Origin of the sequence: Microcoleus sp. B6-A1 (assembly GCF_036705085.1) — a bacterium.
Lineage (GTDB): Bacteria > Cyanobacteriota > Cyanobacteriia > Cyanobacteriales > Microcoleaceae > Microcoleus.
The window spans coordinates 42,899-88,345 of the sequence record NZ_JAUBTU010000022.1; the positions used below are offsets into that span (position 1 = coordinate 42,899).

The following is a 45,447-nucleotide window of genomic DNA, read 5'->3' on the forward strand; positions in this document are numbered from 1 at the left end:
GCACCAATATCAGCAACGGGCTAGAAGCCCGTTCCACAAAAAATAAACTTGATTGTGGAACGGGCATGTTGCCCGTTCTTAAGAAGAGTGCAAAATATTGGTTTGAGCTAATTGATTAATTCCTAATAACCAGGCTCCTCCTCGTACTCAGGAGTCTTAGTCTTCTCAGGGATATTCACCCGAGGAGCCTGGTAAGGCTTCGGTGCCTCATCGTCAGCCCAAGCATCAGCCTCCACATCATCCTCGTACTCGTACTGCACCACCGGCTGCTTCGGGCGAGAAATCTCAGGGCGAGTGTACTGCGGCTTTTCCTCGTACTCTTCCTCCTCGTAATCGTCCTCCTCGCCGCCCCAATTATCCTCTTCGTAATCCTCGTAATCGTCGATTGGCTGCTGCTGTACCTGCACCGCGCGCATCGGCGGCTGGCGAACCGCAGACCGATTCCACTCTAAATCCTCATCCCAAGGAACTTCCTCCACCGCAGGCGCAGCTACCCGGCTCCGCATTTCCGGTGCAGGTATCCGCACGCCAGGGCCCAATTGATTTCCCGTAGCCACGGGTTTCGGATAATAACCTGCCTCGTCCTCTTCTCGTTCCCAAGGTGCTTGGCCCAAACCAACGCGCTCCAGCAAACCCACACTAAGCTGCCTGAGCCTTTCCTCGGAACCTTCAAACACAATCAAGCGATTCGGGCCGCTGCTGACAATTTCTTCAATCCCCAACTCGTAAGTGCTGAGAACTTGGTCGGGGATTTGGGGGATTCCCAGGGAAGCGATAATTATAGAAACTAACTTACCGTCTTCGGGGTCGAACCTAAAGCCCCGTACCCTACCTAAAAGTTCGCCAGTTTCGGTAATAACTTCGCTGTTAATCAAAATGCTGTAGACTTCAACATCAACATCATCTTCGATCGCGCTCTCATCTTCCACCAACAGCACGTCGCCGATTTCGCTGACATTGCTGAGGAACATAAACCTCGGCATTCCAGCGACCGCAAATATATTATCTCGCAGACCGATCGCCACAACTTCCCGCCGGTCAATGTCCACCCACAATTGACTGACTACACCCAAGCGTTTACCTCTGTCGCGGGTGATGACTTGAGTGCCGAGAATATCTGAGCGTTGGCAAATTTGTTCTGATGTCATTCTAAGTTTAGTCCTGATTTATCATAAAAATGGGCCTAAAACCCCCGTGCTTCTAGCACGGCTTTGCTGTATGCTTGTAGTAGTGGAAAGGTAATCAACCACTCTAAAAACCTAGCTGTCAAAAGACAAAGCGCTGAACCTTGAAAATTGAATCTAAGCGGTTCTACTGCATTTTTCTAGACTCCACCTCGCAGTAGGTAAAAGATTCAGAGGAGCTAGACAAACAGCATTTGAAGCGAATTTGCTTCAAACTGAAACAGGACTTGCCTAAAAGCAAATAGGGTAGGGCATACCCGAATTAACTCTTGGGGAGAGTCCCACCTCTGGGCTAGAGACTTCAAGGAATCTAGTTTAAGTGGTCTCGGTGAGCCAAGAATCCTCGTACCTTCAGGTCGAGGAGTGTCAATAAGTACATATATCACTCAACACGATCATCAACCGACACTCCGGGACTACAACTTCAGTCCTATGACTTGAGTATAAGCTCCCCGTGCTTGAGTAACACCAATTGTACGCTCAGCCGATTGAATCATAGGTCGCCGCAAACTCACAACAATAAACTGGGCTTGTTCAGACTGTCGTTTTATCATTCTAGCTAATCGCTCCACATTTGCCCCATCCAGAAACATATCCACTTCATCAAAAGCGTAGAACGTAGACGGGCGGTAGCGTTGCAGCGCAAAAATAAAACTCAGCGCCGTCAATGATTTTTCGCCTCCAGACATGGAAGCCAGCCTCTGTACGGGTTTGCCCTTCGGGTGAGCCACCAAATTCAAGCCACTGCTGAAGGGGTCTTCCTGGTCATCTAGCTGGAGATAGCCATCGCCTTCGGAAAGTTCCGCAAAGATAGTCTGGAAGTTCTCGTTAACCGCGTCGAAAGCTTCTTTAAAAGCGCGCCGCCTGAGTGTGGTAAAATTTTCGATTCTCAACAGCAGTTCAGTGCGTTCTCCTTCCAATGTCGTCAATTTTTGACTTAATTCTTGAAGGCGTTCTTGAGTGCGGTTGTACTCTTCCAAGGCTAGCATATTGACTGGTTCTAAAGCTTGAATGCGTTTGGCGATCGCCTTTACTTCCTGCTGCAATTCCGTCAAATTGGCTTTCTCGACATTTTCAGGAATCGACGGCACGGGGTCGGGCATTTCCGCCCGCTGCGTTTCCAATAGAGTGCGGATGGCAGCCAATTGTTCCCGGCGTTCTTGCTGGGTTTCGTGGAGTTTTTGCAACTGCCATTGTAACTGCTGTTTGGCTAAATGCTGTTCTCGCAGTTGAGATTCCGCCCGATCGCGCTCTCCCTTCTGCACGCCCAATTTTTCCTCAATTTCCCCCAAAGCCGCCTTAGCTGTGGCAATTTGTCCATCGAGTTCTAACTGCTGCGAAACAATGCGATCGAGCGCATCCGCCCCCGCGTTTTGCTGCACTTGCCATTCCTGCAATTTCTCGCTGCCTTCCTTAATTTTCTCTTCCAAACGCCCGAATTGATTTTCCAAGTCTACAAGGCGCTGCTGGACGGTTCTCAGAGCCAATTCTCGCTCTTGGAGCTGCGCTTCTAGAGCGCGCAAACTCGATTGCATTTGCTGCCATTCGCTGTGGCTGTTCGACTCTTCCAACTGCGCCAAAGTTTGGCGGTACTGCTGCAATTGAGTTTCCTGTGCGGGCAATTCTCGTTCCAGCGACTGCAATCTCGATCGCGAATTAGTTAATTCCTGTGTATTTTTCGCAATTTGCGATCGCACTTGTTCCTGTTGCGCTTGCAAATTCTTAATTTCTGAATCCAACTGTTCCAAGCGCAACTGATGTTCGCGTAAATTTTGTTTCGCTTCCATCAATTCTTGGCTGCGAGTTTTGACTGCAACAGAAGCGCGATCGATCGCAATTTTGCACCGTTCCAAAATCCGCTCAATTTCCTCCAACCTTTCTTGCAAAGACGCGATCGTCCGCGCTTCACTAGCAGCCTCACTAGCCTCAACCGTGCCAAAATGCAAAGTAGATCTATTAGTAGAACTTCCCCCAGTCATCGCCCCGCTAGTTTCCAAAATTTCCCCGTCCAAAGTGACAATCCGGTACTGTCCCAAATAGCGGCGGGCATCACTGAGGTTGCTAAACACAACCGTACTGCCAAAAACGTAAGCAAAAATTTCCTGATACCGCGAATCGCAATCAATCAAATTAACAGCCGCATCCACAAACCCAGCCGCGCGCCGCAAATTTTCATTCACCGAATACCTGCCGCCTCTAATCTTATTCAGAGGCAAAAACGTCATCCTTCCCGCCCGTTTTTGTTTCAACAATTCGATCGCAGCAGCAGCCACGCTGTCATCTTCCACCACCATATTTCCCATGCGCCCGCCCGCCGCAATTTCCAGCGCCAACTGATAGCGCGGTTCCACCCTGCCCAGTTGCGCCACCAAGCCACAAACTCCGCCAATTCCGCTTTGGGCGACAATTTTTGCAGTAAACGTTCCCGTCGCTTCTTGCAGTGCTTGAAACTGCACTTCTAGTTTGTCTAATTTGCGCTGTCTTTCCCGCTGTTCTTCCAACAAACGAGTTTGAGTTTCCTGTTGCAGTTGCAATTCTTGTTCGGCTTCGAATAAAATCTGATTTAGCGATTCTACTTGCAAAGATGCAACGCCTTTGGTTTCCACAAGGCGAGATTGCTGCTCTTTTTTCGCTGCAATTTCCTGTTCCAATACTTGCAGCGATTGGTTTTGTTCTTGAATTTGACTTTGCAGGCGATCGGCTCTTTCGCCGATAGTAGCTTGTTCTGTACGCTGCGGTTCCAAAGTTTGTTGAATTGTTTCGATTTGGCGGTGCAGTTCCGTTTGCTGCTGTACCCAAACTTCGGCCGTCGAGGCGATCGCATTTGCAACTTCCCGATTTTCATCTAAACTTTGCTGGGCTGCGTCCCGCTGTTCCTGCAAAGTTCCTGTTTGAGACTTAACATAAGATATTTCTATCTCAATTTGCTCCAAACTTTGCCGGAATTGCCGAACTTCTTCCTCGGTTTGTGCTATATTAGCAGCCATTTGCCCAGCAGTTTTTTCCAAATCCTGTTTGCGGTTTTGCAGTTGCCGCCTTTCCGCTTCCTGAGTGGCAATCGTCGCTTGTAAAGCCAACAATTCCGACTCTCCCAAAGCTTTAACACGGGCATTCAGCGCGTCAAGTTCGGCGGTTGCTGCTTGAATTTGGGTGCTAATTGCTTGCAGTTGTTCGGTGAGAGATGCAGAAGTGCGATCGCCCGTTTCGATTTGTTCTCGCAGCTTCCATTCTTGCTGCTGCAATTGGCGGAATTTCAGCACAATTTCCCATTGCGACTTTTCTTGAAATTCCGCCCGCAATTTTTGATATTTTTCCGCTTTTGTGCGATCTGAAGCAAGTCTATCGCGCTGAGACATCAGCTCTTTTTCAACAATCCGGCTGCGTTCTTCCACCTCCTTAACTTCATCCAACTTCTGCCTAGCTAAAGAAATTTTGCGATCGAACTGAGCCACACCAGCTAATTCGTCAATGATTTCTCTGCGTTCCTTAGAATTCATCGAAATAATGCTGGTAACGTCTCCTTGCAGCACGACGTTATAGCCTTCGGGATAAATTCGCAAGCGGTTGAGTTGTTCGTGAAGTTGAGTCAGCGTGCAAGGTTGACCGTTAATGTAATAAGTTGAAGTGTAAGTACCTTGGCGAGTTACCCGAAGTTTGCGCGTCACACTCCACTCATCCGATTTTCGATTTTCGATTTTCGATTTTCGATTGGTAGCGAGTAGTTGTCCGTGGTTGTCTTGAGTTGCTGCTATTTCTATTTCTTCTACGTCTTCAACAGACAACTCATCCGATTTTGGATTTTGGATTTTGGATTTTCGATTGACAGCAGGTGATTGGCCGTTGTTGTCTGGAGTTTCGGTAATTTCTATCCCTTCGGCTTCTGCAACAGAGAGAGGCGATTCTTGATTGACAGAAGATGATTGTCCGTTGTTGTCTTGAGTTTCGGCAGTTTCTATCCCTTCGACTTCCTCTGCTTCAACAGATAACTCTTCCGATTTTCGATTTTCGATTTTGGATTTTCGATTGGCAGATGATTGTCCGTTGTTGTCTTGAGTTTCGGCAGTTTCTATCGCTTCGACTTCCTCTGCTTCCACAGATAACTCATCTGCTGCATTTTCCTCCTCATCTTCATCCCGCGCGAACCATTCCTCTCCCACATCTTCCAGGGCAAAAGTCGCAGTCACGCTAGCTTCGATCGTACCGCGTTTGTTTTGGGCGCTGTTCACCAAATCCGGCAAACGTTCAGCCCGCATTCCCTTAGAACTCGAAAGTCCGAGACAAAACAGCAAAGCGTCGAGGATATTGGACTTCCCAGAACCGTTGGGCCCGGAAACCACAGTAAAACCGGGCAGCACGGGAATGGCCGTCGTGCCACCAAAAGATTTAAAGTTAGTCAGTTCGATCCGTTTAATGTGAACCATATGCTAGGAGTAGCTTTGGCTCTAGGTTGTTGTCACAGGGTAGCACAGGCAATGGGGCGATCGACAATGTGTTAACTTTCGGGCATTGTCGAGCAAACCGATATCTTACACCTTTGTCAACAACAAAGTCAGCTTTTACTTCAAAAGATAGTTGACAAAAGTACAACATCTGCGACCAGAGCTACCGCTACAAATGAACGTAAATTTTGATACAGATAACTCCATGAGACTCGATCGAAATTATTTGTGCAATTAAACCTGAAAGCCTTGCCCCTAGTGAATTCCAGCAAATATAATTGTGGGAATTCCTCATGTTCCCCCTAGACATATAAAAACTTTCCGGTAAAATCGAACCAAAATTAATAATGTATAAAGTAACGAAGCGAATTATGGAGGGCAAACCCATTACACCAGCTCAGAACTCGTCTAACCTGCCAGCTTCACCTGAAAGCGACCAACAAGTATTGCAAATTTGGGGTCGCCAGCCCCTTAAAGGACATATCAAAATCAGCGGCGCCAAAAACTCCGCGTTAGTCGTCATGGCAGGAGCCCTGCTATGTCCAGAAGATTGCCGTCTCCGCAACGTTCCCGGTCTAGTCGATGTCGCCCGCATGGGGCAAATTCTCTCGGCTGTAGGAGTCAACTTACAGCAGAACGGGGACGTTTTAGACATCAACGCCAGCAACCTCATAGACGCTCAAGCCCCCTACGAATTAGTCAGCCAACTGCGGGCGAGCTTCTTCATCATCGGCCCGCTGCTAGCGCGTTTGGGATTTGCCAAAGTGCCCTTGCCCGGTGGGTGCGCCATCGGTGCCCGACCCGTTGAACTCCACGTTCGCGGTTTGCAAGCCCTCGGTGCCGAAGTCCACATCGACCACGGCACGGTTCACGCTTACGTCAAAGGGCCGAACCGCCGCCTGAAAGGAGCCAAAATTTATTTGGACTACCCCAGCGTCGGCGCAACTGAAACTTTGATGATGGCGGCGACTCTGGCGGAAGGAGAAACCGTGATTGAAAATGCGGCTCAAGAGCCGGAAGTCGCAGATTTGGCGAATTTCTGCCGCGCTATGGGAGCAAAAATTCAAGGCGCTGGCACGAATACGATCGTCATTTCGGGAGTTCCCAAGCTGCACGCGGTAGACTATTCAATTATTCCCGATCGCATTGAAGCCGGAACATTTTTAGTAGCCGGAGCCATCACTCACTCGGAAATCAGTTTGTCGCCAGTAATTCCCGACCACCTGACCGCAGTCATTGCCAAATTGAAGACTATTGGGGCGAAAATTATTGCAGAATCCCCCGACATTTTGCGGATAGTTCCCGGCAAAACTCACTCGGCCACAGACATCGAAACTCTGCCTTACCCTGGTTTCCCCACAGATATGCAAGCTCAGTTTATGGCTTTGCTGACGCTGAGCGAAGGAGACAGCTTGATCAAAGAAACCGTGTTTGAGAATCGCTTGCGCCACGTAGCAGAACTCAACCGCATGGGCGCCGACATTCGCCTGAAAGGCAATGTAGCGATTGTGCGCGGAGTGTCGCGGCTGTCGGGTGCGCCGGTAGTGGCAACAGATTTGCGGGCTTCGGCGGCGTTAGTGTTAGCGGGACTTGCAGCCGATGGTGTCACCACCATCAGTAGCTTGCAGCACTTAGACCGCGGCTATGAGCAGTTAGAGGTGAAACTGCAAAAATTGGGAGCTAAGTTGCGACGGGTCAAAGAGGGTACAGACCCGGCGACTGCTGAGGCTCCTGTCAATCCCGTGCGATCGGGTTTAAACTGTTAATTAGTCATGAGTCATTAGTCAGCAGTCATTAGTCATTAGGAAGAAGGAAGAAGAAAGAAAAATAATTCAACCTTTTTCAATTCCCGCTTCCCAATTGCCAATTCCCACTTTCCAATGACCAATGACTAATGACAAATGACTATTGACTAATGATTCAGGATTAAAATGTCGAACATACCGCTCATCGGTTTGAAAGCAGACCAGTTTCGCCACCCGCTAGACTTGGAAGCTACCAGCACTCTCAAACAACTGCCCGGCCTGGATTTGATGGTGCGGCAGTTGCTGGGACAACTGGGCGAACAGTTTTTCATGCTGGAAAATCTGGCTTCCAGCGTCCAAGTCGGGGAAAATCAATTGCCCCACCTGCATCAATTGTTGTTGGATGCCTGCAAAACTCTGGATTTGGAACCGCCGCAGCTTTATGTCCGCCAGCATCCGATGCCGAATGCTTACACCTTTGCGATGCGGGGAAAACAGCCTTTTGTGGTGATGCACACTTCTCTGATTGATTTGCTCACAGATGAGGAAGTTAAGGCAGTAATTGCTCACGAGTTGGGGCATTTGAAGTGCGAACACGGAGTTTACCTGACTCTGGCTAATTTAATTGTGTTGGCCGCCGGCCAAATTTCGCCTGTGGGAGCCGTGCTCGCGCAGGGTTTGCAGGCGCAAATGTTGGAATGGTTGCGGTGTGCGGAATTTACGTGCGATCGCGCCGCCTTGCTCGCCACCCAAGACCCAAAAGTGGTAGCATCACTGTTGATGAAACTGGCCGGAGGTTCGCCGACTTTAGCTCCCAAACTGAATGTAGATGCGTTTTTGGCGCAGGCGCGGGCCTACGACGACCTCAGCAGCACTCAACTCGGAGATATGCTCAAACAAGCTCAGACGGCTCAGTTGTCCCATCCTGTACCAGTATTGCGCGCCAGAGAGATCGATCGTTGGGCAAGTTCAAAAGATTATGAATCTTTGCTTGCAGGAAATCGATCGGTGTGTTATGATGGTGAAACGAAAAAGGGCGGGTGGCGAAATTGGTAGACGCATCAGACTCAAAATCTGACACCGAAAGGTATGAGAGTTCGATTCTCTCCCCGCCCACTGCTAAAAAAGCTTAATAAATCTAGGGTTCCAGATGATAAGTCTGGAACCCTAATTTATATTGGGCATCGGGCATCGGGAATCGGCCAAACAGGGCATGGGGAATCGGTAATCGGGCATCGGTAACAACAGTCATTAGTCCTTAGTCATTAGTCCTTAGTCATTAGTCCTTAGTCATTAGTCCTTAGTCATTAGTCCTTAGTCAGTCAACAGTCAACAGTCAACAGTCAACAGTCAACAGATTTTATGGGTGAAATTGCCGCTTTAGGCGCTGCACTTGTCTGGGCCCTATCTTCCACCATCTGGCAGCGAGTGGGACAGCAACTCCCCGCAGTCGTGCTAAACTTGCTCAAAGGTGCGATCGCCCTTTTCATGCTCCTTGCCACTGTAATAATTTTAGGAAAATCTTTACCCGCAATCAACCCTAATATTTTAGCAATGCTGCTGATTAGTGGTGGTCTAGGAATTGGCATCGGAGACACCGCTTTCTTTATCGTATTAAAATATTTAGGCGCGAGGCGAACGCTGCTTTTAGAAACCCTATCTCCTCCTTTAACAGCTTTATTGGGCTTAATATTTTTGCAAGAAAAGTTATCTGCTATTGCTTGTACAGGCATTCTTTTAACAATCTGCGGCGTAGCGTGGGTAATTGCAGAACGAACAGCCGAAACCACCTTACCATCAAAACATCTTTGGCAAGGATTAGCCATTAGTTTATTAGGACAAACATCCCATGCCATCGGAGCTATTTTATCCCGCGCCGCCTTCACTCAAATAGATATTGATCCCCTGTGGACGGCGGCCTTGCGTTTGAGCGGTGGCATGGCAGTTATGCTATGCTTTTTGAACCAAAAAAACCTTAACAGTTTCAAACAATTAAAAGCGCCAAAACTATTAGGTGCAATAATTCTAGCAGCTTTTTTAGGAACATATCTCGGAATTTTCCTGCAACAGACTGCGCTGAAATATGCACCCGCAGGAATAGCTCAAGCACTCTGTTCTACCAGTCCCCTATTTATCCTGCCTTTAGCCGTGCTGGCGGGCGAAAAAGTGAGCATTCGGGCTGTTTTGGGGGTAGTTGGTGCGATCGGCGGAATCGCCTTATTATTGGGTTTGAAGTGATTAGATTTGATATCAATTCCGGTGCCACCGGAATGATTGTTGACTGTTGACTGTTGACGGGCGGGTCGAAAAACTGAATGGTTGAGTGTTAACTGTTGACACTAATAGGCACGGCGCCGTCTCGAAAGCAATGGGTAATATTAATTCCGATGCTACCGGATTTGATATCACAACTCCGACAAGTGGAAACAAAACTCTACGGAGAGATTGAGAAGCAAATTGCAGCCTCTCGCCAGAATCAAGAAGAAGTGATTTATGCTTCTAATACTTGGGTAAAACAATTTGCAGAAATCCGTAAAGATTTTGACGGGATTATCCAGTCCATCACGAAGGCAGCAGCTAACCGAATACTTGAATCTGAAAAAGAGCGCCCTCACATACCAACTTGTCACAAAGTGCGTGAAGCGCAGCTATGCCGTAGGGAATCGTCCTTATAAGCTGTTGTGCATTTAACTTATATCTTTAGGGCGGGCAGGATGCCCACCCCACAAAAGTTTAATTGTATTCGGTCGTGCAATTTAAATGCCTCGGAGCTTATTCTTTAGAGAAGAAACGGCCCGAATAATATTTCTTCATCGATTCGTGAGAAATAATCCCATGACAAGATTCGTCTCTCGGCAAATCTCCTCTCGCTTCCTGCCAAGGTTTTTCACTGCAAATCATTCGTTCCAAAGTTGCATCATCATACTCAAAATAAGCATCAGCAACTTCCTCGATAAATTCCCCGATTTTTTGGGGAAGTTTCGGTTGTTCGATTTTCTCTGTAATTGCTTCCCAACTAAATTGTCGTTGATACTTTTCTAATAAATCAGGAATAACCGGCCCGTGAATCCCTGCTTCAAAATCTGCATCAAATAGTGGCTTGCCGTAAACTCCTAAATACCAAGCTTGAGCATAATACATTAGTTTTTGTAGCTTGTAGGCGTTGATTGCTACATTAGTTTGGGCGGCTAACCAAATAAAAGCATTGGCAATATCTTGCTCACTCACTTTTACTGAATTACCTGGAACCGCCACAACTTTGAGTTGACCTTCGCCTATCTGTTCCAATAGTTCAGAAACTGACAAGTTAAATTGTGCGGCAATTTGCTCAACTCTTTCCCAAACTGGAGAACTCGCAGTTATTTGATATTCATTTTTTGTTGAGATAGCTTGAGTCATAGCCGTCCTTAGAGCTGACTTAAATAATTCTAGCAAACAGTGGAAATAATGACGTAATGCAGTCTTTTCTAAGCATTATAACTCAAGTGCAACTCACCCACAATCGGCAATTCAAATACATTACTCTCTCGCAACCGCTTGGAGAAAAACATAACTTCCAGATTTTCAATTTCCTCCGTGTCAGGATTGAGACGAGCCACAATTCCATATTCTAGTTCTTGCGATTCTTGCTCTGCATAAGGCGAACATTTATTCACGTACAAAATATCCCCAATAGCATCGTATTTAAAAGTTAGTTTTTCTGCCATATTATCTCTCCTTGGGTAACATTTTTTGTTAAGTAAGCTGTCACGATCCAATAGCGCTCTCTCGGAACTGTATCATTCACAACAGCTACTACAACATACCTACCCTTGCGACCCTTACCATACTGCTATGAAAATAGAAAAGTATTGCCGAAACGTAAATCACATCGAACCTCATCTGGGTCAGCTAGAGTTTTAGCAATTCTTTCCTGATAAGATGGTAGCAAATCGGGATGTGTATCAACAATATGTAGTTCTCGCTCTTCAGTGAGTTCAACCTCGCTATCGAGATATGGACAGAAAAATTGTGTTGTCACATTCCTCCATTCTTGCCAGTCCTAATTACCTAACTTTTAGATTACCATAATTACCTGACAAGTTTAGCGATCGCCCATCCCAACCCAACTTGTCAAAAAGCACGCGCGGCGCAGGTATCCTGTAGGGAATCGCCCCTGCTTGACCGATCGCCTCAACTCTGGTTAATATACAAGAGTAAGCTTTGGAGAGAGTGCTTGAAACTGCCCAATTATGAAAGAGCAGTCGTTCCTGAAAAGAAAATTACCGAATATCTGCTCTCACTCACCCACCGCGACGGGAAAAGCAAAGCAAAATTTTTTTTACGGTTTGGTTTTTCAGTTGATGCTTGGGAAATCATGGCAACTGCCTTGCTGCGTCATGCCGCCGACCATGAATTAGCTAAAATTGAAGAATCTCCTTTTGGCAGTCGGTACGTTATTGAAGGAGAAATGCTAGCAGCAGATGGCAGAAAACCCTTTGTGCGTTCTGTTTGGTTTATTGAAACCGGAGGCGACACTCCCAGGCTAGTAAGTGCCTATCCACCAAAATAAAAAATAAAATGATTCAAGAACTTGACAGCATTGTTTTAACAATTGATATCCCCGAAAAAAAATTAAGCCAAGGCGATATTGGCACAGTTGTTTTAGTACATCAAGGTGGGGTAGGATATGAAGTAGAATTTGTTACCTTGACGGGGAAAACATTAGCTATTATTTCACTCTTTAGCTCCCAAGTCCGTCTCATAGGTGATAGAGAAATTGCTCACGCCCGGATGCTAGCTTGAGCGTTATCTAAATGGAAGCAAAAACATTATGAACACTCACAGCTTCACAGGCATCATTTACAAACAAGAAGATAGATACATTGCCGAATGTCCCGAAGTCGGCACAGTTGACCAAGGCGAAACCATAGAATAAGCGATCGCCAATCTTAAACAAGCTACAAAACTCTATCTCGAATAATGTCCATTATTAGAGCCCCGACTTCTTTAATAAGTCGGGGCTCTAGCTACTCTTACAAATTGCAACTCATATCCCCAGATAATTGACTGAAACGCGCATTTTCCCGATAGTCTACCGGACAGTCAATCACGCAAGGGACATCTTGAGCAAGGGCTTCTTTCAGAATCGGAATAAAATCCGTTGCAGATTCCACTCGATAGCCTTTTAAACCCATACTTTCCGCAAATTTCACAAAATCAGGATTGCCAAATTTTACGAAATCGGAATGACCAAAATAATCTTGCTGCTTCCATTCAATTAACCCGTAACCGCCGTCATTAAATATCAGCGTCACAAAATTAGTACCGACTCGCAAAGCAGTTTCTAACTCTTGGCAATTCATCATAAAACCGCCGTCGCCGGTGGCTGCTATTACTTTGCGATCGGGATAAACGAGTTTTGCAGCTACCGCACCCGGAATCGCAATTCCCATCGCCGCAAAGCCGTTGGAAATCAAACAGGTATTCGGGCGATCGCAATGATAGTGCCGCGCGATCCACATTTTGTGAGCTCCCACATCAGATATAAGAATATCTTCCGGGCCCAGGACTTGCCGCAAATCGTAAATGAGTTTTTGTGGCTTGATCGGGAAACCGTCGTCGGCTGCATATTGTTCGTACCCAGCGCGAATATCCGCCCGCAATTGCTTAGCAAAAGGGTCTACTTTCTCCATGCGATCGGCACGCTGCAAAATTTCATTGAGAGAATCAGAAATATCCCCCACAACTTCTATAAGAGGAATATAACTGCTGTCAATTTCTGCTGGCAGAGCTCCAATATGAATAATCGGAATTTTTCCTTCAGGATTCCACTTCTTCGGGGAATATTCAATCAAATCGTAGCCAACAGCAATCACTAAATCCGTTTCTTCAAAAGCACAGCTAATGTAATCGCGTTTTTGCAAGCCCGTCGTCCAAAGCGCCAAAGGATGAGTGTAAGGAATTACACCTTTGCCCATGAAAGTATTAGCTACAGGAATATTCAATCGAGTAGCAAATTGGGTCAAAGCATCGCTGGCGTTAGCGCGGATCGCGCCGTTTCCTACTAAAAGCAGAGGACTTTTTGCCTTGGAAATTGCCACAGCGGCTTTATTCAAGCTTTGGTAAGCGCCAAAAGTTTTTTCGCGGTTGTCTTTGGTGAGTGGCTGTCCTTCAGCAGGCATGGCTGCGATGTTTTCAGGTAAGTCAATGTGAACTGCTCCCGGCTTTTCACTTTGAGCTACTTTAAATGCTTTGCGGACAATTTCTGCCGTCGTGCTGGGGCGAACAATTTGAGCATTCCACTTAGTAACTGGCGCAAACATGGCGACCAAATCTAAATATTGGTGCGATTCTATGTGCATTCTGTCTGTGCCGACTTGTCCGGTAATTGCTATTAAAGGAGCGCCGTCTAAGTTGGCGTCAGCAACTCCTGTCATTAAGTTAGTTGCGCCAGGGCCCAAGGTGGACAAGCAAACGCCGGCTTTGCCGGTGAGACGACCGTAAACGTCTGCCATGAAAGCGGCGCCTTGTTCGTGGCGAGTAGTAATAAATTTAATTGAAGAGTTTCTCAGGGCTTCTAGAACTTCTAAATTTTCTTCTCCAGGAAGTCCGAAGACGTATTCGACGCCTTCATTTTCTAAACATTTTACCAATAGTTGAGCTGTGTTCATTTCCGTTTTTCTCCTCGGTTAATGGGGGTTTTGGGTCTTTCTTTTTCAACCGATCGCAAAAATACTAAATGGGAATTTTTAACCGCAGGTAAACGCAGATAAACGCAGACTTATGTAGATTTGTGCGATCGGTTGATAGAGTGGGAGCTTATTTCACCCACACTGTTTTTATGTTAACAAATTCGTGCATTCCTTGGATGCTCAATTCGCGTCCGTAACCGGAGCGTTTGATACCGCCGAAGGGCAATCTAGGGTCTGATTTTACTAAACCGTTGATGAATACCGCGCCCGCCTCTAGTTCGGAAATAAATCGATCGCTCTCTGAGTTTACTGTAGTCCAAGCTGACGCACCCAAGCCAAAAGATGTGCTGTTTGCCAGGGCGATCGCCTCATCGATGCCTGCAACCCGGAATACTAAAGCTACAGGCCCGAAAAATTCTTCTTGACGGGCAGAGGCATTCGGCGGAATATCTGTCAGAATAGTTGGCAAGTAGAAATTGCCGGCATTCTCTGACAATGGGCGGCCACCTGTCAGAAGTTTTGCTCCCGATTGGATGCAAGTTTGCACTTGCTTATCCAAGTCTTTGAGGATTGCCGGAGTAGCTAAAGGGCCGATATCGGTTTCGGGCAACATCGGATCGCCTACTTTTAATTGCTCGATTTTTTCGACAAATCCTGTGATGAATTCGTCGGCAATCTCTTCTGCTAAAATAAAGCGTTTGGCGGCGATACAAGATTGACCGTTATTGAGCATCCGGGATGTCACAGCAGTTGATAAAGCTGCTGCTACATCGGCGCTCGACATCACAATAAATGGGTCGCTTCCTCCCAATTCCAGCACTACTTTTTTCAAATTTTTGCCCGCATTTGCTGCCAAACTTTCACCCGCTGGTTCGCTACCGGTGAGAGTTGCTGCTTTTATACGATCGTCCGCAACGATATCGGCTACTTTGTCGGCGCCAACTAACAAAGTTTGAAACACGCCTTCGGGAAAGCCAGCAAGCGTAAAAATTTCTTCGATTTTCAAAGCGCACTGAGGCACGTTGGAAGCGTGTTTTAGCAAGCCAACATTGCCCGCCATCAGCGCCGGCGCCGCAAACCGAAAAACTTGCCAAAATGGGAAATTCCACGGCATAACGGCTAAAATAGCGCCCAGCGGTTGGTAGCGGACAAAGCTGCTGCTAGCGTCAGTGGTTGCCGGTACGTCTGCCATAAATTGAGCGGCATTTTTGGCGTAATAGCGGCAAACTAAGGCGCATTTTTCCACTTCGCCGATCGCAGATTTGAGCGTTTTGCCCATTTCCAGGGTCATCATTTCAGCGTAAATTTCGCGATCGCGCTCCAAGATGTCTGCCGCTTTCTGCATCCACAGAGCTCTCTGCTCAAACGGCAGTTGGCGGTATTTGTTAAAAGCTTGCTGTGCTAATTCCAGCTTAGCTTCTATTACCTCATCCGCGATCGGCTCGAAAGTTTTCAGCATTTCTCCCGTTGCCGGGTTGATAGTAGCAATAGCCATTGTTTCATCTCCTGTGTGAAAAACACAAAACTCCCTGCTAGCTATCAGCCTAGGCAGGGAGTTGTATCAAGATATTACAAAATAGGAATTTACCTGCCACGTTTTCTTTCAGGTCTTGCCAAGTTGCAAGTGCCGCGATTTGTTTAAATTTCTCTACTTTTAATTATAGTTCAGAGTCTCGATCGCAAATCTTAAGAAAATTTGTCTTTCTGAAATCACGCACAAATCTCGCTTAACAGGCGACGCCGGCCTGTTCCACAAAAGTTAAATGTTCTTGTGGGGCGTCCCGCCCGCCCCTGAAAGCTTTATTCACAATGAATGGTGCAAGATGGATGAAATATCTTGTCGGGTGTCCCGCCCGCCTTGCATTCTCAACCACAAAAACCGTAGGGTGCGTCGCCATCAAAAATCCCAAAAAAGAGCGAAAATCTCGCAGCGACGCACCTTGCAAGAATTAGGCATAAGGTGCGTCGCCATCAAAAATCCCAAAAAAGAGCGAAAATCTCGCAGCGACGCACCCTACGATAATTAGCAATTCCTCTCCCTCAAACAGACTGTTCCTGGACGTAATCCTGCACGTAAGACTGATAGTAATACCTGCTGCCTTTATCGTTATTCGCCACCATTCCCAACAGCGGAATCCCCGCCATTTTCAAATCTTCAAAAGCCAACACCAGCGCCTCCCGCTCAGTTTGATGCAGCCCTACTACCAGCATCAATCCGTTAGTGTGAGCCGCCAACAAATTCGCATCCGCCAAACCTAAAAGCGGCGCCGTATCGTAAATAACTAAGTCAAAATGACTTGACAAAGCTGCCATTAAATGCTGCATTTTTCGGGAAGAAAGCACCTTTGTGGGATCGAGAGGAACCGGGCCGGAAGTTAACACAAACAAATTTTCATCGCGGGGCGATCGCAAAATCACCTGTTGCACATCCACATCATCAGCAATCACATTGTGCAAGCCTTGCCAATTCGGTAAACCCAGCATTTCGTGTACCTGCGGGCGCCGTAAATCCCCATCCACCAACAGCACTTGCTGCCCCATTGCCGCCGCCGCCCGCGCCAGATTTACTGCTACCGTAGACTTGCCGTCACCTACTTGACAAGAAGTAATTACACAAGAATTGATCGGAGTATCAACGTTTAGTAAGCGAATATTCGCATTGAGCGATCGAAAAGCTTCTTGAAAAGCATCCGTCGGCATCGGCGAAATTGCCACATCCACCGGGCTTGTCTCAGCAGGAGGAAGTCTCAAAATTTTATCGCTAGCAGGAATTACCCCCAACAAAGGCAGGCGAATCGACTGTTTGACATCCTCTGGAGTTTGGAACACCGTTTTATTTTTAAACCGTTCCGCCAACTGCGCCGCCAGCATACCAAACAGCATACCAGCCAATCCCCCCAAAGCCAAATTCAAAGGCATAATCGGAGCAACAGCCATCAACTCGCCATTTTTGTAACGCGGAATTTCCGGCTTAGCAATAACTTCCCAAGCCACCTCTTTTTTGCCCACAGCTTCAAGCTGCAAAGCTTGCTGTTTTGCCACCAAACTATTCAGCGTATTGTTAGTCAAATCCAACTCGCGCTGCAAATCGGAATAGCGCCGCAAAATCACCGGGAATTTTTGAGAGTATTGATTCAACTGCTTAGCAGCTTGTTCCAAAACTTGATTCCGCACGCCCAGCACCTGAATTAAATTAGCAGTACCGATAAACTGCTCGATTAACTTAATCCGCACCGGATCTTGAAAAGTCAGCACTTGCGAATTTACCTTAGCCAAATCAGTTCCCAGAACATGTTGGGCTTCTTTCTTCAACAAAGGAATCAGGTTCTTGCGCTGTTCTCGCAACAATTGCATTTGCGGAGTTTCGTCTGTAAACGTAGCCGAGTTAATCGCAATTTGCCCTTCTAATTGTTGCAATTGAGTCAGCATCCCTTGATAGCGGGGAGCTTGACTCAGAGCCGATGCCATCAGCGCTTGCTTCTGGTTTAATCCGAGCTGATTTTGCAGATTGGAATAGAGAAATCTCTGCTGATTTAGCTGCGTTTGCGCTTCCAATCTTTGCGTTTGAAGTTCACTGATTTGCTGCGCGAGTTGTTGGGTTTGAATTTGCGGATCGATGAAATTGTACTGCTGTCGCAATTTTTGGATTTCAGTTTGCAGAGCTTGTTGGCGCTTTTGCTGGTTGGGAATTTGCGATTTCACAAAATCCAGAGTCTGACTAATTTGAGTTGTGGTATCTTGCACGCTGTAGTTGCGGTAGCCTAGCGCAACTTTTTCCAAAACAAACTGAATTTTTTTCGGATCATAATCCCGATATCTAACTTCGATAATCTTGGTATTTTTGAATCGATTAATTGACAACCTAGTTTCCTGAGAAAACGGCAAATTATCTGCTTTTTGGTTCAATAGATAGTTGTAATTTATTTCGGGATACTTAGCCTGCAACTGTTTAATAATCGGCGACATTACTTGGGGGCTTTGCAAAACTTGAATTTGGGATTCGTAGTCAAAACCGCCCTTTTCTTGGGTCGCTGGGGCCGCTGGTTGCAGTTTCAGCTCACCGGAGTAGATTTTGGCTAAAGTATTTTGCGTAACGGCTGGTTCTACTAATAATTGAAAGCGCCCTTCGTACTCGCTTTTTTGATTCAGTGTCCAGGCGAAAACTCCGGTAGTCACTGCCGCTGCTACACCGATGACTAAGATGGAGCGACTGCGGCAAACTTCCCAAAAACTTAACTCTTCTGCCTCGGTTTTGTTTCTGCCTAAAAATTGATCTTCTTCATAAAGTCCCGAAGATATTTTTTGAATATCAGCGGCTTTTTTATGATTAAAAATTGCTAGTGGAGATTGTTTCCCTGGTTTCATTTGATTTCTACAACTTATTAGTTTAAACGTCTGTATTGGTGGCGGAGTTTCAGGAAATCGGTTAATTCCTAAATATTTCATTACCAAACCGCTATTTTTTATATAAAGCGGGTTTCTGAGGTCTTAATGCCAGTCTCTTCAAATCACCTAAAAATATCGAACAACCGAAATATTCCTAACAGCGGGCTGAGAGGAGCGAGAGTCCCGCCTACATTATCCGAGAACGTAGCGCGACCCGATCGCCTTACCATAATTACATCATTATTTTGCAGTTTGGGATTAGTTGCTTCATTGGCAGTTGCAGAAAAATCAACCTTAACAGTTAGCTGCGAAACGGTGCCGTTAGGATTGAGGCGAATTAAATTCACCGAATCCATTTCTGCCCGCGCTTTATTAAAACCTCCCGCTGCTACCAGCGCTTGATTTAAAGTAGTGTTGGGCAGCACCGCAATCGCTCCCGGTTTCACGACTTCTCCCACAATGTTCACCTTAATAGTATCCGGTGAAAAATTAGAATTAGCAACTTGTTCGTCTTGGGTTTCATCGAGGTTTTCGGCTTTGGGAACGATTACCGTATCTCCCTGTTGTAGCGCTAAATCTTGGGATACATCTCCCCCTTCCAAAAGTTGCCACAAATTCACATTAATAATTTGTTCTGTACCCGCCCGTGTCAGGCGGCGAACTTGTATTTGTCGGATATCAGCTACCGGCGTAATGCCGCCCGCCATTTTAATTGCCCTCGTTACCGTTTGCTGCAAAACATTTTCCCCGCCGTTGGTTTCGCTGGCAGCAAACAAACCAGAATTTTCACCCATTTCATTCTCTTGTACCCTACTTTGAGCCTCTTTTGCCAAAGTATAAGTACCGGGGCGAGTTACTTCGCCCACCACAGCAATATTAATTGGTTGAGTGCTTTGTCCGGTAATGTTAGCTACTGCTAAAGTCGGTGCTTCTTGGCGGTTGAGGCTAGTTACAGTGGGAATAAATATAGTATCGCCGTCGCGCAAAGTCATATCGGCCCGCAAATCGCCGTTTTGCAATAATTCCCACAAATCCACACTAATAATTTGTTCCGGTGCGTTGCGCTGGGGGCGGCGGATTTTGATTTGGCGCACGTCTGCTGACTGGGTAATTCCGCCGGCCATTCGCAGAGCCCGCGATATCGTTGGCATTTGAGTTCCCATTTGCTCTGCTGTGCCTCCGGGGCCTGCTGCTGAGGATATTGTATAGGCTCCGGGGCGGTTGATTTCGCCCGCGATCGCAATTTGCAAAGGACGCGGCGCCAGCAGTTTCAGGGTAATCCAAGGACGTTTAAGGTATTTGCCGTATTTGTCTTTAACAGCATTAGAAGCTTGTTCTAGAGTCATCCCGTACACCGAAACGCTGCCAATTAACGGCAAACTCAGGGAACCGTCTGCCTGTACTTGGTGTTGACCGTTGGGGCCGCTGTATTCCGGGACGTTGAAGATGTCCATTTGAATACGATCGCCCGCGCCTAAAGTGTAAACTTCCGATCGTACACTTGAAGGTTCACTTGCCGGCAATCCCGGCAATCCCGGCACTGCCGGTACTGGTACAGGAACAGGAGAACCCGCATCAGGAGGAGGAGGAGGAGGAGGCATAAACTGGGCCGCTGCAGGAGATGAACCCACCGCCGCCAGCACTGACACTGTTAAACTTTGAATCATTAAACTTTTGACAGCATTGCTTGCCCAATAACTTAGCTTGCAGCTTTTGCTGGAAATGTCTCCCTGAGCCCCTCTTCTTGCAGGAAATGGGAGAAATTCTTCACCCTCCCTCTCCGCAAAGGGGACACAAGGATGAGATTTTTTCTCAAGTTGCACGCCGTGCGAAGAACTTTTAACCACCATCGCTTTTTGCCCCTATCCTCATCCAACCCCGCCAACATCAAATGTAACCCAACTGTTCTAACTTGGTCAGAACTTTTTTAACACTCTCTTCCACACTTTCTCGCTCTGTGTAACAAATAATCTCAGGATTAAGCGGTTCTTCATAAGGATCGTCAATTCCCGTAAAACCCTTAATTTCTCCTGCTCTCGCCTTAGCGTATAGCCCCTTGACATCGCGACCTTCGCACACTTCTAACGGCGCTGTGATATATACTTCAACAAAATGGGGCTCCATTGCTCTAATTTCGTCGCGAATTGCTCTGTAGGGGCTAATAGCTGCGGTCATTACGGCTACTCCATTGCGGCTCAGCAGGTGAGCTACAAATCCAATCCGCCGAATATTAGTATCTCTGTCTTCTTGGCTAAATCCCAAACCTTTTGACAAGTTGGTGCGAACGACATCTCCATCCAATATTTCAACTTTGCAACCTCTTGCCTTCAATTCGGGTTCGAGAGCTTTGCTGATCGTTGTCTTGCCGGAACCGCTCAGCCCGGTAAACCACAAAATAAAACCTTTTTCCATTTTCAATTGCTTGGTTAGTAGTGAATAGTGGAGAAATTACGCGACGTATTATTTTACTGTCGCGGTTCCCCATTTTCTGATTCTTTTTGATTTGAGATGCGATCTGACTTTCACAATAACTAATTTTTTTTATTAACCGCAGAGGACGCAGAGGACACAGAGGAAGAGGGAAGGGGAGAAATAAATAGGTAATCTTAAAATCCGTAGGGTGCTCTTGGGCCGTGCACCTTACCTTCAATGGGGGATAACAAACGCCGAACATCTATCCGTAGCGCACCCATCACCTGACTGAGCCTTTCGCAATCTAAAATCTAAAATCTAAAATCTAAAATCCTATTCCCCATGTCCCCAACCTTAAAAGCAGATGTTTTGGTAGTCGGTGGCGGCACCGGCGGCACTGCAGCAGCCGTCCAAGCAGCCCGCCGAGGTGCCAAAACTATTTTAGTAAGCGAATTCCCCTGGCTGGGAGGAATGCTGACAGCAGCAGGCGTTTCTGCCCCCGATGGCAATGAATTAGCAGCTTTTCAAACTGGTTTGTGGGGCGCGTTTTTGCGGGAACTCCAGCAGCGACAGCCGGGAGGTTTGGATTGGGGCTGGGTAAGTTTTTTTACTTACGATCCCCGCACCGGTGCTGAAATTTTCGCTGATTGGGTTAAATGTTTGCCGAACTTACAGTGGATTTGTGGACAAAAAGCTCACGATGTGCTGTATGAAGGAGATCGCATTTCTGGCGTTCAGTTTGCAGATTTTACGGTTTCGGCCAAAATCACTTTGGATGCAACGGAATTGGGAGATGTGCTGGCTTTAGCGGATGTTGGACACCGCTGGGGTTGGGAATTCCAAGCCGAGTGGGGAGAACCCAGCGCGCCGGCTGCCTCTAATGCTCTCACAGAGAGCTATTCGGTGCAAGCTCCGACTTGGGTGGCAATCATGCAGGATTTTGGTAAAGGTGCGGCAGGATCAGAAATTCCCGCGCCGCCTGTTGAAAATCCCGATCGATTTATCGGTGCTTGGGACGGTTACACTCCCGAACAATTTCTCAATTACGGCAGGCTGCCAGGGGGATTGTTGATGATTAATTGGCCGATTCGAGGTAATGATTATGGTGAAGGGGTCGATCGACTCATTAAATCTGAAGCATCTCGACAAGAATTTCTCCAAGAAAGTCTGTGGCACACTCAAAGTTTTGCCCGCTTCATTCAAACGCAACTCGGCCCCCGCTACGGCTTAGCACAGAATATTTTCCCCATTTCAACGATCGACAATCAACAAAATTCTTCCCTTCTTTCTTCCTTTGCCTTACATCCTTACTACCGAGAAAGTCGGCGCTTGCGAGGGATAAGTACAGTCACAGAACAAGATATTTTGCCTATTGCCGGCGGAAGAGTCGCGAAGTTGCCGATAAATTCTGAGGGCATTTGTGAAACAATTGCGATCGGCAACTATGCCAATGACCACCACTACACCAGTGGCGACATTCCTCTGCAGCCAAAATCCCTCCGCTGGGGCGGCCGCTGGACGGGAACTCCGTTTACCATTCCTTACAGCGCCCTAATTCCTGCGAGTACAGACGGTTTGCTAGTCTGCGAAAAAAATATTTCCGTCTCTCACATCGCCAACGGTGCAACTCGCTTGCAACCGACGGTAATGAATATTGGACAGGCGGCGGGGATGGCGGCGGCTTTGTGCGCGGAATCTGGATGTCAGCCGCGGGAGTTGCCGGTGAGAGTTTTGCAGGAAGCTTTGCTGCAAGATTCGGAGGCGAGTGCGGCGGTTATTCCCTTATTTAATTTGACACGGGGGCGATCGGACTGGCTGGATTGGCAACGCTATTATCTTGATCGACCCCAAGCATATCCGGCCAGCGGCGAATGTCAGGACTCAGTAGAGAAACAAAGCAGTCAAACAGCAAATACCCACAGCCAATTTTCGGGCATTTTCCGCCGCCTCGGCGAACAAAACTGGACACTAACGCTGACAAGCCCTGCCTCCTTAGTCGGTCAAACTTGGCAACTCGTGACTTTGGACTCGGAAACCGACAGATTTTTACACAATTGCGAAACCGAAAAGCCTCTGACAGTATGGGGCCGGCTGAATTCGGCAGGTGCTTGGCTGCTGGCGGGCTCAGTAGAATTGAAGAGGTGAGGTTTTTTGCAGAGATCCGAAAAATTCACAGAAATTTATCCTGATCGATCGGGGAGATCCCGTATCAGTTAATAGACACTGACACGGATACTACCCATGCAAACTTACACACCAATTGCTTTACTGAGTCTTTTGGACGTTACTTTGAGCGCCACTGTCGTTCTAGTCTTGGAATCCCTCGTCGGGCTGCTCCAAATTGCCACACATCCATACATTTTATCCGCCCAAACCGAACAAAGGGGCGATCGTTCTCCAGAAAGAGGCAGCGGACGCCGAGAGTTCATTGAGCCTAATCTTTACACTCATCAACTACAAGCATTTTAATGACATTGGACGAAAGCGATTTCCGTTATTGAGTTAGTTTCTGCCGCCCGTGTCGAGCGCTCAATCTGATTTCCTGGGATGATAGTTTTTCAGGTTTCCAAGGCAACTGCATTTCTTGTTTACAGTCATTAGGATCTTCTTTTATGTGAGTGATGATAGCATATAAACCTTAAACCGCCATCTATCGAGAGATTGAATCTCGTATTTGGCGGTTTTGTATATTATTGCAACCGTCTGGGTAGTGCAATTAGGAATTTTTTTATTATTGAAGCCAGAGATTTTAGTTATTCCATTTTACCTCAACTTCTGACAATCAAGCATCCAGGATACCCGCCACGTGATTCATTCCGAAAGCAGACTCAGGACCCAGAAATAAAAAACCTGTATCCGATAAAGCCACCCCCGAATTAATCTCGCGCAAGTCAATGCTTCAATTCTTTAATCTCAAATCTCAAATCTCAAATCTCAAATCTCAAATCGATTGACTGCTCTCATAGATGAGATGCTACGCATCTAAAGTGTCTGTTGCTTCGGGAGGGGGAGAGGGTGAGAAAGGGAGAGGGAAAGATAATTTTCCGCTTTTTATACAAGGATTTTAGGAGACAATTTAAAGGCGCGATAGCTTAACTTAAGCCTGATTCCTTCTTCCTGATTCCTTCTTCTTCTTCCTTCTTCTTCTTCCTTCTGATTCCTGATTCCTGATTCCTAATTCTCTAGTTTGATAATTTCAGGGAAATTCATCCTGATCAGCCTGGGTAAATGTCGTATCTCTAAATAGATACTGAGACGAATACTACCCATGAAAACCTACACTGCAATTGCTTTACTGAGCCTGTTGGGCATTACCTTGAGTGCCAGCGCCGCTCAAGCTTTTGAATCTCCACTCCCCATCCTCGAAACTGGCACCGCTCAATATATGTTGTCAGCCCAAACTCAACAAAAGGGCGAGCGTCCTATTAAGAGGCGAGGCAACCGCAGAAATTTTACTGAGCCTACTGTTTACACTCATCCGCTACAAGATTTCTAAGGGCATCGGACGCAAGTGATGACCACAACTGAGTTGCTTTGGGCCGTTCATTCGATCGCGCGATCGGATTTTCTGGGATTCTAGTTTTTCAGGTTAAGCGACAACTGCACTTTTTGTGGACAGTTTTTAGGAGATTATTTTTAGTGTAACAAATATTAGCATATAAACGGGGAACCGCCATCTACCTAGAGATAGATTCTAGTATGTGGCGGTTTTGTATTGAAAACGCTTCAATTAAACAAGCACTAACCACAGGCCTCGGAGCATCTGGGTTTTTCAACCAATATCCCTCGCCTTCCACGCCTTATTTTGGCGTTGCACAATTTGACGAGGATTTTTGTGGGGTGTCCTGCCTGCTGTGAAAATACAGCGGACTGGCTACGATATCCCATCCCACAAAACCATCAAAATCTTCCCGCAATTATGCAACAGCCTTATTTTAGTAGATCGAACCGGGTTTCGGCATCCATGACTATTCAAGAATTAGGGGCTCGGAGTCGCCTCAAATTCTTGGGAGCGCAACAGTTATTTACGTTCTCCCCCCCACAGGTAGGGTTTAATTTTCAACCGCTGCACTATAATTAATTTGCGATAACTAACTTATATATAGGTAAACTGTCAGCGCAGAGGGTGCAGCAATCTACTTAAATTGGCCACCAATAAGAACCACTTATGCGGTGTGGATAGCCTTTAAGCCCATGCCCTGTTACCTCAGGGAAATTAACTAACCTGAATATTAGGGTAGCTGGCAAGCTTTCCGGCGACAGTCGGCTATGCTTGATTCGGCGCTCTCGCAATAATTTAATGGAGGATGACAAAATGCCTCCTAATTTGGCTATTTCGGGGATAGTGATGAAAAATGACTCTTTAGATCTGGTCAAAAGCCTCAGCCCTAGTGCAATGGATCAGATCATGCTATATCTGGCGTTTAGCGCCATGAGAACCAGTGGGCACAGGCACGGGGCGTTTCTAGACGCGGCCGCAACGGCGGCTAAGTGTGCCATTTATATGACTTATATGGAGCAGGACAACAACCTGCGGATGACCGGACACTTGCATCACATTGAGCCTAAACGGGTGAAGGTGATTGTTGAAGAAGTCCGGGAAGCTCTGACTCAGGGAAAATTGCTGAAAATGTTGGGTTCGCAAGAACCTAGATATTTGATTCAGTTTCCTTATGTCTGGCTGGAACAGTATGGTTGGATGCCGGGACGCCCTCGCATTCCGGGAAACAATTTGACTGTAGATGAAAAAAAATATCTCGAAGGCAAGATTCCTCCGAATCCGCCAGACGCTCAACTGATCAATTCTTTTCAGTTTATGGAGTTGATCGAGTTTCTGCACAGGCGATCGCAAGAAGATATGTCTCCAGAAAGGCGAATGCCTTTGAGCGAAGCTCTAGCAGAACACATTAAGCGGCGCTTGATCTATTCTGGGACAGTAACTCGCATTGATTCTCCTTGGGGAATGCCGTTTTATGCCCTCACCCGCGCTACTTACTCTCCCGCAGAGCAGGAAGAGCGGACATTTACTATGGTTGAGGATACGGCTAGATATTTCCGGCTGATGAAGGATTGGGCGGAAAAACAACCGAAGGTGATGCGAATTATGGAGACTTTGGATATTCCGCCGGAACGGCTCGACCAAGCCCTTGAGGAATTAGATGAAATTATTCGCAATTGGGCCGATCGCTATCACAAGCGGGGCGAACCGACGATGATTTTACAAATGGTTTTTGGGCCGCAAGACGACGCTTAGTTTGATTAACTATTCATCATTAGTCATGAGTTGATTGCTTGAGACTAATGACTAATGATTAATAGCTAATAGCCCTGGACGGCGCAACCGGCTTTTTTTCCAAAAATACTGCGTTAATCCTTTGAATTATCCTAAAAAACCAGGTTGATTGGGCCGCGAATGCGTCCAGGATTAACTAAGCTAAAAAAGCTCTCCATGTCGCCGCTAAAATAATCGCTGCGATCGCTCCTATGAGTGTATTGAAAAAATTTACCACCTCGTTCGTGAGCCACTCAAACTTTGATTGCACCGTCGCCCCAATCACGCTCTCGATATTCGTGGCAATAAAAGCCGCAATAACACAAAAAACAATTCCTGTCAAGTCAATTAAACCTACGGCCCAACTTAAAAGTGCAATCAAAATTGAGCCGACAATACCCGCGATCGTTCCTTCCAAACTTACGGCCCCTTCGGTACCCCTAGGTACGGGCTGCAAGCTAGTAATCAAAAAAGTCCGCTTCCCGTAAGCTTTGCCGATTTCGCTGGCGCTGGTATCGGAAAGTTTGGTGCAAAAACTCGCCGCGTAACCCAACAATAACAGGGAAATAGCATCTTGTGACACAGGCATCTTGCCTGTCTCTGCTAAAACAGACATCTTGCCTGTCTCTGCTAAAACAGACATCTTGCCTGTCTCTGCTAAAATAGATAACGCCAAAACTCCCAAAGCGCAAAGAGTAGCGGTTAAAGCTGAACCCCAGACATTTTCCGGGCCTCGGGCGCCTGAACGCTTTTCTGCTATGCCTTCTGCTTCTTTTTGAGCTTTGCCGATGCGGGTAACTCCCGATCCGACAAGAAAGTAAAACATCACCACAGCATAGCCTTGCCATCCCAAACAGCCCCAAATGAGGACGCCCAATACCCAGCCGTGAAATTGACCAGCGGGAGTGAGCAATTTTTTAGGAGCAATGGTGGCGATCGCGAGTAAAACTGTATTTAGGGTGATCGCCACCAACCAAGGATTAGACCAAGATAAATAATTAAAGAACAATTCTGAATTCTGCATTTAGTACCTCCATGAGTCAAGTCTTATTTCATCTTGCCTTCCCCGTGAGCGATATTGCCCAAACCAAAGCGTTCTATGTAGACGGGCTCGGCTGCGAACTAGGTCGCGAATCGCCTAATTCTGCGATTATGGGTTTGTGCGGCCATCAAATTGTCGCCCACGTCAGCCACGAACCTTTGACGCCTCAGCGAGGCATCTACCCCCGGCATTTTGGGTTAATTTTTACTTCCGAAGCTGACTGGGAAGCGTTGCTAGAAAAAGCCCAGCAAAACAACTTAAATTTCTATCAAGAACCGAGACGGCGATTTGTCGGTTTGCCTACAGAACACCGTACTTTCTTCTTAGAAGACCCTTTCCACAATATACTTGAGTTCAAGTATTATTGTGAAGCTGAAGCAATTTTTGGTCGCAGCGAATACGCTGAAGTTGGCGATGCTGTTTGATTTTTAGTCCGGTAGCGATTTGCCGTGTTCGTGGGGGCGGGTTTACGAGATTGTTGGTTTTAACTCAGATATTGCACCATTGTCAAGAACAGGCAAGATGCCTGTTCCACAAGAAAAATCATCTCTTGTGGAACAGGCAAGATGCCTGTTCCTAAACAAGTAATTGAGAATGGTGCAATATCTCAGTTTTAAGCAATTATTGTAGGTGAAACCCGCCCTACAAAATTTGACATTATACAAGAATGAATCAAACGGTTAATCATGAACTTTTAATGGTTCTGAAAGTGCTTCAGCGACCGCTTTTAAACTGCTGGAATGCCTCGCCATCATGGCATGGGCAAAAACCGACAATTTTACTTCTTTGGCAACAGATATTTGGGAACTAGAAGCGGGTACGATGATGAAATCCCAATCTGTCCAAATCGAAGTAAAATTGAGCTTTTCTAACAAAAAAGCATCTCGATTTAAATCTTCTAGAAAAGCACTGCCAGGACGCATTTGGATGCAGCCTTTTCCCCAGAGAGTGTAAGCCATCCAAGTACCGCTGTGAGGAGAAGATATCGCAATAAAGCGCTGCACTCGGTTAATGCCACCTAACCTTTGCAGGTAGTAGCGAGTTACTAAACCGCCCATGCTCAATCCTACTATATCTAGATGCTGTTCTGGCGCAAAGGTTTTGTCTATATAATCTGCTATTTGTTGGGCTAATTCGTCTATGCTGGCGTTGCCCCAATGGGGCGAGAGATTGAGGGTGTAGACTGACCATCCTAGTTGGGTGAGGTAGGCAGACATTTTGTGAAAAATTCCCGATTTTCTGAAGATTCCGTGAATTAGCAAGACTGGGTTGCGGCTGAAATTGCTATTCATTTTTAAGTGGGAATTTTATTTTCAATAGGTGCTTTTAGTTCTTCAATTAATGCGTTAATACTTAGGGGTTCTGTCACCATTTGGCGGTGCAGCAAAAGGTTGACTTTAACTTCTTTACCTACTGGCATTTGGGAGCTGTTTGCCGGTACAATCATTATGTCAAATGGCGTCCACATTGATGTAAAGTTTATGCGTTTGAGCATTGTCACATCTTGATTTAAATCGCGCAGCAAGCCACTATCGGGGCGCATATCCAGGTATCCTGGTAGGCGTAGGGAATAGGCGGTGAGGGTGCCGTGGTGAGGGGATGATAGGGTGATGAAACGCTGTACGCGGTTGATTCCTCCGAGTCGCTGGACGTAGTAGCGACTGACGATGCCGCCCATGCTGTAGCCTACTATGTCTAAAGATTGTTCTGGATCGAAGGTTTCAGAGATGTAGTCTGCCAGTTGCTTGGCCAGTAAGTCGAGGCCGAGGCTACCGTCGTTGGGGGTGAGGTTGAGGCTGTGGACTGACCATCCGAGTTCGGTGAGGCGGGCGGACATTTTGCTGAAAATCATCTTTGTGTCCCAGATGCCGTGTATGAGGATGACGGGATTGCGATCGAGCGAACTGTTCATTTGAAAAGAAAATTGCTTGCTAATTACAGCATAAATCACTCCCCTAGGGAGTTTTACCCCTACTAGGACAGCTAGCGAATCGGATCGAGGTACGATCGGCAATTAGTGGGAATCGCTAACAAATTCTGAGATACTTGTAAATAAGTGCAAAGCAGCCTGGTATTTATACCTAAAATTTGCTTTGATGAGGTAGCTTAGATACAGCAAAATGTAAATTTTGATTAAGAAATGTAGACAAAGGTTGCCATAGCTCGTAATCTAACTTTGTTGACAAGCTTGTACAAATTTCTCTAAAAGAACAAAAGGAGTAAGTCTAATGTTTGGTTTTATCAAAAATTTCTTCGGCGGTATTTTCGGCTTTTTCGGCAGACTATTGGGCTTGAAAAAGTCAGAATATTTCCTAGATTTGGGTGAATCGGGAGCGAAGGAACCAGCAAAAGTTGCGCCTGCGAAGTCTGAGGCTGTGGCGATCGCACCGACAAAAGTTGAGCCTGTTAAGTCTGAGAAGTCTGAGAAGTCAGAACCTGCTAAGAAGGCTAAGGTAGAGAAAAAGTCTAAGAAAGAAAACGAACCAGTCGCTAGCGCTCCTGCTAATAATTCGGAACCCGTGAAGGTACCGACTGCTGCAGCAACTAACGGCAAAGTGCCGAGTCAAGCTGAACCGAATCGAACTTTTGCTCCTAATAATTTAATGCCGACACCAAATGGAAGTCGTCGCACCCCCGGCCCTAGCATGAACAATTTCCGGGAAATGGCTCGTCAGGTGAAAACGAAATAGGAAATTGGGAATTGATAATAGGGAATTGGGCATGGGATAATTCCCAATGCTGGCGTTAACAAATTAAAAATGGGATTCCTCATTTTTAATTTTAACTCTTGGTTCTATTCCCTATTTTCTGGGTTTCTGAGGAAGGCTAATCCGCTGTATAGCTGAAAAGCTGAGTCCCAAGGAGTTTCTGATTTGCGCTCGACTTCTATATGAGATTCGATCTTGCTCAACATATTAGTGTAATCGAGCACTGTCTCGGCAAAGGGCGTAAATTCTGACCAAACTGTAACGTCAAGCTGGCGATCGAATATTTCCAGTAAGTTATTCCAGTTAATTCGGGTGGTACTTTGAGGAATCTGTTGAGAGTTTTTGACTCTCGATGTTTTGTTTTTCTGGTTCGGTGAAGTGGGGAGATCAGCCGAAGCTTTGGTGAAGTCAACTCCTTGTTGGAATTCGTAACTTTGGTCGCAAATTCGCAGAATGCAGTTTCTGCTGGGAATGTGTAAGTCACAGATTTGAGCGTAATCTTGCCTGATTTCTCTGTGGCGAAATTGCTCCTTTCTTCGGTTGGGGGAGTAGTCCATGACTTCGATGAACATCGGCAACAAGCCTTCTACTCTTTGGGTAACTTCTGACCAGTTGAATTCGATCGCACCGAGTCGTGAGAGTTTATCTTTGCAAACAACGGCTGGGGAAGATAGAGACTGGAAGTGTTGCACTCGGAAGATTTGGATTTTTTGAATATCGCTTAAGGTTGCCCAAAATACGGGAATGCCGGCGTTGAGGATTTCTTGACCATAAATTCGGAGTTCGGCAATGGGGCCTGTTTTGTAGAGTCTCCAGCCGCGGCTTTGGATTTGCATCCGGGTTGTGTAGGCGTCGATTTTAAATATTCTGCTGATATTTTGAATGGCGGCGGGTTTGTTTTCGGGACTCACGGGTTCGAGGATGAGGAGTCCTGGTTCGAGGTTGCTGGGGTCGTTTTTGGCGGTTTCTATGGCTTGTTGGCGGAGGTTTTGTTGTGCGGTTTCAATCCGTTGAATAGCTTGGCGGGTCTGGGAGAGGATTTTGGGGTTGGTGATGTCGCGGAGTATTTGTTTGTAGGTTGTTTGGGCTTTTTCGAGGTTGTTGGTGAGTTCGTAGTAGCGGGCGATATAGTATTGTACCCACGGATTTTCGGGCGATTCTTTTTGTAGTTGTTTGATGAGTTGGGCCGCTTGTTTGTATTCTTTACCATCGAGGGCGGAGGCTATGTGGTTGATGTCTGTCATGGCGGTTGGGGGAATGGCGTTGTTTCTATCTTGGCTGAGGTTTGGGTGGTTTCGCCACTGGTTAACAATTTTTGCTGTTGTGTTAACTTATAGATATGATATCTGGAAAGAAACAATGGTGGAACAAAAGGTAACTTACACGCTTGAAATCAACGGTAAGTTTATTATTATTGAAAATGTTCCTGCTAGAGTGTGTGTGGAAACGGGAGATCCTTTTTTTTCACCTGAAACTGTGGAACAGTTGCAAAAGATGATTTGGGAAGATAGAAAGCCTATTAGGGTGATTGAAACACCTGTTTTTGAGTTTGCTTAGCACTTGGTTTAAATTGAGTTAAAGCTGATTGGAATTAACGCTTAATGTGTAAGTACCTTTGCTTGTACGATCGCCTCCTTTAACAACTATTTTATAAGTGCCGTTACTAGGCAATTTTACGGTGAGTTGAGACTCTCGGCGATTCTGGGAGTTGCCTGTTTTTTGGGCAATATTTTTGCCGCTGGTGTCGAACAGTGTTATGTTGTGGTCGAATGCTCTGCTTTTGAGGTCGATCGTCATAGATTGACCTGCGCGTCCTTGAAAGGTGTGTTCGCTCTTGTCGCCGTCTTTGAGGGTTCCCCGCTGCTGTAGGAGGGAAAGGGATGTGAGTTTTGGACGATCGACATTGCTCAATTCTAAGCCGTAATTGGTCATGGGTACATCGAGGCCATTTCCTTCTCTGACTACGATGATAAAAGCTGTTTTGTTGTTGATATCTCGGACTATTTTGTCAATAAATTGGGATTGTATTTGTTTTGCTTTTAGAGGTTTAGGTTGGTTGAAGTTGGGTTTTGAGGTACAGAAAAGCACGGCTCCGTCTAGATAGCGGGCGGCGTAGAACCAATAGTTTTGACCGTTAGTTGTAAATTCGTTTCTGCTAAAGATAGTAAATCTTTCAAGTTGCGGTAGTTGCTGATTGCGCTGGCAATTTTTATCGATGTAGATTTGGTTGGCTGATGGCTGTCGCTGGGCGAAAACTGCTGGGACGATGGTGGTTAAAATTGCTGAGATGAGGGTGAGGGTGAGGGGGAAGGGCGATCGGCTTTTCATAAATACTTGTTTCTCTTTATTGTTGTCAGGTATTGTAGGCTGTATTTCCTATTCTATCTCTGTTTTAAATACTTTTCTAATTCCGCAGTGCGCTGTTTAGTCATGCGCTCCAAACATTCATTGAGGAAACCTCGATAACCGGTACCGCCACGATTTTTATAAACTTCAAATTCACAGGTTTTATCTCTTAACTGAATCCACCCTAATTGTGCTTCGGAAAGTAGCGCCCGCTCTTCGCCGCTCAATTGGGAAATCAGTTGTTTGTAAACCTCGTTCAGTCGTTTATCCGAGGCTTCGTAATTCAACCGAATACAAGCTCTGACTTGCACATCTCCTTGCGGGCGATCGCAATTTATCTGTTGAGCAATGGGAAAGCTCGGAGATTGTGCAGAAACTGATGTTGTACCAAAAATTGCCAAAAGTGCGTGAAGCGAAGCTATCCCGTAGGGAATCGACCAAAAGAGCGATCGACCTTTCCTCAACTCTATTTTCATTGCCCATCAACCCACCTATCTGATGAATTCTTTGTTATTTGTTGATATTAGCACTTCTCAAATGCCGCTCCAACTAAAGACAAAGCCACAATCGGAGCTGTCACCGCTCTCAGAATTCTACTCCCTAAAGAAACAGTTTCAAAACCCAATTCGATCGCTCTTTGCACCTCACCTTCAGTCCATCCACCCTCCGGCCCAACAGCAATCACAATCGCTAATTCCTCCCCATCTTGCTCCCCCCTTATTAAGGGGGGCTGGGGGGGATCGAATTCTTCCTCCCCCCTTATTAAGGGGGGCTGGGGGGGATCGAAACCAGTCGCTCCATCTTGCTCCCCCCTTAACAAGGGGGGCTGGGGGGGTTCTAAATTACCCAACAAACAATCCCACAAATGCCGATTTTCCCCGCGAGCAACACAAATATATCGATATTTTTGACCGCAATCTTTCACAGCAACATCAAACGAAACAGGCTCTAAAATCGTCGGCACAAATTGACGTTCCGACTGTTCCGCCGCCTCCGCAGCAATTCTTCTCCACCGATCGACTTTTTGATCGCTTGGTTTGAGCAAAGTTCGATCGCTCGTTACGGGCACAATACTTGCCACACCCAACTCCGTCGCCTGTCTCACAACCTCGTCAAAGCCGTTTCCTTTGGGCAAAGCCGCCATCAAAGTTACTTCCACGGGTAGCTCCCTGTTCACAGCAATCTCCTCTGCTATCGAGGCAAATAACCCGGTTTCCCGTGCTTCTAGGACTGCTAACCACCAATGTCCCCGTCCGTCCATTGCAATAAATCGATCGCCCGCTTGCAAACGTAGCACTCGATTTAAATAATGCTGTTGTTCCCTAGTTAAGTCGATTTGGCGATCGCAAATTTGAGGGGGAGTAATTGCTAATCTTTGTAATTGAGGCATTGAATTTGGGATTATTCGTTTTTCTATTAGATTTTTTTTCTTTAACCGCAGAGAGCGCAGAGAACGCAGAGGAAGAGAGCATGAGAGGGGATAGGTAGGCGGGGTTTCAACTGTTCAAAAAACAATAAAGGCAAAGCATCTACAACCGGAATTATTTTACAAATTCACGTTTTTTTCTGCAAATGCTCTGCCTTTATATTACTTTTGCCAGAAGTCTATTGAATACAATCGAAAATCGGCTTATCCTTCCTCCTTAATCTTCTTTAAATAAGTGGAAATCGCTTCTGTAGCTAGCTGCGTGATCGGCTTGCCCTGACGGGCTGCTTCTTCCTTGAGCTCGTTGTAGATTTCATCGCGGACGCTAATTCGACGGCGGACTTTGCCACCGCCAGCAGTGGCAGTCTCATTTGCATCGTCGTTACTAGATGTAACTTCTAATTCATTAATCTCAGTTGTCATCGAGTCAGCAGATTGGTAGTTGGTTACAAATTGACGGATAGATTCTAACCCGACGCGATCGCAAAAATTGCCAAAACTCTCGCTCAGTTGCCGTTTTTGCTTGAAATAAACAAAAATCGGCTCCAGAAAAGCTTCAAAATCCTTGACGTGCAGCTTTTCCTCAATGGGTTTTGCCAGCCGCGTTTGTTCTGGAGAACCGCCCAGCCAAATCTGGTAGGATTCCGGGGAACTCCCGACAAACCCCAATTCTGCCATATAAGGACGGGCGCATCCATTTGGGCAACCAGTCATCCGCACCACCAAATGCTCGTCTGCCAAGCCCACTTTGGTTAAAAGTGCGCGAATCCGCTCTAAAATGCTCGGCATCACGCGCTCAGATTCGGTAATCGCCAGCCCGCAAGTCGGCATTGCTGGACACGCCATCCCATAGCGCACCAATGGGTCGATCGCAGTTTCCCGCTGAATGCCGCATCGATCGAGTATTCCCTGAATTTCCTGTTTGGTATCCGGCGAAACATCGTAAATCAGCACGTTTTGGTGCGGCGTCGCCAGTATCGGCAAGTTGTACTTCTGCACGATTTCCCGCAAAGCCGTTTTTAGCTGAAATGAACCTTCATCCTTAATCCGGCCATTATCCACGGAAATGCCGACAAACAACTTGCCGTCTCCTTGTTCGTGCCAGCCCAAGAAATCAAAATACTTCCACTCAGGCAGCGGTTTAAAGGCTTCTAGCGGCTTGCCAAAATATTCGGCTACTTTTTCGCGGAACCACTGTACGCCTTTGTCGTTAATCAGGTACTTCAGCCGCGCGTGCCGTCTGTCTGTGCGATCGCCAAAATCTCTTTGGGTTGCTACAATTGCCTTGACCAAATCGTAAACATCATCCTTGGCAACATAGCAAATCTCATCCGCAACCCGCGCAAAAGTCTCTTCTTTGTTGTGAGTTCGGCCCAAACCGCCGCCAGCAAACACGTCAAAACCTTGCAATTCCCCAGCTTCATTGGTAATTACCACCAAGCTCAAATCCTGAGAGTACAAGTCAATTGAATTGTCTCCCGGCACGGTAACGGAGCACTTGAACTTGCGCGGCATATAATGGCTGCCGTAAATCGGTTCTTCTTTGTCGTCGCTAAAGATTGTGCCGTTGCCGTTTTTCTGTCTGGCGGCCTTCACTGCTGGGTCTTCCTCGGCCGAAACAGCTTTTTCGCCGTCCAACCAAAGTTCATAATAAGCACCGGTTTGCGGTGTCAGCAAATCGGCGACATTGTTAGCGTATTGCAGCGCATACTGGTATTCGGGGCGATTTTTGTATGGTGCTGGAGGTGCCATGATGTTGCGGTTCAAGTCGCCGCAAGCTCCCAAGGTTGACCCCATATTTTTAATAATTGAGGAAAACACTGCTTTAAGATTTTTTTTCAACACGCCGTGAAGTTGGAAACCTTGGCGCGTTGTGATGCGGAGCGTGTGGTTGCCGTATTCTTCAGATAGCTTGTCTAAGGCTAGGTATAATTGCGGCGGAGTGAACCCGCCGGGATTGCGGGTGCGGAGCATGAACTGATAGTCTTTTTCTTGTCCTTTAACTCGATTGTCGCGGTTGTCTTGCTGGTACGAGCCGTGAAATTTGAGAATCTGAAGCCCCTCTTCGGTGAAGTGGGTTGTTTCTTGTAACAGTTCAGTCGCAACGGGTTCTCGTAAATAGTTGCTGCGTTCTTTGAGACCTTCTGATTTAGAGGGCTTGCGCGCAACAGGGGTTGAAGTGGAAGATGTGATCATGGGAATGTATAGTGCCAGTTATAATTAGATACAGCCGATCGAATATTTCTTGACAATTTGACACTTGACAAATTTGCACTTGACAAATCTCCTCAGAAATGCTGTGTCGGATCTGTTGACAACTCGGTTAACAACTAAGTTAACAAGTAAGTTAATAACGGTAATCCGCTAGGAATTCTGATGTTGTACTATTGTAACACGATCGAGCCCGGCCTGAAAAATTGTAATTAAGAGTTTATACTTTCGATTGCTTAAGTGTACGAAACTTTAGAAATAATTAACCTCAACCTTTGAAACTATGTCACTGTATGACGAAGACACATTTGTGGTTTTAGAAACAAACCAGCCAGAGCAGTTTTTGACTGCGGCGGAACTGTTAGAAAAGCTGAAAGCCGTGTTAGCCGAGGAACACGAAGATTTGCCGCAGGACGTGAATAAAATATCTGGCGTGGAAGCTCAAGCCAAGTATTTGATTGATACTTATTGTGAATTAGATGTCGGGCCTGGAAAATTTTTGCAGTGGTACGCAGTGCGTCTAGAAAAGTAATTTTGGCAATGCGGAACTGCGAATTGGGTACTTATACTGAGCGGAGTCGAAGTATCGGGCATCGGAAATTCGGAATTGGTAACAGTTAGCAGTTAACAGTCAAGAATTCTTGAATTCTTCAATTATTCAATCCAACCAAAATCCAAAATCCAAAATCTAAAATCCAAAATCGTTTAACTCAATCGGCGTAATTCCCCCGCTATAATGGTACTCCATTTAGCGCCGGGATATAAGCCGAGCAAAGTGTATGAAAAAAATCGAGAATTCCCGAATTTTCTAACAAAAAGGTGTAAGATATAAATGGTTGCGACCCACCCACTCGGCTGTAAACAAAAGGTCACAGTAGCAGTAGTATGCTTACCAAGGGAACTAGCGAGAGAAAGGGGGAAAGAGCAGACCGCTGGTTGGAAAGGTAACGCCCTGCCGTAAAAAATAAGCCATGTTTGCTGTACGAAGAAAGGTTTTTTGGTCTTGGGAAACAGGACTTCTGCGTGGATTCTCCTACGAAGGGGATAAAGGCTGCAAAGCTTTCTTATGCCGTGTAAGACTCGGATCGTCTTAGGTGACGAATACCCAGTAATGGGATACCCAACAGAGCAATGGCAGATGATACACGAAGCCTACACGCTCACCGAAGGTCAGTGCTAGGTATTTCACTCTTCTAACTGTTGAACCGATGATACTTCAACTGCGGTAACATCGATCGTACCGGGCGGTGTCAAGCGACTAAAATGACCTTCCTCTATTTTCAGAGGTTCGCCGCAGTTAGCACACTGACACTGAGTTTGATTTAAAGCTGTAAACTCGTATTGACAAACTGGACACTTATCTTCAATTAAATTGCGTTTCAGCCACCACTGAAGCGCGAAAAATGCGACTACAGGTGTCAGCAGCAAAAAAGCTACTACAATCAACAATGATTTAACTACCCAACCCAAACCAATTGACACCAACAAACACGCGATGCCCAGCAGTATCAGCCAATTACTAATACGGGGTAGCTTGAAAGATATTTTGGGGGTGCCTTGGTTCACGGTGGTCTCCTTGGGTGTCTTTGCAGGTAGGCATAACTCTATCCTACTCAGAAATTCAGGCGGTCGATCGAGTTAATTTTCCCATTGTACACCCAGAAACCGCTCTCTACGGCATAAGTTTATCTGAGTCAGAGGGTTGAAAAATTCCTTGTAAGGATTGACAAAGGGATTCAAAACTAAATCTTGCGAGGGTTTGTTCCCTCAACCAGTGGCGATCGCACCTTTTATCCTCCCCTCGCAGCATTTCTACACAAGCAACCGCTACTGCTGCCGAATCTCGGTGAGGAACTCGCCATCCCAGTTTACCATCTTGCAGCGGATCTGCCGACCCGTCCGCGTCTCCCGCCAGTACGGGTACTCCGCAAGCCAGCGCTTCCAAATAAACTATACCGAACCCTTCCTGGGAGGGCATTACATAAGCATCGGCCAACTGGTAATGTGCTGCTAAATTTTCTGTCGGTACAAAACCCGCAAATATTACTCTTTCGGCAACTCCCAAATCATCAGCGAGTTTGGCTAATCTAGGTCGATCGTCTCCTCTGCCAATAACTAAGTATTTCACATTCGGAAAAGTTTTTGCTATTTGCGGCAAAGCTTGAATTGTGACATCGACACCTTTGTAAATATCCGTCGATCGCAATCTGGCTACAGTCATCAATATTTTAGCACCAACCAAATTGTACTTCTCTAATAAATCCTGTGGCTTGGGCCCAGTGGTAAATATATTTTCATCTACAGTACAAGGCACTATTTGGAATTTTTCGGGATTTAAGTTGTTAATTTCGCAAGTACGCGCGGCGAAGCTATCCCGTAGGGAATCCCGCGTGTACCTGCTAATAGTCCAAATACTCTCAGCTTGTCTCATTGCTGTTTGATATTTGGGATCAAGCGGTTCCCAAACTTCCTTGCCATAAGTTAAAATTGTGTAGGGAATTCGCAGCGGCTGGCATAAAGTTTGAATTAGCGGTGCGAGTTTGATGTGACCGCAAAAAACCCGCTGTGGTCGTTTTTGCAGCAAGCGAGTTAGTAATACTGTAGCAAATTTAAGACGGCCCAACCAGGGCTTCTCGGTTTTGAGGTAATAAAATTTCAGATTTTTTGATTCGTAAGGATTGTTGCAGTCTGGGGAATCTCGCAACAGCAAAACTTCAGCTTGCGGCGGCGAGTTTGTCCCTGCGGTTATGGACAGGTAAGCTTTAAAAATGTCTTTAACGTAGGATTGAATGCCGCCTTCGCTGGCAAATATTTCTAGGAAACAGAATAGGTGATTTGTCGATCGCATCTCAGATTTAGGCATTGACAGCGCAGACAATTATTGCAGTATATAGCAATCCTCGCATCATCTCTGAATTTCTTACTCCCAAGCGAGCGAGTTCGGGGAGGGTTGGGGTGAGGTAAAAAATTTACGACTCCTGCAATGATTGCTATAGTGATTTTGCCAATCCGGGTATCGCCATTATCCAGAGCTTTTAAACCATGCCCTGATGACTGTAATTGCAGGTTTTACAGGCAAATATTTGACTTGCCTACTCTCACCGTTGGTTTTGAGCGGCGCTCTGCTTTCTAACTAGGGCTTTTTAACGGGCTGCATGGGTGAGCGCGAAGCTTTGCTTTCAGTTTACTATGAGCTACCGTTATTAACGGTAAACTTAATGATTTTTTACACTATCCTACCCCAAGCAAAATTTAAGATTTATTGAGTTGGCGCGGCGCGTCCGACCAGACCGAGGATTATCATATCGGTGCCGATTGAGGCGATCGCATCTTTAGTTTTTGGTAAAAGTATGGTCTATCCAAAGATAGATAGCGAGGCTGTTTTTAACTGTTATCATCAGCAAACATAGAGAGTTAAATTCAATATGACTCGACCAGGTTTTACAAGCAATTTCTGAAATATTTTGTTGAAAATATTCTGCTAAAACTTTCTCGCCAGGGGAAAATTTTAATGCTCATAAAGCATTTAAAAAATTCAAGCATCGTTGATTTCTGGAGCAGCGAGGAGCGATACTGGATATTCGTATCTTTTCTGTTTCCAAAAGCAGTCTAACGAGCCGAGCCAGAAAGTTTTACGAGCAGAAAAAAAACAAGGTATCGTACAATAATGTACGAAGAAAAGCAGACCCCTAAAACATTAAGTATTCGAGCTTAAACCTGACCAAAGCTAATGTTAGGTTGGCCACGTCATATTTACGAGTGACTCTCTCAAAACGAGAATTCATTGGAGTTTGAGGTGAAACGAGTAACGATCGCACTCAGTCTTTTTAGTCTACTCAGCAGCACTCTAGCAAGTTGCACCGCAGCTTCCCAGAACGCTCAAAACAGTATACAACCAAGCAGCTCCGAACTTTCATCAGTTGCTGTAGCAGTCCGTGACCTCGGCAATCCATTCTTCGTACAAGTTGGCAAGGGTGCTGAGGCCGCAGCCAAGAAAATCGGCGGTGCAAACGTGAGGACAACTCTCGTTTCCAGCGGCGACGATTTAAATCAGCAATTTAATCAAATCGAAAACTTTATTGCCTCTAATGTCAGCATGATTGTACTCAATGCTGCGGACACCAAAGGCATTGCCCCCGCTGTTGAAAAAGCCAAGCAAGCCGGAATTCCGATAATTGCAGTTGATACCGCCGCCGAGGGAGGCGTTGATGCGACAGTTACTTCAAATAACGTGCAAGCTGGCGAAGTAAGCTGTCAATATATAGCCGATCGCTTGCAAGGAAAAGGCAGCGTTGTGATTATCAACGGGCCTCCCGTCGCTTCAGTCGTCGAGCGAGTTCAGGGTTGCCAAAGTGTCTTCTCCAAATATCCCAACCTCAAGGTTCTTTCCAAAGATCAGAACGCTGAAGGCAGCCGCGATGGCGGGTTGAGAGTGATGAGCGATTTGCTTACTTCCTTCCCGAAAATTGATGCTGTTTTTGCAATTAATGACCCCTGTGCCATTGGTGCAGAATTAGCAGCCAAACAAGCACAAAGAAGCGAGTTCTTTATTGTTGGAGTCGATGGTGCACCTGAAGCTTTAGATGCACTCAAGCAGAACAACAGTTTATTTGTGGCTACAGCAGCTCAAGATCCATTTCGCATGGCAGCCAAAGCCGTTGAAGTCGGTAACGACATTCTCAAAGGCAAAAAGCCAGCCAATCCAAACATTCTGATTCCAGTCGCGCTGATTACCCGCGAAAACGTCAATCAACATAAAGGCTGGACAAGTGAGTGACCTTCTTCGTGTCAAGTTAAGACTAAAACCCTTGAGGAATCCCGTTTTTAGCCGAGTCTAGATCCCCCTAAATCCCCCTGATAGTCGGGGGACTTTGAGAAGAATCTTGTCCCCCCCTTCTTAAGGGGGGCTAGGGGGGATCTAAGTTTAATAGTCAAGCAGATTTTCTTACGGTATTTACGATGGTAAATAGCACTCAAGATTCAATTAAAACTAAGCCCGTCCTCGAAATGCAAGGAATTAAAAAAACCTTTAACGGTTTTGTAGCCTTGCACGATGTAAATATCACCGTTTACCCAGGCGAAGTCCACGCCCTCATGGGGGAAAACGGTGCGGGCAAAAGTACCCTGATGAAAATTCTGGCAGGAGCCTACATAGCCGATGCAGGCGAAATCAAAATTGACGGTCAAGCTGTTAAGATGACAGACCCCGCTCAAGCCAGAGATTTAGGCATAGCGATTATTTATCAAGAACTCAATCTCGCCCCCAATCTGACAGTTGCTGAAAACATTTTTATGGGCAGCGAGCTGAAGAAAGGAGGTACATTTTTAGACCAAGATGAAATGCGACGCAAGGCATCTGAGGTCTTGAAAAACCTTGATGCAAATTTTGAGGCGGGAGACCTGGTTTCGACACTTTCAATTGCCGAACAGCAGCAAGTAGAAATAGCTAGGGCACTCAAACACAATAGCCGAATTTTAGTGATGGACGAGCCGACGGCCGCGCTTTCAGACCGCGAAACAGATAAGCTTTTTGAAGTCGTTCGCCGCTTGCGGCAGGAGGGCATTGCTATTATTTATATCAGCCACAGGATGGCCGAAATTTATGCCCTTGCCGATCGCGTGAGCGTCATCCGAGATGGCGGGTATATTGGCTCTCTGGAAAAGCACGAAATTTCGGCAGAACGCCTGGTGGAAATGATGGTGGGTCGTTCTTTACAGGATTTGTACGAACACAAGCATCAAATAACACCGGGTGCAGTTGTTCTTGAGGTAACAAATTTAAGCGACGGCCACAAAGTAAAGCCTGCCACTTTTCAACTTTATGCGGGCGAAATTCTGGGTTTAGCGGGTTTAGTTGGCGCGGGGAGAACAGAACTTGCCCGCCTGATTTTTGGTGCGGATCGGAAGGTAAGCGGTGAAATAAAACTGGAAGGTCGTGATCTCAATGTCTCGACACCCGATGAAGCAATGGCCGCCGGAATTGCTTACGTGCCAGAAGATCGCAAGGCTCTGGGACTCTTTTTAGAGGCTAGTTCGGGTGAGAATATCACCATGAATGTCCTCGATCGAGAAGCAAAAGCTGGCATTATTAACTCAAATTTTCTGTTGAAAGTTGTCAATGATGCTATTAATAATTTGCAGATTCGCCTTGCAAGTCCGAGCATCAGGGCAATGGATCTTTCTGGTGGAAATCAGCAGAAGTTGCTGCTAGCCCGTTGGTTGGCTATCAACCCAAAGGTACTTTTGCTAGATGAACCGACGCGGGGTGTGGACATTGGGGCAAAAAGCGAAATTTATCGAATTATTAGCGATTTGGCAGCCAAAGGTGTAGCTATTTTAATGATTTCCAGCGAACTGCCGGAAATTGTGGGAATGAGCGATCGCGTCTTAGTGATGCGCGCAGGAAGCCTTGTCGGTGAAGTAGGCGGAGCGACTGGGGAAAAGATTACGCAAGAAAACATTATGGCTTATGCCACTGGTGCAAAAGAGGTAGTAAAATCATGAGTCAAACGCAAACAAAAACCAGCAGAAGTTCAGCGAGCGATCGGCAAAAAGGCAGTAAAGCTCAAGCTTGGAGAAATTTTATCCAAGTTGCCGGTATCCTGCCGATTTTGGTTGGTATCTGTATCATTTTTTCCCTGGTAACGCCCAACTTTCTTTCAGTAGGAAATTTGATTAATGTCATTCGGCAAGCATCGATCAATATTGTCCTTGCTACTGGCATGACTTTTGTGATTTTGACGGGCGGAATTGACCTTTCAGTCGGGTCAATTTTGGGCGTGACGGCAGTTGTCGGGGTGCTGGTTTCTTTAGTTCCAGGTCTGGGTTGGTTTGCTGTACCGGCTGCGTTAATAGCCGGAGTCTTTTTGGGATTGCTTAACGGCTCGCTAGTTGCCTATTTAGGTTTGCCTCCGTTCATCGTCACCCTCGGTTCTTACACAGCTTTGCGGGGAGTTGCTTATTTAGTAGCTAACGGCACTACCGTTATCAATAGAAATCTGAATTTTGCTTGGGTAGGCAACAATTATCTGGGCCCAATTCCCTGGTTGGTTGTTATCGCTTTCCTCGCCGTTTTAGCGAGTTGGTTTGTTTTGCGGCGGACTGTTCTCGGAAGGCATATTTACGCCGTGGGTGGCAACATTCGGGCAGCACGATTGACAGGTATTAAGGTGAGTCGGGTGCTGTTATTTGTCTATGGCGTGAGTGGGTTGCTTGCTGGTTTAGGTGGAATTATGAGCGCGTCGCGCCTCTATAGTGCGACGGGGATGTTGGGGCAAGGCTACGAATTAGATGCGATCGCTGCTGTAATTTTGGGAGGAACGAGTTTCACAGGTGGGATTGGCACTATTTGGGGTACTTTGCTGGGGGCTTTAATTATTGCCCTGCTCAATAATGGACTAACTCTCATGAACGTGTCTTTCTTCTGGCAGTTAGTTGTGAAAGGTTTGGTGATAATTATTGCAGTGACGATCGACAAAGTTCGCACCGGTTCAAGTGCAGCGTAGGGGAAGCCAACCCTCCCCTGCCCCCCCAAGGGGGAAAAGGAAGAAGGAAGTTCGGCAAAGGATTCTGTAACGAATTTAACGGATGTAACTGAGATATTGCACCTTTCTCAATTACTTGTTTAGGAACGGGCAAGATGCCCGTTCCACAAAGAGTAAATTTTCTTGTGGAACGGGCAAGATGCCCGTTCTTGAGAATGATGCAAGATCGGGTCTTTATGCGGAGCTTTGTCCTATGCACATCCAGTCTCAATTACTTGTTTAGGAACGGGCAAGATGCCCGTTCCACAAAGAGTAAATTTTCTTGTGGAACGGGCATCTTGCCCGTTCTTGAGAATGATGCAATATCGGTTTTTATGTGGAGCTTTGTCCTATGCAGATCCAGCATTTTTATCACCTAATTACTGCTTTTATCCTGGGTTCACCTGCTCTATTTCTACTAACATCATTCCCAACTTTTGCTGCACCAATTGATAGCTCAGTTGCTCCTGAACCGTTAAATACCTTGACAGAAAAACCCTTCGCGCAGGTGAATTCTGTCTCTCAACTCTCGGATGTAAAACCCACTGACTGGGCGTTTCAGGCGCTGCAATCTCTAGTAGAACGCTACGGCTGCATTGTTGGTTATCCTGACGGTACCTACAGAGGAAACCGAGCGCTGACGCGGTACGAATTTGCAGCAGGATTGAATAGCTGTCTCGATCGAGTCAGCGAACTAATTGCCGCAGGAACAACCAACCAGATTACTGGGGAAGATTTAGCGATCGTCCAAAAGCTGCAAGCAGAATTTGCCACTGAATTATCGGTGTTGCGGGGTCGAGTCGATACTCTTGATGCACGCACAGCCGAACTAGAAGCGAATCAGTTCTCGACTACGACGAAGCTGAATGCGGAAATTATTGTGGTGGTAACAGATACCTCCGGTAACAGTGTTGGGGATTCGCGCGATCGCACCAACACTATTGTTGCCAACCGGGGGCGATTAAATTTTGAAACCAGCTTCACCGGTCGCGATATGCTCAGAACCCGTTTGGAATTCGGCAACTTGGGCAGGAGGATTGCCGATGAGACGGGTACAAATATGACGGCCTTGAACTTTGATGGCAATGTCGATAACACAATCACCGTCCCTCACGTATTGTATGTGACCCCGCTGACCTCTAATCTGGCGCTGACCGTCGGCCCCACAGGTGTCGGGTATCCCGATATTACGGATTTGCTGACTCCTCCCACGATCGCCAGCGATAGTGAGGGAATTCCCTCGAAGTTCGGACAATACAATCCCCTCTACCGCCGGGGAGGTGGCGGTGCTGCTGTCAACTGGACGATCGTCAAAAACCTCACCCTGACTGTGGGCTATGTTGCCGGCAATCCCAATCTCTCGCAGCAAAGTAACGGTTTATTCAACGGTTCCTACAATGCTTTGGTTCAGCTTGCCTACCGGGGCGATCGCGGAGCCATTGGCGTAGCCTATTCTCGTACCTTTGCACCAAGCGGTAAAGCCGATCTCACAGGCGGTACGGGCAGTTTTCTGGCTGCGCGACCCTTTGGGGACAATATTGCTACATCCAGCGATTCTGTAGGCGTACAAGGATTCTACCGCCTTGCTCCCCGGTTGCAAGTTCACGGTTGGGGCGTTTATACTCGCGCCAATGCCGAAAATTCCGGTGTTAGCAGCGTTTCTGATGGTAGAGGTGGCGTGGTTTTGTTAAATGTTGACGGCAAAGATCGCGCCGATATTGTGTATGCAGCGATCGGGATAAGTTTCCCAGATGTGGGAGGTGAAGGCAATCTACCGGGGATTTTAGTGGGTTTACCAGGTCGCGTGACGAGCAGTAATGTGCGCCGCGAGCGAGATACTTCCTATCACATTGAAGCCTTCTATCGCTTTCAGGTCAACGACAACATTTCTATCACCCCTGCTGCTTGGGTCGTTGTTAATCCTGAGAATGACAGTCGCAACGACACTCAATGGGTTTGGTTGCTTCGCACTGGCTTTAACTTTTAACCGGAAAGATATTTTACTAAGGAATGAGAATTAAATAACTTCCACTCTTGAAAGTGGGATGGGCGTCCCGCCCGTCCTTTTTGGACGGGCGG

At 46.5% G+C, this 45,447-nt stretch carries 38 protein-coding genes and 1 tRNA gene; 20 read left to right on the forward strand and 19 right to left on the reverse strand.

Translation table 11 applies throughout. From position 1 onward, the window contains the following. Positions 1–122: 122 nt before the first annotated feature. Together QUB11_RS10455 and smc are read right to left on the reverse strand one after the other, a co-directional pair. A complete protein-coding gene (locus tag QUB11_RS10455; RefSeq protein WP_333200069.1) occupies positions 123–1,148 on the reverse strand; it encodes a PRC-barrel domain-containing protein in 1,026 nt (341 codons plus the stop codon). A gap of 452 nt (positions 1,149–1,600) precedes the next feature. Then, positions 1,601–5,605 carry a chromosome segregation protein SMC gene (smc, locus tag QUB11_RS10460; RefSeq protein WP_333200071.1) on the reverse strand — a complete coding sequence of 1,335 codons (4,005 nt, stop codon included), beginning with the start codon at positions 5,603–5,605 and terminating at the stop codon, positions 1,601–1,603. Between the two features lie 365 nt (positions 5,606–5,970). On the opposite strand from smc, the gene murA reads away from it, so the two are divergent. From murA to QUB11_RS10485, 5 genes are all read left to right on the forward strand, one after another. Next, on the forward strand, positions 5,971–7,389 hold the full coding sequence (gene murA / locus QUB11_RS10465; protein WP_333200073.1) for a UDP-N-acetylglucosamine 1-carboxyvinyltransferase: 1,419 nt from the start codon (positions 5,971–5,973) through the stop codon (positions 7,387–7,389). Positions 7,390–7,554: 165 nt separating this feature from the next. Further along, positions 7,555–8,424 (forward strand): M48 family metallopeptidase, encoded by an 870-nt coding sequence (locus tag QUB11_RS10470; RefSeq protein ID WP_333200075.1) that lies wholly within the window; start codon positions 7,555–7,557, stop codon positions 8,422–8,424. Next, positions 8,403–8,484: transfer RNA gene (locus tag QUB11_RS10475), tRNA-Leu, on the forward strand. The genes QUB11_RS10470 and QUB11_RS10475 overlap by 22 nt, the downstream gene beginning before the upstream one ends. A gap of 246 nt (positions 8,485–8,730) precedes the next feature. Next, positions 8,731–9,606 carry a DMT family transporter gene (locus tag QUB11_RS10480; protein WP_333200077.1) on the forward strand — a complete coding sequence of 292 codons (876 nt, stop codon included), beginning with the start codon at positions 8,731–8,733 and terminating at the stop codon, positions 9,604–9,606. A gap of 95 nt (positions 9,607–9,701) precedes the next feature. Further along, positions 9,702–10,043, forward strand: a complete 342-nt coding sequence (locus QUB11_RS10485) for a hypothetical protein (protein ID WP_333200079.1) — start codon at positions 9,702–9,704, stop codon at positions 10,041–10,043. Between the two features lie 97 nt (positions 10,044–10,140). On the opposite strand, the gene QUB11_RS10490 is transcribed toward QUB11_RS10485, so the two are convergent. Continuing rightward, positions 10,141–10,767, reverse strand: coding sequence for a type II toxin-antitoxin system antitoxin SocA domain-containing protein (locus tag QUB11_RS10490; protein ID WP_333200081.1), 627 nt, complete (start codon positions 10,765–10,767; stop codon positions 10,141–10,143). Between the two features lie 68 nt (positions 10,768–10,835). Continuing rightward, a complete protein-coding gene (locus QUB11_RS10495) occupies positions 10,836–11,075 on the reverse strand; it encodes a DUF2283 domain-containing protein (RefSeq protein WP_333200083.1) in 240 nt (79 codons plus the stop codon). Positions 11,076–11,584: 509 nt separating this feature from the next. Here QUB11_RS10495 and QUB11_RS10500 point away from each other — a divergent pair. Together QUB11_RS10500 and QUB11_RS10505 are read left to right on the forward strand one after the other, a co-directional pair. Continuing rightward, positions 11,585–11,920 (forward strand): DUF6883 domain-containing protein, encoded by a 336-nt coding sequence (locus QUB11_RS10500; RefSeq protein ID WP_333200085.1) that lies wholly within the window; start codon positions 11,585–11,587, stop codon positions 11,918–11,920. Positions 11,921–11,928: 8 nt separating this feature from the next. Continuing rightward, positions 11,929–12,153 (forward strand): DUF4926 domain-containing protein, encoded by a 225-nt coding sequence (locus QUB11_RS10505; protein ID WP_333053374.1) that lies wholly within the window; start codon positions 11,929–11,931, stop codon positions 12,151–12,153. Positions 12,154–12,383: 230 nt separating this feature from the next. On the opposite strand, the gene QUB11_RS10510 is transcribed toward QUB11_RS10505, so the two are convergent. Beyond that, positions 12,384–14,021: an acetolactate synthase large subunit gene (locus QUB11_RS10510; protein ID WP_333200086.1), complete on the reverse strand. Its 1,638-nt coding sequence runs from the start codon at positions 14,019–14,021 to the stop codon at positions 12,384–12,386. A 148-nt stretch (positions 14,022–14,169) separates the two neighbouring features. Next, positions 14,170–15,537 (reverse strand): NAD-dependent succinate-semialdehyde dehydrogenase, encoded by a 1,368-nt coding sequence (locus tag QUB11_RS10515; protein WP_333200088.1) that lies wholly within the window; start codon positions 15,535–15,537, stop codon positions 14,170–14,172. 328 nt (positions 15,538–15,865) lie between these two features. Here QUB11_RS10515 and QUB11_RS10520 point away from each other — a divergent pair, with 328 nt between their 5' ends. Continuing rightward, positions 15,866–16,069: a hypothetical protein gene (locus tag QUB11_RS10520; protein ID WP_333200090.1), complete on the forward strand. Its 204-nt coding sequence runs from the start codon at positions 15,866–15,868 to the stop codon at positions 16,067–16,069. A gap of 13 nt (positions 16,070–16,082) precedes the next feature. Here QUB11_RS10520 and QUB11_RS10525 read toward each other — a convergent pair whose 3' ends face one another. The 3 genes from QUB11_RS10525 to cysC form a co-directional block, all read right to left on the reverse strand. Next, on the reverse strand, positions 16,083–18,407 hold the full coding sequence (locus QUB11_RS10525; RefSeq protein ID WP_333200092.1) for a polysaccharide biosynthesis tyrosine autokinase: 2,325 nt from the start codon (positions 18,405–18,407) through the stop codon (positions 16,083–16,085). A gap of 143 nt (positions 18,408–18,550) precedes the next feature. After that, entirely contained in the window at positions 18,551–20,278 is a 1,728-nt protein-coding gene (locus tag QUB11_RS10530) for an SLBB domain-containing protein (protein ID WP_333200094.1), read from the reverse strand. A gap of 37 nt (positions 20,279–20,315) precedes the next feature. Next, positions 20,316–20,840 (reverse strand): adenylyl-sulfate kinase, encoded by a 525-nt coding sequence (gene cysC / locus QUB11_RS10535; RefSeq protein WP_333200096.1) that lies wholly within the window; start codon positions 20,838–20,840, stop codon positions 20,316–20,318. Positions 20,841–21,182: 342 nt separating this feature from the next. On the opposite strand from cysC, the gene QUB11_RS10540 reads away from it, so the two are divergent. The 4 genes from QUB11_RS10540 to hetR all read left to right on the forward strand — a co-directional run bounded on the left by QUB11_RS10540 (position 21,183) and on the right by hetR (position 26,094). After that, positions 21,183–22,985: an FAD-dependent oxidoreductase gene (locus QUB11_RS10540; RefSeq protein ID WP_333200098.1), complete on the forward strand. Its 1,803-nt coding sequence runs from the start codon at positions 21,183–21,185 to the stop codon at positions 22,983–22,985. 96 nt (positions 22,986–23,081) lie between these two features. Beyond that, entirely contained in the window at positions 23,082–23,309 is a 228-nt protein-coding gene (locus tag QUB11_RS10545; protein WP_333153243.1) for a hypothetical protein, read from the forward strand. 799 nt (positions 23,310–24,108) lie between these two features. Next, complete coding sequence (locus QUB11_RS10550; RefSeq protein ID WP_333200100.1) at positions 24,109–24,336, forward strand: hypothetical protein; 228 nt, start codon at positions 24,109–24,111, stop codon at positions 24,334–24,336. Positions 24,337–25,188: 852 nt separating this feature from the next. Further along, complete coding sequence (hetR, locus tag QUB11_RS10555; RefSeq protein ID WP_333034952.1) at positions 25,189–26,094, forward strand: heterocyst differentiation master regulator HetR; 906 nt, start codon at positions 25,189–25,191, stop codon at positions 26,092–26,094. A gap of 175 nt (positions 26,095–26,269) precedes the next feature. On the opposite strand, the gene QUB11_RS10560 is transcribed toward hetR, so the two are convergent. Continuing rightward, the gene (locus QUB11_RS10560; protein WP_333200102.1) at positions 26,270–27,136 is read right to left on the reverse strand and encodes a TIGR00297 family protein; all 867 of its coding nucleotides are present in this window, start codon (positions 27,134–27,136) and stop codon (positions 26,270–26,272) included. Positions 27,137–27,147: 11 nt separating this feature from the next. Here QUB11_RS10560 and QUB11_RS10565 point away from each other — a divergent pair, with 11 nt between their 5' ends. Next, positions 27,148–27,579 (forward strand): VOC family protein, encoded by a 432-nt coding sequence (locus QUB11_RS10565; protein ID WP_333200104.1) that lies wholly within the window; start codon positions 27,148–27,150, stop codon positions 27,577–27,579. Positions 27,580–27,834: 255 nt separating this feature from the next. Here QUB11_RS10565 and QUB11_RS10570 read toward each other — a convergent pair whose 3' ends face one another. Together QUB11_RS10570 and QUB11_RS10575 are read right to left on the reverse strand one after the other, a co-directional pair. After that, a complete protein-coding gene (locus QUB11_RS10570; protein WP_333200106.1) occupies positions 27,835–28,446 on the reverse strand; it encodes an alpha/beta fold hydrolase in 612 nt (203 codons plus the stop codon). Between the two features lie 2 nt (positions 28,447–28,448). Continuing rightward, positions 28,449–29,066: an alpha/beta fold hydrolase gene (locus QUB11_RS10575; RefSeq protein WP_333200108.1), complete on the reverse strand. Its 618-nt coding sequence runs from the start codon at positions 29,064–29,066 to the stop codon at positions 28,449–28,451. 316 nt (positions 29,067–29,382) lie between these two features. On the opposite strand from QUB11_RS10575, the gene QUB11_RS10580 reads away from it, so the two are divergent. Beyond that, positions 29,383–29,844 carry a hypothetical protein gene (locus QUB11_RS10580; RefSeq protein WP_333207076.1) on the forward strand — a complete coding sequence of 154 codons (462 nt, stop codon included), beginning with the start codon at positions 29,383–29,385 and terminating at the stop codon, positions 29,842–29,844. 104 nt (positions 29,845–29,948) lie between these two features. Here QUB11_RS10580 and QUB11_RS10585 read toward each other — a convergent pair whose 3' ends face one another. Beyond that, on the reverse strand, positions 29,949–31,106 hold the full coding sequence (locus tag QUB11_RS10585; protein WP_333207075.1) for a tetratricopeptide repeat protein: 1,158 nt from the start codon (positions 31,104–31,106) through the stop codon (positions 29,949–29,951). Here QUB11_RS10585 and QUB11_RS10590 point away from each other — a divergent pair. After that, a complete protein-coding gene (locus QUB11_RS10590; RefSeq protein ID WP_333390462.1) occupies positions 31,087–31,419 on the forward strand; it encodes a YgiT-type zinc finger protein in 333 nt (110 codons plus the stop codon). The genes QUB11_RS10585 and QUB11_RS10590 overlap by 20 nt on opposite strands. An 18-nt stretch (positions 31,420–31,437) precedes the next feature. Here QUB11_RS10590 and QUB11_RS10595 read toward each other — a convergent pair whose 3' ends face one another. The 4 genes from QUB11_RS10595 to sir form a co-directional block, all read right to left on the reverse strand. Continuing rightward, positions 31,438–32,190 carry a PPC domain-containing protein gene (locus QUB11_RS10595; protein ID WP_333207073.1) on the reverse strand — a complete coding sequence of 251 codons (753 nt, stop codon included), beginning with the start codon at positions 32,188–32,190 and terminating at the stop codon, positions 31,438–31,440. A 53-nt stretch (positions 32,191–32,243) separates the two neighbouring features. Further along, positions 32,244–32,684 (reverse strand): lysozyme inhibitor LprI family protein, encoded by a 441-nt coding sequence (locus QUB11_RS10600; RefSeq protein WP_333157360.1) that lies wholly within the window; start codon positions 32,682–32,684, stop codon positions 32,244–32,246. 47 nt (positions 32,685–32,731) lie between these two features. Beyond that, positions 32,732–33,598: a 16S rRNA (uracil(1498)-N(3))-methyltransferase gene (locus QUB11_RS10605; RefSeq protein ID WP_333207072.1), complete on the reverse strand. Its 867-nt coding sequence runs from the start codon at positions 33,596–33,598 to the stop codon at positions 32,732–32,734. Positions 33,599–33,838: 240 nt separating this feature from the next. Beyond that, positions 33,839–35,830, reverse strand: a complete 1,992-nt coding sequence (gene sir, locus QUB11_RS10610) for a sulfite reductase, ferredoxin dependent (protein ID WP_333207071.1) — start codon at positions 35,828–35,830, stop codon at positions 33,839–33,841. 298 nt (positions 35,831–36,128) lie between these two features. Here sir and QUB11_RS10615 point away from each other — a divergent pair, with 298 nt between their 5' ends. Then, on the forward strand, positions 36,129–36,377 hold the full coding sequence (locus tag QUB11_RS10615; RefSeq protein ID WP_333207070.1) for a chlororespiratory reduction protein 7: 249 nt from the start codon (positions 36,129–36,131) through the stop codon (positions 36,375–36,377). Between the two features lie 653 nt (positions 36,378–37,030). Here the strand turns inward: QUB11_RS10615 and QUB11_RS10620 are convergent. Together QUB11_RS10620 and QUB11_RS10625 are read right to left on the reverse strand one after the other, a co-directional pair. After that, complete coding sequence (locus tag QUB11_RS10620) at positions 37,031–37,411, reverse strand: hypothetical protein (RefSeq protein ID WP_333207069.1); 381 nt, start codon at positions 37,409–37,411, stop codon at positions 37,031–37,033. Between the two features lie 106 nt (positions 37,412–37,517). Further along, a complete protein-coding gene (locus tag QUB11_RS10625) occupies positions 37,518–38,708 on the reverse strand; it encodes a glycosyltransferase family 4 protein (RefSeq protein WP_333207068.1) in 1,191 nt (396 codons plus the stop codon). Positions 38,709–39,641: 933 nt separating this feature from the next. Here QUB11_RS10625 and QUB11_RS10630 point away from each other — a divergent pair. The 4 genes from QUB11_RS10630 to QUB11_RS10645 all read left to right on the forward strand — a co-directional run bounded on the left by QUB11_RS10630 (position 39,642) and on the right by QUB11_RS10645 (position 45,355). Then, positions 39,642–40,622, forward strand: coding sequence for an ABC transporter substrate-binding protein (locus QUB11_RS10630; RefSeq protein WP_333207067.1), 981 nt, complete (start codon positions 39,642–39,644; stop codon positions 40,620–40,622). Between the two features lie 182 nt (positions 40,623–40,804). Then, on the forward strand, positions 40,805–42,349 hold the full coding sequence (locus tag QUB11_RS10635; RefSeq protein ID WP_333207066.1) for a sugar ABC transporter ATP-binding protein: 1,545 nt from the start codon (positions 40,805–40,807) through the stop codon (positions 42,347–42,349). Then, positions 42,346–43,350, forward strand: coding sequence for an ABC transporter permease subunit (locus QUB11_RS10640; protein WP_333157368.1), 1,005 nt, complete (start codon positions 42,346–42,348; stop codon positions 43,348–43,350). The genes QUB11_RS10635 and QUB11_RS10640 overlap by 4 nt, the downstream gene beginning before the upstream one ends. A 370-nt stretch (positions 43,351–43,720) precedes the next feature. Continuing rightward, a complete protein-coding gene (locus QUB11_RS10645) occupies positions 43,721–45,355 on the forward strand; it encodes an iron uptake porin (protein WP_333207065.1) in 1,635 nt (544 codons plus the stop codon). The last annotated feature ends 92 nt before the right edge of the window (positions 45,356–45,447 follow it).

Bases quoted from the DNA above. Each gene is read 5' to 3' on its own strand.
- QUB11_RS10505 (WP_333053374.1), top strand. From the start codon at position 11,929: ATGATTCAAGAACTTGACAGCATTGTTTTAACAATTGATATCCCCGAA.
- QUB11_RS10580 (WP_333207076.1), top strand. From the start codon at position 29,383: ATGTTTGGTTTTATCAAAAATTTCTTCGGCGGTATTTTCGGCTTTTTC.
- QUB11_RS10490 (WP_333200081.1), bottom strand. From the start codon at position 10,767: ATGACTCAAGCTATCTCAACAAAAAATGAATATCAAATAACTGCGAGT.
- murA (WP_333200073.1), top strand. From the start codon at position 5,971: ATGTATAAAGTAACGAAGCGAATTATGGAGGGCAAACCCATTACACCA.
- QUB11_RS10515 (WP_333200088.1), bottom strand. From the start codon at position 15,537: ATGGCTATTGCTACTATCAACCCGGCAACGGGAGAAATGCTGAAAACT.
- QUB11_RS10590 (WP_333390462.1), top strand. From the start codon at position 31,087: ATGTGGTTGATGTCTGTCATGGCGGTTGGGGGAATGGCGTTGTTTCTA.
- smc (WP_333200071.1), bottom strand. From the start codon at position 5,605: ATGGTTCACATTAAACGGATCGAACTGACTAACTTTAAATCTTTTGGT.
- QUB11_RS10480 (WP_333200077.1), top strand. From the start codon at position 8,731: ATGGGTGAAATTGCCGCTTTAGGCGCTGCACTTGTCTGGGCCCTATCT.
- QUB11_RS10520 (WP_333200090.1), top strand. From the start codon at position 15,866: ATGGATGAAATATCTTGTCGGGTGTCCCGCCCGCCTTGCATTCTCAAC.
- QUB11_RS10470 (WP_333200075.1), top strand. From the start codon at position 7,555: ATGTCGAACATACCGCTCATCGGTTTGAAAGCAGACCAGTTTCGCCAC.
- QUB11_RS10495 (WP_333200083.1), bottom strand. From the start codon at position 11,075: ATGGCAGAAAAACTAACTTTTAAATACGATGCTATTGGGGATATTTTG.
- QUB11_RS10545 (WP_333153243.1), top strand. From the start codon at position 23,082: ATGCAAACTTACACACCAATTGCTTTACTGAGTCTTTTGGACGTTACT.
- QUB11_RS10575 (WP_333200108.1), bottom strand. From the start codon at position 29,066: ATGAACAGTTCGCTCGATCGCAATCCCGTCATCCTCATACACGGCATC.
- QUB11_RS10455 (WP_333200069.1), bottom strand. From the start codon at position 1,148: ATGACATCAGAACAAATTTGCCAACGCTCAGATATTCTCGGCACTCAA.
- QUB11_RS10625 (WP_333207068.1), bottom strand. From the start codon at position 38,708: ATGCCTAAATCTGAGATGCGATCGACAAATCACCTATTCTGTTTCCTA.
- QUB11_RS10565 (WP_333200104.1), top strand. From the start codon at position 27,148: ATGAGTCAAGTCTTATTTCATCTTGCCTTCCCCGTGAGCGATATTGCC.
- QUB11_RS10560 (WP_333200102.1), bottom strand. From the start codon at position 27,136: ATGCAGAATTCAGAATTGTTCTTTAATTATTTATCTTGGTCTAATCCT.
- cysC (WP_333200096.1), bottom strand. From the start codon at position 20,840: ATGGAAAAAGGTTTTATTTTGTGGTTTACCGGGCTGAGCGGTTCCGGC.
- QUB11_RS10645 (WP_333207065.1), top strand. From the start codon at position 43,721: ATGCAGATCCAGCATTTTTATCACCTAATTACTGCTTTTATCCTGGGT.
- QUB11_RS10570 (WP_333200106.1), bottom strand. From the start codon at position 28,446: ATGAATAGCAATTTCAGCCGCAACCCAGTCTTGCTAATTCACGGAATC.
- QUB11_RS10585 (WP_333207075.1), bottom strand. From the start codon at position 31,106: ATGACAGACATCAACCACATAGCCTCCGCCCTCGATGGTAAAGAATAC.
- hetR (WP_333034952.1), top strand. From the start codon at position 25,189: ATGAAAAATGACTCTTTAGATCTGGTCAAAAGCCTCAGCCCTAGTGCA.
- QUB11_RS10615 (WP_333207070.1), top strand. From the start codon at position 36,129: ATGTCACTGTATGACGAAGACACATTTGTGGTTTTAGAAACAAACCAG.
- QUB11_RS10640 (WP_333157368.1), top strand. From the start codon at position 42,346: ATGAGTCAAACGCAAACAAAAACCAGCAGAAGTTCAGCGAGCGATCGG.
- QUB11_RS10595 (WP_333207073.1), bottom strand. From the start codon at position 32,190: ATGAAAAGCCGATCGCCCTTCCCCCTCACCCTCACCCTCATCTCAGCA.
- QUB11_RS10600 (WP_333157360.1), bottom strand. From the start codon at position 32,684: ATGAAAATAGAGTTGAGGAAAGGTCGATCGCTCTTTTGGTCGATTCCC.
- QUB11_RS10605 (WP_333207072.1), bottom strand. From the start codon at position 33,598: ATGCCTCAATTACAAAGATTAGCAATTACTCCCCCTCAAATTTGCGAT.
- QUB11_RS10525 (WP_333200092.1), bottom strand. From the start codon at position 18,407: ATGAAACCAGGGAAACAATCTCCACTAGCAATTTTTAATCATAAAAAA.
- QUB11_RS10510 (WP_333200086.1), bottom strand. From the start codon at position 14,021: ATGAACACAGCTCAACTATTGGTAAAATGTTTAGAAAATGAAGGCGTC.
- QUB11_RS10530 (WP_333200094.1), bottom strand. From the start codon at position 20,278: ATGGTGGTTAAAAGTTCTTCGCACGGCGTGCAACTTGAGAAAAAATCT.
- QUB11_RS10635 (WP_333207066.1), top strand. From the start codon at position 40,805: ATGGTAAATAGCACTCAAGATTCAATTAAAACTAAGCCCGTCCTCGAA.
- sir (WP_333207071.1), bottom strand. From the start codon at position 35,830: ATGATCACATCTTCCACTTCAACCCCTGTTGCGCGCAAGCCCTCTAAA.
- QUB11_RS10550 (WP_333200100.1), top strand. From the start codon at position 24,109: ATGAAAACCTACACTGCAATTGCTTTACTGAGCCTGTTGGGCATTACC.
- QUB11_RS10540 (WP_333200098.1), top strand. From the start codon at position 21,183: ATGTCCCCAACCTTAAAAGCAGATGTTTTGGTAGTCGGTGGCGGCACC.